At 58.4% G+C, this 51,945-nt stretch carries 46 protein-coding genes and 6 pseudogenes; 34 read left to right on the top strand and 18 right to left on the bottom strand.

The genetic code is table 11. The features are described 5' to 3' along the window. Positions 1-35 precede the first annotated feature (35 nt). From FVF58_RS55050 to FVF58_RS44160, 4 genes and pseudogenes are all read right to left on the bottom strand, one after another. Positions 36-365, bottom strand: a complete 330-nt coding sequence (locus tag FVF58_RS55050; RefSeq protein WP_425469025.1) for a tyrosine-type recombinase/integrase — start codon at positions 363-365, stop codon at positions 36-38. Positions 366-372: 7 nt separating this feature from the next. Further along, positions 373-714 (bottom strand): annotated as a pseudogene (locus FVF58_RS55045) (tyrosine-type recombinase/integrase); the annotation flags it as partial. 925 nt (positions 715-1,639) lie between these two features. Continuing rightward, on the bottom strand, positions 1,640-3,097 hold the full coding sequence (locus FVF58_RS44165) for a pyridoxal phosphate-dependent decarboxylase family protein (protein ID WP_246217492.1): 1,458 nt from the start codon (positions 3,095-3,097) through the stop codon (positions 1,640-1,642). Positions 3,098-3,503: 406 nt separating this feature from the next. Continuing rightward, positions 3,504-5,279, bottom strand: coding sequence for a hypothetical protein (locus FVF58_RS44160; protein ID WP_149675892.1), 1,776 nt, complete (start codon positions 5,277-5,279; stop codon positions 3,504-3,506). 135 nt (positions 5,280-5,414) lie between these two features. On the opposite strand from FVF58_RS44160, the gene recD2 reads away from it, so the two are divergent. Both recD2 and FVF58_RS44150 read left to right on the top strand, forming a co-directional pair. After that, the gene (gene recD2, locus FVF58_RS44155) at positions 5,415-7,604 is read left to right on the top strand and encodes an SF1B family DNA helicase RecD2 (RefSeq protein ID WP_149675891.1); all 2,190 of its coding nucleotides are present in this window, start codon (positions 5,415-5,417) and stop codon (positions 7,602-7,604) included. Between the two features lie 326 nt (positions 7,605-7,930). Continuing rightward, the gene (locus tag FVF58_RS44150) at positions 7,931-8,122 is read left to right on the top strand and encodes a hypothetical protein (protein WP_149675890.1); all 192 of its coding nucleotides are present in this window, start codon (positions 7,931-7,933) and stop codon (positions 8,120-8,122) included. 1,577 nt (positions 8,123-9,699) lie between these two features. Here FVF58_RS44150 and FVF58_RS44145 read toward each other — a convergent pair. Further along, the gene (locus tag FVF58_RS44145; protein ID WP_149675889.1) at positions 9,700-11,472 is read right to left on the bottom strand and encodes an ATP-dependent nuclease; all 1,773 of its coding nucleotides are present in this window, start codon (positions 11,470-11,472) and stop codon (positions 9,700-9,702) included. A 721-nt stretch (positions 11,473-12,193) separates the two neighbouring features. Here FVF58_RS44145 and FVF58_RS44140 point away from each other — a divergent pair. The 4 genes from FVF58_RS44140 to FVF58_RS44125 all read left to right on the top strand — a co-directional run bounded on the left by FVF58_RS44140 (position 12,194) and on the right by FVF58_RS44125 (position 16,462). Further along, a complete protein-coding gene (locus FVF58_RS44140; protein ID WP_149675888.1) occupies positions 12,194-13,354 on the top strand; it encodes a hypothetical protein in 1,161 nt (386 codons plus the stop codon). Further along, positions 13,351-13,812 (top strand): three component ABC system middle component, encoded by a 462-nt coding sequence (locus FVF58_RS44135; RefSeq protein ID WP_149675887.1) that lies wholly within the window; start codon positions 13,351-13,353, stop codon positions 13,810-13,812. The genes FVF58_RS44140 and FVF58_RS44135 overlap by 4 nt, the downstream gene beginning before the upstream one ends. Next, positions 13,809-15,812 (top strand): DUF3732 domain-containing protein, encoded by a 2,004-nt coding sequence (locus FVF58_RS44130; RefSeq protein WP_149675886.1) that lies wholly within the window; start codon positions 13,809-13,811, stop codon positions 15,810-15,812. The genes FVF58_RS44135 and FVF58_RS44130 overlap by 4 nt, the downstream gene beginning before the upstream one ends. A 326-nt stretch (positions 15,813-16,138) precedes the next feature. Next, complete coding sequence (locus FVF58_RS44125) at positions 16,139-16,462, top strand: DNA polymerase Y subunit UmuC family protein (protein WP_149675885.1); 324 nt, start codon at positions 16,139-16,141, stop codon at positions 16,460-16,462. Here FVF58_RS44125 and FVF58_RS53690 read toward each other — a convergent pair. Beyond that, a pseudogene (locus FVF58_RS53690) lies at positions 16,438-16,575 on the bottom strand (IS110 family RNA-guided transposase); the annotation flags it as partial. The gene FVF58_RS44125 and the pseudogene FVF58_RS53690 overlap by 25 nt on opposite strands. 219 nt (positions 16,576-16,794) lie before the next feature. Between FVF58_RS53690 and FVF58_RS44115 the strand changes: the two are divergent. Both FVF58_RS44115 and FVF58_RS44110 read left to right on the top strand, forming a co-directional pair. Next, positions 16,795-17,871, top strand: coding sequence for a hypothetical protein (locus FVF58_RS44115; protein WP_149675884.1), 1,077 nt, complete (start codon positions 16,795-16,797; stop codon positions 17,869-17,871). A 158-nt stretch (positions 17,872-18,029) separates the two neighbouring features. Then, positions 18,030-18,779: a lysozyme inhibitor LprI family protein gene (locus tag FVF58_RS44110; RefSeq protein ID WP_188131142.1), complete on the top strand. Its 750-nt coding sequence runs from the start codon at positions 18,030-18,032 to the stop codon at positions 18,777-18,779. Here FVF58_RS44110 and FVF58_RS44105 read toward each other — a convergent pair. Beyond that, complete coding sequence (locus FVF58_RS44105; RefSeq protein ID WP_149675882.1) at positions 18,772-18,981, bottom strand: hypothetical protein; 210 nt, start codon at positions 18,979-18,981, stop codon at positions 18,772-18,774. The genes FVF58_RS44110 and FVF58_RS44105 overlap by 8 nt on opposite strands. Before the next feature lie 101 nt (positions 18,982-19,082). Here FVF58_RS44105 and FVF58_RS44100 point away from each other — a divergent pair, with 101 nt between their 5' ends. The 3 genes from FVF58_RS44100 (at position 19,083) to FVF58_RS44090 (ending at position 21,063) form a co-directional block, all read left to right on the top strand. After that, a complete protein-coding gene (locus tag FVF58_RS44100; protein WP_223191217.1) occupies positions 19,083-20,015 on the top strand; it encodes a hypothetical protein in 933 nt (310 codons plus the stop codon). 193 nt (positions 20,016-20,208) lie between these two features. Continuing rightward, positions 20,209-20,604 (top strand): hypothetical protein, encoded by a 396-nt coding sequence (locus FVF58_RS44095; RefSeq protein ID WP_149675881.1) that lies wholly within the window; start codon positions 20,209-20,211, stop codon positions 20,602-20,604. 93 nt (positions 20,605-20,697) lie between these two features. After that, positions 20,698-21,063, top strand: a complete 366-nt coding sequence (locus FVF58_RS44090; protein WP_149675880.1) for a hypothetical protein — start codon at positions 20,698-20,700, stop codon at positions 21,061-21,063. Positions 21,064-21,761: 698 nt separating this feature from the next. Here the strand turns inward: FVF58_RS44090 and FVF58_RS44085 are convergent. Beyond that, positions 21,762-21,947 carry a TrbI/VirB10 family protein gene (locus tag FVF58_RS44085; RefSeq protein WP_246217491.1) on the bottom strand — a complete coding sequence of 62 codons (186 nt, stop codon included), beginning with the start codon at positions 21,945-21,947 and terminating at the stop codon, positions 21,762-21,764. On the opposite strand from FVF58_RS44085, the gene FVF58_RS44080 reads away from it, so the two are divergent. Then, positions 21,946-22,248, top strand: coding sequence for a hypothetical protein (locus FVF58_RS44080; protein ID WP_149675879.1), 303 nt, complete (start codon positions 21,946-21,948; stop codon positions 22,246-22,248). The genes FVF58_RS44085 and FVF58_RS44080 overlap by 2 nt on opposite strands. 223 nt (positions 22,249-22,471) lie before the next feature. Here the strand turns inward: FVF58_RS44080 and FVF58_RS44075 are convergent, their stop codons facing one another. The 4 genes from FVF58_RS44075 to FVF58_RS44060 form a co-directional block, all read right to left on the bottom strand. Beyond that, on the bottom strand, positions 22,472-22,648 hold the full coding sequence (locus tag FVF58_RS44075) for a DUF2934 domain-containing protein (RefSeq protein ID WP_149675878.1): 177 nt from the start codon (positions 22,646-22,648) through the stop codon (positions 22,472-22,474). A gap of 347 nt (positions 22,649-22,995) precedes the next feature. Continuing rightward, positions 22,996-23,445, bottom strand: coding sequence for a hypothetical protein (locus FVF58_RS44070; RefSeq protein ID WP_149675877.1), 450 nt, complete (start codon positions 23,443-23,445; stop codon positions 22,996-22,998). A gap of 426 nt (positions 23,446-23,871) precedes the next feature. Further along, positions 23,872-24,216, bottom strand: coding sequence for a response regulator transcription factor (locus tag FVF58_RS44065; protein WP_149675876.1), 345 nt, complete (start codon positions 24,214-24,216; stop codon positions 23,872-23,874). A gap of 456 nt (positions 24,217-24,672) precedes the next feature. Beyond that, positions 24,673-25,308, bottom strand: a complete 636-nt coding sequence (locus FVF58_RS44060) for a malonic semialdehyde reductase (RefSeq protein ID WP_149675875.1) — start codon at positions 25,306-25,308, stop codon at positions 24,673-24,675. A gap of 152 nt (positions 25,309-25,460) precedes the next feature. Between FVF58_RS44060 and FVF58_RS44055 the strand changes: the two genes are divergently transcribed. Both FVF58_RS44055 and FVF58_RS52010 read left to right on the top strand, forming a co-directional pair. Further along, on the top strand, positions 25,461-26,069 hold the full coding sequence (locus tag FVF58_RS44055; protein ID WP_149675874.1) for a GNAT family N-acetyltransferase: 609 nt from the start codon (positions 25,461-25,463) through the stop codon (positions 26,067-26,069). A gap of 650 nt (positions 26,070-26,719) precedes the next feature. Beyond that, entirely contained in the window at positions 26,720-26,878 is a 159-nt protein-coding gene (locus FVF58_RS52010) for a hypothetical protein (RefSeq protein ID WP_188131141.1), read from the top strand. A gap of 106 nt (positions 26,879-26,984) precedes the next feature. Here the strand turns inward: FVF58_RS52010 and FVF58_RS53685 are convergent, their stop codons facing one another. After that, positions 26,985-27,278 (bottom strand): response regulator, encoded by a 294-nt coding sequence (locus FVF58_RS53685; protein ID WP_246217490.1) that lies wholly within the window; start codon positions 27,276-27,278, stop codon positions 26,985-26,987. A gap of 596 nt (positions 27,279-27,874) precedes the next feature. Here FVF58_RS53685 and FVF58_RS44045 point away from each other — a divergent pair. Next, entirely contained in the window at positions 27,875-28,387 is a 513-nt protein-coding gene (locus tag FVF58_RS44045) for a hypothetical protein (RefSeq protein ID WP_149675873.1), read from the top strand. 1,824 nt (positions 28,388-30,211) lie between these two features. On the opposite strand, the gene FVF58_RS44035 is transcribed toward FVF58_RS44045, so the two are convergent. Together FVF58_RS44035 and FVF58_RS44030 are read right to left on the bottom strand one after the other, a co-directional pair. Beyond that, complete coding sequence (locus FVF58_RS44035; protein ID WP_149675871.1) at positions 30,212-30,502, bottom strand: hypothetical protein; 291 nt, start codon at positions 30,500-30,502, stop codon at positions 30,212-30,214. A gap of 643 nt (positions 30,503-31,145) precedes the next feature. Continuing rightward, complete coding sequence (locus FVF58_RS44030; protein ID WP_246217489.1) at positions 31,146-32,318, bottom strand: MFS transporter; 1,173 nt, start codon at positions 32,316-32,318, stop codon at positions 31,146-31,148. Positions 32,319-32,586: 268 nt separating this feature from the next. Between FVF58_RS44030 and FVF58_RS53675 the strand changes: the two are divergent. The 4 genes and pseudogenes from FVF58_RS53675 to FVF58_RS44010 all read left to right on the top strand — a co-directional run. After that, positions 32,587-32,691 (top strand): annotated as a pseudogene (locus tag FVF58_RS53675) (MBL fold metallo-hydrolase); the annotation flags it as partial. Next, positions 32,648-33,172 (top strand): annotated as a pseudogene (locus tag FVF58_RS54570) (GNAT family N-acetyltransferase); the annotation flags it as partial. The pseudogenes FVF58_RS53675 and FVF58_RS54570, both read left to right, overlap by 44 nt. Before the next feature lie 268 nt (positions 33,173-33,440). Continuing rightward, complete coding sequence (locus tag FVF58_RS53665; RefSeq protein WP_246217493.1) at positions 33,441-33,746, top strand: hypothetical protein; 306 nt, start codon at positions 33,441-33,443, stop codon at positions 33,744-33,746. A 443-nt stretch (positions 33,747-34,189) separates the two neighbouring features. Beyond that, positions 34,190-34,573, top strand: a pseudogene (locus tag FVF58_RS44010) (NADPH-dependent FMN reductase); the annotation flags it as partial. Positions 34,574-34,580: 7 nt separating this feature from the next. On the opposite strand, the gene FVF58_RS52005 reads toward FVF58_RS44010, so the two are convergent. Together FVF58_RS52005 and FVF58_RS44000 are read right to left on the bottom strand one after the other, a co-directional pair. Continuing rightward, positions 34,581-34,877: a hypothetical protein gene (locus tag FVF58_RS52005; RefSeq protein WP_188131140.1), complete on the bottom strand. Its 297-nt coding sequence runs from the start codon at positions 34,875-34,877 to the stop codon at positions 34,581-34,583. Positions 34,878-35,244: 367 nt separating this feature from the next. Next, entirely contained in the window at positions 35,245-36,105 is an 861-nt protein-coding gene (locus tag FVF58_RS44000; RefSeq protein WP_149675870.1) for an IclR family transcriptional regulator, read from the bottom strand. Between the two features lie 776 nt (positions 36,106-36,881). On the opposite strand from FVF58_RS44000, the gene FVF58_RS43995 reads away from it, so the two are divergent. The 12 genes from FVF58_RS43995 to FVF58_RS53655 all read left to right on the top strand — a co-directional run bounded on the left by FVF58_RS43995 (position 36,882) and on the right by FVF58_RS53655 (position 49,752). Continuing rightward, entirely contained in the window at positions 36,882-38,321 is a 1,440-nt protein-coding gene (locus FVF58_RS43995) for an aldehyde dehydrogenase family protein (RefSeq protein ID WP_149675869.1), read from the top strand. Between the two features lie 62 nt (positions 38,322-38,383). Next, a complete protein-coding gene (locus FVF58_RS43990; RefSeq protein ID WP_149675868.1) occupies positions 38,384-39,607 on the top strand; it encodes a CaiB/BaiF CoA transferase family protein in 1,224 nt (407 codons plus the stop codon). Positions 39,608-39,691: 84 nt separating this feature from the next. Further along, the gene (locus FVF58_RS43985; RefSeq protein ID WP_149675867.1) at positions 39,692-41,233 is read left to right on the top strand and encodes an acetolactate synthase large subunit; all 1,542 of its coding nucleotides are present in this window, start codon (positions 39,692-39,694) and stop codon (positions 41,231-41,233) included. 63 nt (positions 41,234-41,296) lie between these two features. Beyond that, positions 41,297-42,205 carry an NAD(P)-dependent oxidoreductase gene (locus FVF58_RS43980; RefSeq protein ID WP_149675866.1) on the top strand — a complete coding sequence of 303 codons (909 nt, stop codon included), beginning with the start codon at positions 41,297-41,299 and terminating at the stop codon, positions 42,203-42,205. A 53-nt stretch (positions 42,206-42,258) separates the two neighbouring features. Continuing rightward, positions 42,259-42,717: a cupin domain-containing protein gene (locus FVF58_RS43975; protein ID WP_149675865.1), complete on the top strand. Its 459-nt coding sequence runs from the start codon at positions 42,259-42,261 to the stop codon at positions 42,715-42,717. A gap of 67 nt (positions 42,718-42,784) precedes the next feature. Next, a complete protein-coding gene (locus tag FVF58_RS43970; protein ID WP_149675864.1) occupies positions 42,785-43,081 on the top strand; it encodes a DUF1330 domain-containing protein in 297 nt (98 codons plus the stop codon). Positions 43,082-43,148: 67 nt separating this feature from the next. Then, positions 43,149-43,919, top strand: a complete 771-nt coding sequence (locus FVF58_RS43965; RefSeq protein ID WP_149675863.1) for an SDR family NAD(P)-dependent oxidoreductase — start codon at positions 43,149-43,151, stop codon at positions 43,917-43,919. A 441-nt stretch (positions 43,920-44,360) separates the two neighbouring features. Then, entirely contained in the window at positions 44,361-45,767 is a 1,407-nt protein-coding gene (locus FVF58_RS43960) for a GntP family permease (protein WP_149675862.1), read from the top strand. A 394-nt stretch (positions 45,768-46,161) separates the two neighbouring features. Next, a complete protein-coding gene (locus FVF58_RS43955) occupies positions 46,162-47,583 on the top strand; it encodes a DUF2252 domain-containing protein (protein WP_149675861.1) in 1,422 nt (473 codons plus the stop codon). A gap of 131 nt (positions 47,584-47,714) precedes the next feature. Next, on the top strand, positions 47,715-48,446 hold the full coding sequence (locus FVF58_RS43950; RefSeq protein WP_149675860.1) for a ZIP family metal transporter: 732 nt from the start codon (positions 47,715-47,717) through the stop codon (positions 48,444-48,446). A 606-nt stretch (positions 48,447-49,052) separates the two neighbouring features. Continuing rightward, entirely contained in the window at positions 49,053-49,334 is a 282-nt protein-coding gene (locus FVF58_RS53660; RefSeq protein ID WP_246217487.1) for a hypothetical protein, read from the top strand. Next, the gene (locus FVF58_RS53655; protein ID WP_246217486.1) at positions 49,303-49,752 is read left to right on the top strand and encodes an ion channel; all 450 of its coding nucleotides are present in this window, start codon (positions 49,303-49,305) and stop codon (positions 49,750-49,752) included. The genes FVF58_RS53660 and FVF58_RS53655 overlap by 32 nt, the downstream gene beginning before the upstream one ends. A 546-nt stretch (positions 49,753-50,298) precedes the next feature. On the opposite strand, the pseudogene FVF58_RS55040 reads toward FVF58_RS53655, so the two are convergent. Beyond that, positions 50,299-50,406 (bottom strand): annotated as a pseudogene (locus tag FVF58_RS55040) (IS30 family transposase); the annotation flags it as partial. Positions 50,407-50,662: 256 nt separating this feature from the next. Between FVF58_RS55040 and FVF58_RS43940 the strand changes: the two are divergent. The 3 genes from FVF58_RS43940 to FVF58_RS43930 form a co-directional block, all read left to right on the top strand. Then, entirely contained in the window at positions 50,663-50,956 is a 294-nt protein-coding gene (locus FVF58_RS43940; RefSeq protein WP_149675859.1) for an HU family DNA-binding protein, read from the top strand. An 8-nt stretch (positions 50,957-50,964) separates the two neighbouring features. Further along, positions 50,965-51,285, top strand: coding sequence for a hypothetical protein (locus tag FVF58_RS43935; RefSeq protein ID WP_149675858.1), 321 nt, complete (start codon positions 50,965-50,967; stop codon positions 51,283-51,285). Positions 51,286-51,357: 72 nt separating this feature from the next. After that, on the top strand, positions 51,358-51,945 hold a 588-nt coding region (locus FVF58_RS43930; protein ID WP_149675857.1), incomplete at its 3' end, for a 2OG-Fe(II) oxygenase.

The raw sequence follows: 51,945 nt of genomic DNA, 5'->3' as shown, positions 1-51,945 counted from the left end.
CTGTTGGTGGCGGGCCTCCACAACCGACCGGATATTTATGCCGAGTTCCTACGACCGAACTCCTTTGCTATCAATGAGCCGGAACCGAGACTGCACATAGCAACTTTCGGCCGGTAATATATCGTGGTCGTTTCGATCGATGCATGGCGCAGGAGCGCCCCAATGGTAGGCAGCGAAACGCCCGTGCGCAACAAGCTGGTTGCTGCCGAATGCCGAAGCAGATGAGCGCCCTGCGTCGGCGCGTTGATACCCGTGCGGCGGATGGCGCGAACAACTGCGCGACCTACCACCTGGCGAGTGATTGGCACGAACGGGGCGATGACTGTAATAAACAGAGAGTCGCTTGCAACATGAGGGCCGGCCATGTTCGAGATAATGCAGGATCGCATCGCCGACGTCTTGCGGCATCGGCAACCGCGTCTCGCGTCGATTCTTGCCGGACACGATCAATATCCCGTCCGTCCAGCGCAGATCACCAAACGTTAGGGCACTGACTTCACCGGCGCGCAAGCCCAGCCGTGCGATCAGCAACATGATGGCCCGATCTCTCGCGCCGAGCAGCGAGGCTGGATCGCACGAATCGATGAGTCGCTCGACCTCGGCGGCAGGAAGATACTTGGGCAGCGAGCATAGCCGCCACCTGGCAACTGTCGGAACGGCATACTCCAGCCCTGCGGCACAATCGCCGCGAGCGACCAGGAAGCGCAGGAACATGCGTATCGCAGTGACCAGGTTCTTCGATCTCTCGCAGCTGGAATGGCGGGCTTGGTGAAGGATAAATTCTCGGAGTCCTTGTGCCGTATATGTGCGGGGCTCCGTACTCAAGCTCTGCAACAAGTCAGTGATAGGCCGGCGATAGCTCGAGAGCGTGCTATCCAACGTTCCCCGTTGCGTGTGCATCCATTCGGTAAACTCGAGAACGATGGCGGGGACCTGCGTGGCGGCTGGTGCAGCCCGCACATCGACAACGCCTATTGCCTCGAGAAAGCGCACGAAGGTCCGCGCACTCTGGTAGATGTGTCGAAGGCCGCCGCTGGGGTACCGCTCCGATTGACCAAGGTGGCCGCGCAATCGTTGCAGTGATTGACGATCCAGGTTCCTGATCGCCAACCCTTCCGAGGCAGCCCAGTCCGCGAAATGGACAACCTCGCGAACATGCCGGCGAATGCTGACCCGGTGATAGCCTTGGCCACCCAGCCAACTGACGAACTCATCCAGATATGGCCCCCCGATTCCGGATCGGTAGTACTCCAGGGAAGCCGGAGACCTGAAATATACAGTCAACATGCTGCTCTCCTTCGGGGTACGCCCTGAAGGACGGCAGCATTATGTGAATCAGGTCAGAGCGTTTCGTTGCAGGGATGGGCCTTGGGACAGGCCAGCGCCGCCGCCCCAAATCAGCATACTTTCCATAACGATGGACTTCTCATAGGAACGGTTACGCAAAAAAACCATAACCGTTCCACTGCGCCTCAAACCCCAACTTCCCCCATACAGGATGGGTGGGCAACGAGACGCCTTGAGTGGCCGAATCCACCCCAGTTATCGCCGCGAAATCAGCCCGTTCGCGTTCCCAAAAGCAGTCATTTGGTCGCTCTACCTTTCGCGTTCCCTTACCCTGCACCCCGGCAGACCCAGATTACGATGTGGAGTTGATTTGTGAGAGTACCCGCTCGACCGCATCCACTGTCGCGCGAACGTCGTCATCGGACGTACGCCAGTTGACGACGCTAATCCGCATGGCGCGCCGGCCCCGCCAGAGCGTACCGCTGAAAAATGCGGTTCCTTCGGAGTTAATCGCAGAAATCACCGCATCCGTGTGTCGGTCATGGTCCACATCCAAACGACCGTGCGGATCGAGGAACCGGACCAGTCCTTGATTTAGGGTGGGAGCCGCGACCAGCTCGACGCCATCGAGATCGCCGATTCCCCATGCAAGCGCACTGGCATGACGACAACATCCGTCGATCATGGCGGCAAGTCCGTCGCGACCCAGCTCACGCAGCGCCGCATAGACGGCGTAGCCGCGAGCGCGGCGAGTCCAGTCGGGCGTCCAATCGATCGCGTCTCGTGCCTCGCCTCCAGCGACCAGATAGTGCGCTGCGAGTGTCATGGCGGCTCGATGCGCGGCGCGGTCGCGGACGATCGCGATGCCATTGTCCTGCGGTGTGTTGAGCCACTTGTGGGCATCGGTTGCCCAGCTGTCGGCCAGCTCGACCCCATCGACCAGATGCCGATGTTCGCGGCTCGCGCGCGCCCACAGACCGAATGCGCCATCGACATGTACCCAAGCCCCGGCATGGCGCGCCAGCGGGATCAACTCGGCGAACGGATCGCAGGCACCGATATTGAGGTCCGCCGCATCGAGCACGACGATGGTGGGACCCGTCCCAGCTGCAAGCGCGTCGCTCAGGACGTTGGCGCGGAGGCGGCCGTCATCCCCCGTCGCCAACGGAATGAGCGATCGCGTACCAAGTCCTAGGAAGCGAAGTGCTCGTTCGATCGAGCCGTGACGCTCCTCCGTTGCGAGCACGCGGACCGGGGGGGCACCGACCAGACCGTCCAGCTCCACGTCCCAGCCCGCGCGATCGAGAACGGCGTGACGCGCCGCGGCAAGGCAGGTCATATGGGCAAGCTGACATCCCGTCGTGAACGCGAACGAAGCGTCGCGCGGCAGATCAAGCACGTCCTTAATCCATTCGCCGGCGATCTCTTCGGTAACTGCAGCGGCGGGACCGCAGGCGTACATTGTGGCGTTCACGTCCCATGTGGAGGCAAGCCAGTCGGCGGCGAGCGCGGAAGGAAGCGCGCCGCCAATCACCCAGGCGAAAAACCGCCCGCTCGCTGAGCCGAGCTGTCCACCGGCGGTCGCGGCCACCAGTTCATCTATGACGGTTTCAGGCGGCGTGCCTTCCGCCCCGAGGCCGACATTCAGGCGTTTGCGGAGTTCGACCAGGCCAACAGTCGTCGCAACCGACCTGGTATCCAACCCTTGAAGATATGCGGTCGCGTGCTCGCACGCGCGGACCAATACGGCAGACTCAAGGCTCACGATAATTCCCTCCGATTTGACCTGGATCGTATCGGGAAAACGCACCCGTAGCATCTCGTTTCTTGCTCTCGAACTCGATCGTGCGGCAGCGATCGTGATCTACTCACCCGAAACCTGACTTTCTCCTTTCTACCAGACCAAGCCATACGAGCGGACCTGTCTTAGCGTACGTTTTCGACCTTCCTCTCACCGGCCCCCTATACGGAGTTCGGTCGGCTTGAGGAATTCAACGGCAAACATGAACGGCATTACCTGCATAAAAGGCTCGATGACATGCACCGGTAATGCGTGCTCCGACGTTCCGCTCAATGCACACGCAGCATTCGAGCGCTGGGCTGAAGGTCCGCTTTCCTGCGGGTCGAACGGCTGAAACGGGTCGGGTGCAGCCCGTCGCGACGAGCTGCACGCCGTCAATGCCTGCCGGCTGGCACGTGTACCCAGAGCCAGCGCCTCAGGCAGTCATGCCGAAGCCCAGAATGCGAATCAGGTTCCGGAATTTCGCTTCGTTTTCAAGCCGGACCACCAGTTGTCGATCGCCGGCGTGTAGACACAAACCGGCTGTTTCCTTATGCGTGGCGATCATGACGGCGATTTCCGCATTCTCACAATCGATCAGCAATGCGGTTCCCGAGATTTTCAGCGCGTTGCCCTGTTTCCCGGTGATCTTGATGAAGGACTCCACTGTTTCGGGCAGGGGCTGGTCCTCCCGGGTCTGCAGAAACGCTCGAAGTTCGGCAATGTCGTGCCCTTTTTCAATCGCTCCAACAGCCTTTTGACGGTCCAGCCGCCAACTTTTATCCGTTGCCTCTACGGCCCAGATATCCAGCGTCAGCGATTCTTCCGTCGACAGGTTTCCGCCGACGACATTTACCTGCAGGCTGGGCAAGACAGCAAGCTTGACGCTCGACTGGATCGGATCGGGTGTGTAATCCTCAACCAACCCGAGGCACCAGGCACCCAGCGGCGTCACGCGGAAGTAGATCAGGCCGTCGTAGCGACTGAGGAATTCCAGATCGTCCGTCCCCCATAGGTCGCCAAAGTCGTTACGCGCTTCAGTCGGTTCGATGTAGGCGACATCAATGATGCCAAGGGCGGCGGCGTATTCGAACAGGACGCACAACAGATAGCGCAACTGCAGAATCTCCCAGCTATGGTAGCCATCGTGACCCAGGCTGCCATATTGCTGGTCGCTGATGTAAAGCTGCCACGGGTTGTGCGATACGTCAAACGTGTGACCGGTCGCCTGCATGAACCGGGAAAAGTCATCGACGTCGATCCACGCTCCAACCGGACAGAGCCGCAGTATTTCATTGATAGCGGCACGACGCGGCGCCACCGCGGTCATGACGCGACCTTTCGATTTCTGTCCCTTGATGACTTCAACGCGGCTGAACTCGTCAAACAGACTGGATTTAAGCCACTTGTTCCAGATCGTGCGCAACACGCTGGCTGGGGAGGAAGCCAAAGCCTTCCGCCCCGCCGCGCTCAACGCCAGTTTGCTGCCGTTCCGTTGCACCAGTCCGGCAGCCTGAAGCATTAGCGGCCACGAGAACGCCTTGATCGGGCCGATTTCCTGACCCCATTGATCCTGCTTAGATTTGTGGGCATAAAAATCGCCGCCGGCGAGGTTCTCCGTCAACAGGCGCAGCGTGGCTGAGCCGGGCAGCGATGTCTTGTCGCTGACCTGGATCTTGCCCTGATCCGTCAGACGCAGCAGAACCGACAGATCCACCATGGCATCGCGGTCGGTGTGTCGCACCGTCAGCCGGTCTTCGCCGATCTCCTCCGGAAGCGTTTCGATTGTGCTCAGCCTGACGGGCTCGGGTTCGGGCACGAAGGCTATTAATCGCTCGCGCAGATCATCGGGCAGGCTGTAACGCCCATCCTGGTTGTACAAAAAAAGGCCCAACGCCGTCGGCGGTCCATAATCCGAATAGCGGCGGCCATTCTCCTTGACCGTGAAGTCGGGCAACCGCCCATATTTCGCCCGGAACCGGTTTCCATCAAAGAGGCCGTCCAGGGCGTACGCGGTTTCCGCCACCGCCATACGCTGGATGTCGTACAGACGATCCCAGAGTGCGCGCAGTCCGTCCCCAGCGAGACTTCGCAGGATTGCCCCGACCAGCAGGTCTTTCCTGCCGGTGGGAGAGGCATCAGGAAGCCAGCGCATCAGCGATTTCAGCTGGTCGACGGTGAGGCGGGGGAGCACTTCGTTCAACGTGTCCATTGGCAAAATTGGTGCGCCTGTCAGGAAAGATGACCGGCATTATCTTCGACATCTCCGGCTCGCTCGACTTGTTACACGGTAGGATGCCGATCCTGTCAGCATTTCATTAGCGATACAACAAGCCGCGCCTCATTCATGTCAGCAAGTCCACCCAACGCCGCGCCCAGGCCCGAACCGGATCGGCTCGCGGGACTCGTCGAGCGCGTCACGTTCCACAACGCCGATAGCGGATTCTGCGTCCTGCGGTTGAAGGTCAAGGGCGAGCGTGAACTCATCACCCTGGTCGGGCACACCCCGACGGTAGCGCCAGGCGAGTACGCCTCGGCGTCGGGTACATGGGTCACGGATCGCGAGCACGGCAGACAGTTCAAGGCGGTCTTCGTCAGGATTTCGCCACCGAACACGCTGACCGGTATCGAGCGCTACCTCGGCTCCGGGATGGTCAAGGGTATCGGTCCGGTGTACGCCGGTCGGCTGGTCAAAGCGTTCGGCGCCGCCGTGTTCGACATCATCGAGCAGACACCTGGGCGGCTTCGGGAGGTCGAGGGGATTGGTGCGATACGCGCCAGAAAAATCACCTCGGGCTGGGCCGATCAGAAGATTATTCGCGAGATCATGGTCTTCCTGCATGGCAACGGCGTTTCGACGTCCCGCGCCGTGCGGATTTTCAAGACCTATGACCAGGACGCCATCGCTATCGTCACGGAAAATCCTTACCGGTTGGCCCGGGACATTCGTGGCATCGGGTTCCTGTCGGCCGATACCATCGCGCAGAAGATCGGTATCGCACATGACTCCCCGCTGCGTGCGCGGGCCGGCGTCTCCTACGCGTTGTCCGAAGCGGCCGGAGAAGGTCACTGCGGCTTGCCGCGGAGCCAGCTCTTGTCGCTTGCCGTGAAGCTGCTCGAAATCCCGCAACCCATCATCGAGGATGCGATCGACCAGGAACTGGCAGAGGAAATCGTGATCGCCGATACCGTTGACGGCGTTCCCAGCGTTTTCCTCGCGCAGCTGTACAACGCCGAGCGTTCCATCGTCTCGCAGGTGCAGCGCCTGAAGTCTGGATCGCCGCCATGGACCGCATTTGACGCCGACAAGGCAATACCGTGGGTTGAGCAAAAACTTGCGATCCAGCTTGCCGATAGGCAGAAGCAGGCGATCCGTCTGGCTCTCTCGTCAAAGCTGCTGGTCATCACCGGCGGGCCTGGCGTCGGGAAGACGACACTGGTCAATTCGATACTGACGATCCTGCGTGCAAAACAGGTGAAGGCGCTGTTGTGCGCGCCAACCGGACGGGCGGCCAAGCGATTGTCGGAATCGACCGGGCTAGAAGCGAAGACGATCCACCGGCTGCTTGAAGTCAATCCAGCCAATGGGCAATTCAAGCGCAACGAGGAGTCGCCGCTCGAATGTGATCTGCTGGTGGCCGACGAGTGCTCGATGGTCGACGTGCCGCTGGCGAACCAGTTGCTGAAGGCGGTGGCGAGCACCACTGCCGTGATCTTCGTCGGGGACGTGGATCAGCTGCCCTCGGTTGGCCCGGGACAGGTCCTCGCGGATCTGATCGAGTCGGGCGCGGTGCCTGTCGTGCGCCTGACCGAGGTGTTCCGGCAGGCCGCCACGTCACGCATCGTCCGGAGCGCCCACCAGATCAATCAGGGGCTGTTCCCGTCCCTTCCGGAAAAAGGCGAAGAGTCAGATTTCTATTTCGTGCCGGCCGACGAACCCGAGGCGATTGCCCAGACCGTCGTAGACCTGGTCAAGACCCGGTTACCCAGAAAATTCCAGCTGGATCCGGTGCGCGACATTCAGGTGCTGTGCCCGATGAACCGCAGTCTCACCGGTGCTCGCGGCATCAACCAGATGTTGCAGGAGGCGCTGAACCCGCCGGGCGAACACAGTATCGAGAAGTTCGGCTATCGCTTCAGCGTCGCCGATAAGGTCATGCAGATCGAGAACAACTACGACAAGGATGTCTATAACGGCGACATTGGATTTGTGACCCACATCGACGCTGAAGAGCAGGAGCTCACAGCGACCTTTGATGAGCACATCGTAACCTACGCATTTGGCGAACTGGATGAGCTGGTCCTGTGTTACGCGACGACCATCCACAAATCCCAGGGATCGGAATATCCGGTTGTGGTGATTCCCGTCTCGACGCAGCACTACATGATGCTCAAGCGCAACCTGATCTACACCGGCATCACGCGAGGCAAGCGCCTCGTTGTACTGGTTGGGCAGAAGCGCGCACTCGCGATTGCGGTCAAGGGCAAGCAAACGGAACGTCGCTGGTCGAAGCTCGCAGAATGGTTATCTTCCTGATCCGCGCGTGTCAATGCAATCGCTGCCTCCAGGCCGTCTTCGGCCAGCTGTGGCGGCACACCCCCTTCCTTCTCCATGCGATGGGTGACCCGCGTCGTCTGCACCGTCACGCCACTCGCAGATCCATTTAAATTAGAACGGACTTTCATCTCCGATCTGCGACACCCCCGCAGCCATCGCCGTCTGACGGTATCCATTGCAAAGCACAAGACGAAATCAACCGCGAAATACGAATACCCCTGGATGGCGAAAGACCGTTATGCGGCGTCCCTGCGTAGCGCGCTGATAAAATCCTGCATAGATCGCCCTCCGAGGTCAGGACAGTCATGGATTATCGCGTCAGCTACGAACACAGCCTGAAGAACAAACCAGACGACTTCATCGTCCACATTCCATCGCAGCTCGTCGAAGATGTACCAGCAAATGTGCCGCGCGCACTTCTGCCCGAATACATCACCGACCTGATCCTGAAGCGCTCGCCCCGAATCGGGAAAATCCGCCATCTGCGGATTCTCTGAAGACGCCCAGCCTGCATCTATCCAGGGACGTCGTTGTTTGAAAGGCTGACCGTCCTCGTGGGTCGGCATGTCTCGTCCCGCGTGCGGCAGCAAACGGCCATCATGAGCCGTCCATCGGAAGGCTCCCTCCGACATTCGAACGTCAGTGGCGCATCCGAAATGCGGACGTACAGTCGGTATCTCAAGTTTCAAGCCTACCTGCCGTAAAGCCGGATTGGCTTTGGCATGTACTGTTGCTATCGCATGCCATGATTGAATCTCTTCGAGTCGCATTCTCCGCCGCTTGCGGCGTAGGCCGGTCGGAGACCGGCGGGTTGAAAGAGCGTCATTCATACCTCGCAGCTTGCTGCGAGGTGCTTGATTCAAGGGATTCTCCCGACCACGCGTTACGGCCTCTCAATAATGAAAAAAACACCTACTCTCTTGATGGCGTTATTGCTGACCGCTTGCGGGGGCGGCGGAAATGATCTCATGTCGCCCGTCCCCGCTGACCCGACATCACCGGCATCGCCTCGTTAGATTCAACCCAGGGCGACTCCGCTACTGGAGTTGCCTCATTAGCCTAAACACTATAACCCACTTAGCTTATTGAGCGACCCGAAATGAGATTAATAGCAAAGGTGCTGATAGGATTCTTTGCATTCGTACTAACACTAAAAGTAATAGTGTGGTTAAACTTGGGTGAAACAATTTTCAAAATACTATTTTTGTTCGCCCTTATTGTTATAGCTTTATTTGCCCTCGCAAGTCCAAGGGACACCAGATCAAAAAAGGGAGACGACGAGACGTGGCAGCGAGCGCTATTGGGTCGTTGAGTTTGGTTAACGAGCGAGGGGCAGCATAACGTCACGCCCGCAGACGTTCAGCGTCTTTCTTGACTGTGAAGCAACTGATAGTCAGCGACGGTCCATGATCCGATTTCTCCCTCGCTGAAAATCGCAAACCGTGGTCAGGCTGATTCTAAGTTTCCACGCGAAGGAGGCCTTGACCGATGGCGACTATTACACGTCGCAACGAACAGGCGCGATCGGGGTACAGAGGAGAAGAGCGCACCCCCGCGGCTCGAACTCGCCGCGGGGAATGCGTCGGTTATCGGCGTGCCCCATGTACACCTTGGCCTCCTAGCCAGCGCTAAAAAACATTCGAGCGGGTCGGTGGCTACCGGGCGGTGTCATGGCGTAGTAATTGCGGCCGGCCACAAATGGCCATTCATATGCTTCGTCGGTCGGACATTCAGGGGTCGGCTCCGCCCGTAACCGGCAATCGGATTGTCAAAGACGAATGCCTCTTCATCGGCCATTGCGGACGTTGGAGTGCCGGCCACTGTGAGGCAGCTGAGAGGTGCTTTGCCGCCGTTCGCTCCGTCGTAGCCTCGAATGTCAGGTGCTGATGGGAGTGAACGAGTACTCCCGACCCATAACTGCTGGTGTGGCTGCACCAAGCTCAATGGGCCGGCTGCGAGTTGCTACCGACGTTCGCTTTGCCAGCCCGTGGACAACCTTTCGGCCATTACGGACGTTGCAATGCTATTCGCTAAAGCTCTCACACGGCTGTTCCGGATCATCAACCTGCGTGAATCAGTCAGGCGCCATCTGCTCACTAAACCGTGCGATCGATTCAATCAGCGCTGTTAGATCAGCAGGAACCTCTTCAGCTCTAAATGCCGCCGCCACTTGCAAAGCTGATACAGAGACCTTCACGGTCCTCTGCAGTTCGGCGTTTATCCGGGCGAATACCTCCTTGCCCGGCGCCAGCGCACAGCGCCCCCCGGGCGTGGCCCACTTTTTCTCTAGTTCAGCGAGTACCTGTCCCATGACTGTTGCATTGTCCACGCCCGATTTAACGTCTCGCGCGTAATCGACGGCGCGTGCCTGCAATTGACCAAATAGTTTTTGACGTGTCTCATCTAGTGCGAGAGTCAAGATTGCATCTATATGCGGAACATCCAGTTCTGGCTTTCCTGTACGCTGCGCTTGTTCCTTTAGCCTTGCACCGACGGCACGTTCGATCGCCGCGGAGTCAAGCAAGTAATTTTCGATTTCCTTTCGAGCGTGCACATGGGAAGCGAACCCATTCTTTTCAAGACGTTTAAGAACCGCGTCAATTTCTTCCTGTGTTCTGTAGTCACGATCTAGAACTACCGATCGCAATACTCGACTGCCAACGGCTGCATCTATGCCCTCAGCCAGGTCAATTGCTCTTGCCGGGTTAAACCCTTCCATTATCATCACAGCGAAATCCGAACGATTTGCCACCCTGTGGAAACCGAGGACCCGGGCAAACACGCACAAAATTTGTGTGTCGTGTCCCTCTACAAATAAAACGCGCTTTGTCTTAGCCAATTGTGTCAATGTGGGGTTCAAGTTGGACCCCAACGCACCGAACAGATATTTTAGCTGTCCGATGTCTGCAACGCGCTTTGCGCTCTGGCGCTCTTTGCTAATTGCAAGTAGGCTTGTCGGCTCGCACTCAGCGATCATTTCTGTTGAATGCGTAGCGATGAGAATGTCCGGACCTAGATCTCGAAGGAGAGAGATGAGCTGTCGTTGAAGATCAGAATGGAGATAAATGTCAGGCTCGTCAATTACCAGCAATGACGCGTTTTTTGCCTTCAAAATCTGCGTCAGCATTTGACACCAAACCTGAAAGCCGTACCCCGTCCAACATAGTTCCCGCGGCGTTCTCCCTTCCGGGCAAAACATCACGAGATGCTCGCCGTTGAATTCCGGGGGCTGGATATCCATCCCGGGCCATGTTTTTTGTACGGTATCTCTAAATTCGTCAAATCCTTCGGGGTAGTGAAACCAAACGTTTCGGAAATTACGCGACGCTGTGGCGGTTAGAAGCGCTAAGCGCGCTGCTTCCTTTTTGAAGAGCTTTTCGTGCTGCTCGACGGGGCCAAGTACCGGAACGAAGCCGATCTCAACATCGAACGCTTCCTTAAAGTTGCGAGGTTGTCGAACTGGCTGCTTTGTAGTCTCAGCAATCAGAATGCATGCCCCTTGCGACGGGAAGTGCAGGATGAGTCGATTGGCGTTTGACAAACGGAACTCGACTCGGGCGGGACGGCTATCGTCGTATTCGTGAAAAATATTCTCCGCCGCGATAGGTAGACCTTCAATGCTAATTGGATAGGCCCAACCAGCATATCCCGGGACGTCCACGGGTACTGGCGCCTTCGCCCTCGCTCGGCGAAGCCCCTCCGACAGGATACGAAGGGAACCAATTATTGTCGATTTGCCAGCATTGTTCGGTCCGACAAGAACATTGAAGTCTTCGATCGTTACCGAAAAATTGTGGAATGCTTTGTAGCGAGAGAAACGAATGCTGGTAATTCGATGTCGTGGCATGTTTACGGTCCCAGGAAGGCAGCCTCATATAGTCCTAATACGGCCGTTCGATGTCGATAACCTGCATTGCGTGCCGCCACAGGTGGGGCGCGGAAATCTGCTCAGTGAGGATGCGTTGCTCGGCGAACTTTTTAGTGTGAGCCGACGTACCTCAACTCCTGCTTACCAAAGCGCTGGACGAGTCGGTCGCACACACAGCTGGCACAGGTGACGGTTGCGCAACACAAAGTGGCCCTCTAGCCGCGTACGTGCGCTTTTCAGATGTGCTCCTTACCTCGCCTCGCGATTCCGTGATAAACGATAGCGCGCGTAGGCGGGCCGGTGGCTCCCCATGTATTTGTCACGCAAATACGGGCTAATTATGCGAAATGAATTTTCTCATGCTGCCTAGTATGCGTACGTCCGGACGAAAGGAACGACATGAGTCCGAGTGCAACATGCGGCGGCTAAAGTTTGCGGGAGTTGATGCCGATATTATAGATCTAATGGAGTGCGTTCAGAAAACGATCGTTCCATCGGTCGCTGAGTGCATAGCGTGGGCGTTCGCGACATAGTACAGCTTTCCTCCTCAATGATGGTTGACGTACTGATTTTGCGTCTCGTTCAACCCTGAAAGCCTCGAAAAATCTGAGTGATATTTCTCGATAGTTGCTGCGAGGGAGTGGGAGAGGATTGGCGTTGGCCATATTCGTGATTCGAGACGATGTAGAGGGAAATGATTGTGAACAAAAAACTTGATTTCGATGCGACCAAACTGTTCGAAGCTCTGAAGTACCAAATTCTGGTTGCTATGGAGTATTGCCATACGCTGGCTGATGGGGAAGAGTTATGGATAGAAGTTTCTGGTGACGTGACTGTCGCAAAGCGACAACAGATCGAAGTCAAGTATTATGATGATGATTTGACTGATAGTCACCAAAACTTCTGGAATACGCTAAATAATTGGCTTAAACCTGAGTTTGCCCATCATCAGTATCAATCTCTCGTTCTTCTGACGACCCAAAATTTCGGCGCTAAGGCACGTCTCGCAGAGTGGGACGCAATGACCGTCGAAAAGCGGATTGCAATACTTGAGGAAATTCGAGGCGAGGCAGAAGCGAGGCATACGGTTTCTCGTAAGTCTCAACCATCAAAATCGCTGGAACTTCAAAGGAAGGTCCTTTCGCCAGAGCGTCGGATGGATCTTAAAAACGCGGTCGAGAAGACGAGAATCGTTACAGACGAGTCACGGCTCGAGCAACGTATAACACGCTATAAGCGAGAGCATCTGCGTCCAATTTACACGGGCTGTGTTGATTCCTATCTCGACGATATGTTTGGATTTTTGACTGCAACTAAATTAATTTCGGAAGGCTGGAAGATCTCGGGCTCAGATTTTACCGCAAAGGTTCGTGAGTTGACGGCGCGATACATGTTCAAGACGATCAGGTTCCCCAAGATCGATCGTAGCGCCATCGAGAAGAAGGTTGCTCAACTAGACGTTGAGCACCGCCTGTTTGCGCGGAAACTGACAGAGATTGATGCCGGTGACCATATACTCGAAGCCATCAGCGATATTCTCCATGCTGAAAGTTACATGTCTGAACTAATTGGTGGATACGAGGCAAATAGGCTGGATTTAGAAGGATACTTCGAAGGTCAGCACAAGAAACATATTTTCAGCAGAAAGGCGGAAATATCCAGACTATATAGGGATAAAGATTTTGAAAGCTTAAAAGCAAACTCTAAGGCGTTCTTGTTCACTAGATGCTCAAGAGATGTCGAAGAATTTTGCACGTACACAGATACGCCGATTGAATTCAGAAACGGTGTGGATCAAATGTTGGCTGACGAGGAACCAGGAACCCGTAGAGATGAATTTCACTGGAGATTGTGGGCATGAGCGGCCGTATCATTGACCATTTGTTTTCGCTTCAGCGAACCCCTTTTTCTATGGCGCCGATAGTTCATAGTTTTTTCGCCGAGGTAGTGCCGAAAGAACGCGATTTTCTCCTGAGCTATCTAATTTTGCCGATGGTGCTCTATCCGACAATGCATACCTTTCTGAATAACTCCAACAGAAGGAGTTCGTTGCGGTCGATGTGCGATGACCCTGCGCGGTTGGTTGGACTCGCAGCGCGAGTGGAGGATTGCAAGCCCTTGACAAATTCTGCGATCCTAATCCTAGCAGCAGAAGGGTCAATAAAGATATCCGACGAACTTTCGGTTGAAACGGTTGGTGCCTCTAAGATGTCTCATGCCAAGCCGAGCTACATAAAAGCGGCAAAAAAGCTGGCCTTTATATTTTCTGACGTTGATGTTGTTTCGATATTTCGGACTCTGGGATTGAAGTCACTATGAAGTGTCACGTAAAACTTATTGGCGTGGTCGATCACGAAGATAATCTGCATTATGTTCCATTTTCGCCGGGGTTGAACATCATTACTGGGAAATCTTCGACAGGGAAGAGTGCGTTAATTGAGATATTTGATTATTGCTTGGGTAGTGCGGAGGATACGATACCAGTCGGTGTAATCACAGACAGGTCAAAGTTATTTTTTTCGGTACTGCAATTTCCGCGTTACATGCTGATCACTGCGCGTCGTGCAGGGGCCGACCGTTGTTTCGCCAGAGAGGTTAGTGGAAGCAATCAGGAGCATATTCTCGATCTTTTGAGCAGTTCAGAAGCTTTCTTCGAAGAGCGTTACTTCATGCATCTGTCAGAGTTCAAGAAGAGCATAGGTAGGCACTTTGCGATTACGCTGGAGAATATTGACGAAGATCCATTCCACAAGGCACTGACGGGAAGAAAGACCGAGACGCCGTCGGTTCGCAGTTTCTCGTCGTTCATGTTGCAGCATCAAAATCTTGTTGCAAATAAGCATGCAATATTCTACCGATTCGACGAGAAACATAAGCGAGACCAGGCGATCGATCACTTCAAAATTCTGATGGGATTCGTTGGTGAAGGATACTTCGATCTCGTAAAGGAGTTGGAATCTGCGAGGTATGATCTCAAGAAACTGCAAACGCAGATACCAAAGGAAGATAAGAGAAAGAGCGACTGCATCGCGGAGTACAATTTCAATTTGGCGGAGTATAAGGGGTTTTCTGGTATGACTCTGTTCGACATGACGGCGGATGATATCTGGAAAGAACCGCATCTCGCTCTACAGCGAATTGCGAGCCACCGAGTGATGGTCGACGTGCTCTCAAATCAAGGTGAGGCGCGCAGGCGCTTGCTGCTAGAGGAAAGAGCTGCGGCCCTTGTGTTGAGGCGTCAGACCGAAAGTAAGCTCAGGATGATTGACCACTCAATTTCCTCCTCCGTGCGCTTCGGAGAAGAGTCATTGACCATTACGTTACCCGCGGGAAGTGATCCGAAGGAACCACATTGTCCTATGTGCAAAGCGCCAAATCATGCTCCGGCGATAGAGGGGAACAAGCTCGCAGCCGCCATTGATTGGCTGAACGGAGAGCTTAGGTTGTCCGCTTACGCACGAGAAGGGTTTATCGATGAGAGAAGGCAGACTGTCGCCAAACTCAAGGAAATCGATACTGACTTACAACGCAACAAGGCTGCGCTGCGCCCGTTTGAGGAGGAAGTAGAACGGCTTCACAGCCCTGAAAAAGTTAATGAGCAAGCGATCAAAGCGAAGCTTAAGCTCGAGATTGCAATTCAGCGGCAAATCGACAGGCCGCCCTCCGAACTGGACGACGCGAGACGAACTCTGGAAGACCGTGTCAAGCAGCTCGAGAGACAGGTCGGGCAGTTCGGTGTTGAACAACTTATGGCTGAATTGGAGTCATCGATCAATTCCAAGATGTGTGAAATTGGTGACAAATTCGAGTTCGAGGCGACCTACAGACCCGTCAAACTGAGATTTGACCTTGAGACATTCGACCTGTGGTATCAACGTGACGCAAATACGAGGATCTATCTGCGCTCGATGGGGAGCGGTGCGAATTGGCTGTATTCTCATCTGGCATTGTTCCTGTCGTTGCATTATCACTTTGCAGCGCGTTCAGACACAGGTTGCAAGATTCCTCCTATTCTCTTTTTGGACCAGCCGACCCAGGTCTATTTCCCGGCTTCCCTAGATGATGGGAAAGCCTTCGCGCCGGAGGCTTTGGCTAAGCAAGCCAAGCGAGAAGAGAAGCTCGACGCCGATATGGATGCAGTAACCAATATGTTTACGCAGCTGGCGAGGTTCTGTAAGGAAACAGGGCAGATGACTGGCGTAATACCCCAGATCATTATCTCCGACCACGCCGACAATCTGGAACTTGGAGATGGCTACGAGTTCCGTAGCTACGTTCGAGCAACATGGCGCGATCGTGGGTTTATCGCCGACGCTTAGCTGACGTCCTGATCGGGAGGCTAGTCAGCGAGATGCGAGGGCGCATAGGTCCGAAACGCGCGTGGCAACGTGTGGCGCCCGAAGGCGTGGCAGGTAATCGAATCGTCAGTCTTGCGCTACGACAGTGGCTGCGCTCTACGAGAGGATCAGTCGCTCAACTTCCATGCGGTGGATGCGCTGCACGGCGGGTGATTCGTGGAGCGCACCCACGTCTACAAGACGTCGGAGTTGTTGCTGGCATCGAGCCGGCGCGCGGCGCGCCGGCGCGCCCGACCGGGCAAGTTGATCGGCGACGTCTGGCTCCGACGATAGGCGTCCATCTCCCATTGTTGTGCCTCGAAGTGTTCCGGCCGAAGTGGTCGCATGACGCTCATGACACAGCCGACGGCCTCGCCGTGCTCGAGAAGGAACGCGTCGTTGCGGCTGACAAACTAGCGTGCGATGCGGGTGTCTGCCTCGGCATGCGGCGCGGCGGTGTCCTGACGCTCGCTCCGTCAACGGTGATGCACGAGCGAGACAGCACGGCGGAAGTGAACGCAGTGCGCGAGATCGCGACCGGGCTGCTCAATCTGTCGCCGCAGGTGGTCCTTGCCGAAGAGAGCACGGTCCTCGTCGACCTGTCGGCCAGATGCGCAGCGAGAACTGCATGAATTTCGTTCTTCAGTCGTGTACGTTGCCGGACCAGCTATGAACGGCGCGAGATCTGTCGCCGTAGCGCCAGCGTGTTCTCGTCCGGCATCCACACCTCCGGCAAAAAGTCGCTTCCTTCGACTGGAAATCAGCCGTGAACCAGTTTGCCACCGTGTTCGGCGAGCGCTTTACGCTCGCCCGCGAGTAGAGCGCGTTTTAACCGCCTCGCACGCAAAAAGACGGACAGGCTCGCGAAGATGTCGCGGCCTAAAGAAATGGCTTCTTGTTGCCGATATTGCGGCAGGGCCGCAGTCGATTCATTTAGTCAATTAAAAAGAAGCCATAGAATTATATGAACGAAAATACTTTGCAAACCACGGCGCAAGCCATCGGCGACCACGCCTTCCACCGCAATCTACACCAGGCGCAGATCCGCTCTGCTTTCGCCGCTTACGTACTCTGGTTTTTCCTTGGCTCAGTCGGTGCGCACCTGATGTACACGCGCCGCTGGGTCATGCTCGCAGCCCACTACCTGCTTTTGGTTCTGGCGGCTGTTGGCGTTGGCATGGTCTTCCACAATAGCGGAATCCACAGTCTGGCCGTTGGATTTGCGGCACTATGGGGCGCATTCCTGCCGTTCAGCATCTTCAGCTTCCTCGGCATGTGCATCTTGTTTGCGCAGGTGAATTACTGTAACGAGGACTCCGCGTTGCGACTGGCTGGGCAGAAGCCGAAGCTTACGCGTGTGACTGAACGTCTGGTCATCATTGTTTCGGGCGGCGCGTTCGCGATCTTCGCTACCCTGCTATCGGATTTTCCAGGTTCGGCGCAGGTAAGGGTTCCGGCACATGACGAACTGGCCACGACTCCGAATACGAGTGTGCCGACGCCTGCGGTACAGCAAGCCAATCCAGGGAACGCTAGCAGCGCACCCGCAGCGAGCGTCGAACAGGACAGCACTGAGCCACAAGGCAATGCAACTGAGGCCTCTTCGCAAGTGGCGACTGGGGCAGACGCGGTACAAGCACATGAGCAGCAACCACCAGTACAGGACCAGGCTGCACAGCCCCCTGCTGCTCAACAGGCAGACTCTGCTACCGATTTCAACACCACTCCAAATCAGCTTTATGGAACGAGCTTTGACTGCGGACAAAGCCACTCGCAGAATGAATATTTGATTTGCCACACGCCAGCACTTGCTAACGCAGACGTGAAACTGGCTAACTCCGTAACAGCCGCCAAAAACGCAATTGCTCCTGCAGATCTGGATGCTCTAAAGGAGCGGATGCGGGGTCAGTGGAACTTCCGGGAGAAGCGTTGCAACGACGTCGCCTGTCTTAGTGCGTGGTACACCTATCAGATCAAGACGATGACACTCATTGCACAGACCCAGAACGTTGCGGCTCGGCTGGATACCACGCAAAACTAACAGCCAATCCGAGGCAAGGGGGCAGCACGCTCGAAATCCCACAGGCACCTGCCCACTGCGTCAACGGGAATTGACCTGCGGCAGTAGCCGCGGGAGCTTTTAACAACGGGGAAACAAGAACAATGAGATTCGCGAGAGCATTTGCATTTGGCTGTTTTTTGTCCACCGCATTGGTGGCCACCGCGTATGCCGAAACCGAGGCGCAATTCGTCCAGTCAGCCGCAGGCGTGTGGCGCAGTGACGGCGGCTCCCTGCTGACCATCGGGCCGATCAGCAACGGCCTGATCGGCGCGATCGACTCGACCGGGACGAGCTTCGTCGCGCAGTCGAGCAAGTTCAACGAGGATCAGTCATACCTCACCCTGAAGATCGTGAGCGCCGCGGCCCCGATGACGTGGGTGCTGCGCGAGGTCTGGAATGCGGACCACACGCGCTTCAGCCTGACGCTCACCGCGAACAGCGGCATGAAGATGGCCTTCTCGTATGTCCGCGATCTCGAGGACGAGGATCACGCAGCGCTCGCGAAGCTGGCGTCACGCCGGGCACCGTCCGTAGCGGCTGCGCCGGCACTTCAGCCCGCGCCGCACAGGGTGGCGGTCGCTGCGAACGCGGACCCATGCTCGGACAACGCGAGCGATGCACCTGCGATGCTGGAGTGCCTTGAAGGGCAGCGGGAGCAGGCCGACAAGGCTCTGAATGCGGCATACAAAACGACGATGGCGCGACTGGATGATGGCGGCAAGCAGCGCCTGAAGCTCGACGAGCGCGCGTGGATCAAACAGCGCGACAAAACGTGCGAAGAGAATGACAGCGGGCTAAACGCGGGCAGTCGCGCGGTTGAGGCATCGGTAGAGTGTTTCGCTGACGAAACCAGGAAGCGCACTGCGATCGTTCAGACGTTCAAGTAACCTGACCGAGGTGCGAGGATCGCAACCGCGCACCAAACTTCGAGCACCCGGCCATTCGCACGTCTTTCATGAACTTCATGCTGCGCACCGGGAAGCTCGGCGACGGGTAGGCGATTTTTCTCCGAGACAGGCTGACGTACGCGGGGCGCCGGTCGTCATAAAGCTGATCGGTCTTCAGCCCGGGCACACGCAGATCGCCCATGCGGAGACATCAGCCCTGCATACCAGCCCAATTCCCAAACGGAAAGAGGCACGTGAGTTGGATCGGGTCAGGAATAAGAAAAAGGAATCCACGGTAAGGGCATGCAGAAAACGACTCCCCCTTTTCTCGACCGACACGGCAATCCTCTCGTGCGTCAGGTCGAATTGGTCGTCGCCGTGAGGGATCAAAACGGTATTCTCCACTCAGCAACGGCGCAGTCTCTCGAAGACTGGAATCAAGGCACGCGAGACGTCGAACTTGTTAATCAAGTTCACGGCTTCCAACTGCTCGAAATTCTGACGTACGAGTTAGGGTTAATCGACGTCGATGAGGAGGGTCTACTTAAACACAGGATAATCTGCACGCCCGATCCCCATGTATCTGTCATGCGGGTACTGGGAAAGATCGCGGAGGCCTTGATTGTCAAAGAGTGCAACGATAGCGCTTCTGCCAATCGGAAATGGGGCATGTATGCCCGACGGGGACAAAGAATTAACCGGGCCCTGGACCGCTTCAAGGCGATTGGTACCGGACTTAATCGCACGAAGCAACTTTACCCCACCAAATATAGCGCGGGAAACACGCAGCGTGACATCATTTGGATACACGAGGACGACGTGGTTGACGAGCTCATGCAAATGTCACGCGGAGATAGCGATCGTACCAATCGAGGCGTATCAGCAGGTTTGCAGGTTAAAGTCAGTTTCGATGGTATGAGTTATGTGTACCCGGATATGAAAAGCAGCAGGTACGAAGTCCCTCTGGTGTATTTCGATCTGTCCGGTGATTTCGTCAAGGTAGCGAACGCAATCTATAAGGATTGCCCCGGTATAGTAATCAATCAGGATCTGATCTCCGGTCAGTTCTTGTCGCGCGAATGTCACGAAGTGCTCCGATCGTACTATGGGGTGGTCCTAGATCTGGTTAAGGGAAAATTGCGGCCTGATGACATCGTCAGGGACGAGGTGCTGTTCGACGCCTTCAAAAAGGACGTGCAGGAGCAGAATCTCCACAAGGAGATCATTGTGGTGTGAGTAACTGAACGCGTAGCCGCCGGAAGCAAAGGGGTCGTCTCGCGCAGCCCAGGTGTTCTGTCGCGGGCGGCCTCACCTCGCGTGTCGCAGGAGGATTGACGCGGCGGTCGACCGGCTGCTCAAGAGCGCGCCGCTCAATGAGGTAACGTGGGGCGCATGATACAAAGACGCCGTTCAACAAGACGGGGAGATTATGAAAAAGTTGATGCTTGCGGCACTGGGGGTTGTTTTACTGGGCGGTTGCGTGGGCATGCGGGACATTACCGCGAATGACCTGCGCAAGCCTGAACATGCGGCGCAGACCCTGTATTTCGACAAGTCGGTCCAGCAGGTGAATCAGGCCCTGTTCGAGCATGCGACCGGCTGCCGCTCGCTTGGCACGATCTCGGCGGATCCGACTGGAAGCCGCATTGTGGTGACCGATGAGGGGATGGGCCTAACAAAGCTCGCGGTGTGGGCGCTGGTCGACATCGACGCTGACGGCAGCGGCGTGAGGCTCACCAGCTATGACTACTATCACAACAAGAACACGCGGCATTTCATCGGCGAGGTGATCAACGCAATCAGCGACCCGAAGACCTGCTCGTAGACCGCAAGGTCTAAAGACATTACTCAATACGGGGGAAAATATGAAAAATCCTTTCTAGCGGGAGTCACCGCATCGTTCGCACTGAGCGCATGCGTGAGCACGGCGAGCGTGTCTGGTACGGCCGACGAGCTGCGTAGGCCCAAATATGCCTACAAGAGCGTGCAGATCGCCAAGACGATTCCGCAGATCCATCAGGCGCTCTTCGACTATCAGGCGAAGTGTCGCAACGTGGGTGAGATCATCGTGGATCCATCAGGCAAACGAATCGTCATCAAGGACACCTCGCAGCAGCTCGCGCGCGGCAGCGTCTGGTTGCTGATCGACATCACGGCAGACGCTGGCGGCGCGCAACTGAAGAGCTATCTAGTGAAGCCTGAATTCTGGACCTCGTTCGTCGACGAGACGATCGGCGCGATCAACAACCCGAACGCGTGCTATGTGCGCCAAGGGCAGGCATAACGGGCGACGAGGGCGCCAGCGCCCGCACGCCGCGCTATTGGGTGCTTCGCCGGCACAACAACAGGTGCCAACGCGGTTCTTCCGATCCTGATTACGGTTTATGTTCGCGCGCCGGAGCCGGCAACCTCCCCATGTTCGTCAGCGCGGTAAGTCCATCTGTCGATTCCTCCGTCAGTGCCGCGAGCCGCGCCCGCGCCGGCGTCATCTGGGAAAGGAGACTGGCCTGAAAGATTCGTGCGTCGACATTGCCAAGGTGCGCCGAGTTTCCCGCGGAAAGATAGGCGCCGAAAAGTTTGCCGCCTTTCTTTTTGCACTTATTAAGGCCATCGCAACCGCGTATGGCAGCAGTGGGTCGACAGTACGCGTTCGTTGAAGTCGGTAGCGATCATTCGCCTCCCGCCGTTCGCGAATGACTGGTGAGCGCCAATCAGCAGGCATATCAGCTTCGACGCACGAACGTCGGCTGTGGCCGACAACCGGGCAAACAGTTTTGTCCGCGAAGGGCAACTCGGCCTGATCCAAGACTTCACACACGACTGATCACCTGCCGCTCGCTTGATCGGCTGATGGATGTCCTGAAGGACGTTCGGTGTGAGTTGCCAGGTCGATCGATCGGAACCGTAACGCACGCGAGCGAGCGCAGCGTCGCACACGACGCGACGAAGGTGAATGCATCAGCGGATTGCGATCAGCTGGTTTCACTGCAGGCAACTTCCGTCGACGAGGGCAGGGGGTAACTTCATATCGCGCCTTGTGACCATGGTGATGCGCTGGCCCGGTTCCAGTCTTAGCGTCGGCTGGATGTTCATGTTGCGCTGGAGAATGGTCTGCGTGGTTTGCGACAGCGACTGCGCTGCTGCCGACGTCACGAGGGAGTACATCATGCGAGTTGCTACGAAAGGATTACTGTTATCGGCATTCATTTTGAGTTTGTCCGGCGCTGCCTATGCGCAGGGTGCGGGCACCAGTGGTGGTGGTGGGGGCGGTGGTGCAGGCCAGGGCGGCACCGGAATGGGAACGCCGAATGCAAGCGGCACTACGGAGTCACCATCTGGCGCGTCCGGCGCAAACACGATGGGGAAGTCGGGCGACATGTCGCAAAAGCAGATGAACCCTAAGATGCAGAAGAAGGGAGGAATGGATGCACCTGCTTCCGAGGGTGCCGGCATGAAGAAGACCTACTGACAGCGGTGCTGTTGGAGAAGCGTCCTGCGCAATTTGCAGTCAAGGTCCGGGCGTTATGCGGTATCGTGACGAAACCAGATAGCGTCAGGCACGTCGTGGGGTCGGCGCATAGCGACAACGGAAGGACGCGCCGCGTGCACTGCGCCGCCGGACGGTTCTCCTGCAAGAGTGATGGCCCCGCTGGCCGGTCGACGGGGGGCTCCTCTTCACCGTCCGGTTTCCGTCACCTGGGCAGCCGGCTCCTTGGCTCAGTTTCGTTTCCGTCCGCAGTCTCTTCTTCGTCTATCTGGGCCTTGGCCTGTTCCCAATACTCGTCGGCCCGTCCATCGGGGCTGCCGTCCTTTTCCCAGAGCTCATAGGCCCGCACACGAATCTTCTCTTCCCGCGAAACGTTGTCCATTGCACTCTTTCCAGTAGATTACTACGAACATCTACGCATGTTGTCGCTCGTCCTCCTGGACACGCGCGCGCCCGCGCACTGATTGAGCAACGGGCGTTCCTGGGAGAACGCAGATAGCGCAAACGACGGCAGGGTCCGGCTCCGCGTAAAGGTACAGGAATCATAAGTGGAATTGCGTGACGGTTTTGGTGGCATCGGGGGTTGCTGTCGCATGATGTGCCCGCATCACCGATGAACAGTGCGACTCTGCCATGGGTGCGTGCGTCAACATGGTTCGCCGCAGTCGCTCGGTCTGCCACGCACCTGCCATCATGGCGTCGCAAAACGGGCGGTGGGCAATCAAATCACTATTCCTGGCTGCGGCAGACCTTCCGGTGGGGTGAGAAGCGCCAGTGGCCGGCCGCATCCTTTACTGCGAGCGCGCCATAGTCGTAAAGCATCTCGCAAGCGGTGGCAGGTCTCAGGCCAGTTGTGTCCTCGATAACCAGAAGCGTACGCGAGATTGTGTCGACGCTCACGGGAGCCGCAGTGTCGGCGCTGAGGCCCAGGTCTTCCGTCTCCGGGTGGTATCGGTTCGCGCCTGCGCCCGGACGCTCGCCATGCGCGGCATACTCGGCGGCCTCGTGGAGGCGCCAATCCAGCTCTGGAGTATTGACAGGAAGTGGCGTCGTCGGGGCGCGTTTTCCTGCCTGGTATAAATGTCCATGGTCCAGGCTTAAGCCCAATGCCTGCAGCGCGCGAAGCGCCTCATCGCCGTCATGATATGAGCCGAACAGCGCAACGATGACTTGTGGCATGCGGTTCCTCCATAGGTCATCAGCTGATACGCACTCAAGCGCGCAAGGGCTATACCTGGCCAGGCAAGCGCGCAAGCAGCGTGACTTCCAGCCCGTCGTACCGTCTTCGCCCATATCGCCGCGTGCGTGGGCGCCGTACTTGCCGGTATGGCATTGACGCGTTGTGTCAGAGGAGACCTCACGCCGCTACAGGAGTGATACCAGTTACCCTAACGGAAGACGAGACCGACATCCTCAACGAAATTTCTTAGCCTTCGGGAAGAAAGCGCTGGATGGAACGCCGCGTGGAATGCCCGGCGGGTGAGAGTGCGGGCACTGGTTCCGGCGTATCGTTGCTCGCAGAACTTTCGTAGCCCCAAAGGCGAGCATCCCGATAGCGCTTGCGCCATCTGGTTTGCGTTGTGTATCGAGGCGAAGCCAGGAACGTCATGCGAGGAGCCTGTCAATCAGGTCGACCAACTCGACCTCAGAGAACGGCTTCCGGAGGAAGGCCTGTACCGGTAGCACATGCGGTACATTGATGGCGGTGGTCATTATTACGGGGATATGGGCAAGTAACGGCATTGCTCTCAACGCGCGCACCAGCGCTATGCCATCCATGCCCGGCATCATGACATCCGTCACGATGATGTCAGGAGCCTCGACCGACGTAGCATTGAGTGCTTCCGTCCCGTTTTCGGCCCGTCGAACGTGGTGTCCTTCAAGAACAAGCACGGTTCCCAGTGCCTGAAGAAGGTTGGCGTCGTCTTCAACCAGCAGCACGTTAGCCATTTGTCCGCTCCTTTTGTAGCAGAACAAGCAGCAACGCATGTTCCCTTTCTGTATGAATGAAAGCGGAGCGCCGTACGGCGCTCCGCCGACGAACGGGTCCCGAGGAGCAGTAGCTAGCGAAGAAAAATAGTCTTGGTATATTTCACTGCGATATTCGAAGCTGAGGACGAACGTGCATGCCCACGTCAGTCGCGTGAGTTTCGCTGGTCGCCGTCAACAGAATTCTCCCGCGATGGCACCGGCGTTCAATGGTTTCACTGGTCGCAAGTTCCCCGGAACTTGCGACCCAGGTCCGGCCCGCGGCATGCGGCACTCGTCGCCAGTCCACACATGCGACGAGCCCGTCTCACGGCGGTGCCGTGGAAGCAGGGCCCGCACGCTAGAAGTCATATCACATACTGTCCGTCGAAACGCCAATCGAAGGATGTGAGTATGTTCCGCCGAAGACGGCGCAGGTCACAAGAGCGTGCATGCTTCGTCGAAATCGAGGCGAGGCCCGCGCGGGTGGAGCCCGGAAGCATCACCGTAGCCCAGGCTGCACAGGAAGTTCGATTTGAGATGGCCTTCCGGGAAGAACTCTTCGTCGGTGCTCCGGTCGCTTTTTCCCGCTCCGAAAAACTCCTCGTCGACCTTGGCGTTATCGAAGCCGGACATCGGCCCGGAATCAAGACCCAGTGCACGAGCGGCGAGAATCAGATAGGCCCCTTGCAGGGACGAATTGCGCCTCGCAGTTGTGTCGACCAGTTCCGGTGTGCTGGCGAAGTGGTCGCGCATGCCGGGGTTGTGTGGAAAAAGTGTGGGCAGCTTTTCGTAGAAGGTCAGGTCGTAGGCGATGATGGCAGTCACGGGAGCGTTCCTTACCTTGTCCACGTTCCCAGGGGAGAGCGCGGGTACCAGCCGTTCCTTGGCTTCCCTGGTGCGAAGGAATACGATTCTTGCCGGGTTGCAGTTGGCGCTCGTGGGTGCCCACTTCATGAGGTCGTATAGTTGACGCAGTGTTTCATCAGCGACGGGTTGATTCAACCACGTGGTATGTGTGCGCGCTTCACGAAACAGAAGATTGAGCCCCTCATCATTCAGTACCTTGTTCATAAAACCTCCTTGGTTGGGAAGGCTGACGCGACCGCTGGCGGTGCCCTTTGGATAAGGGAATTGTAGTCGCAGCTTCGACGTGGCATGCCGTCAGCTACCTTGTGGACCAGTCGTAGCATCAGGCACATCTCGTAGGAAACGTCGGCCTCGTGATGGAGACGATTCAAAATCGCGGCTCATCGGACAGGGAAATTCTGGCGGGTATGCTGGCCAGGGCATTTGCACGTGACTCACTCGCAGTCCATGTGTTCCCAGAGGACATGGCTCGACAGCAAAGGCTGGTCGCAGTCCACCGACCCTACCTTCGCGTATTCTCGCGTAGCGGTATTGTTATCACCAACAGCGAGCGGAGCGCCGCAGCACTTTGGTTACCTCCCGGTCGTTACCCGCTGTCGCTGGCCGCACATCTACGACTATTGCCGCGCATGGCGTTGGCTACCGGTTTGACGGCACTCCCCAGCGCGCTGCATGTGTTGGGCCATCTTGAGCAGATGCATCCTGCCGGCCGAAGGTTCTGGTATCTCGGTGTCCTGGGCGTTGAGCCAAACAAGCAACGCACAGGCCTTGGGAGCGCCCTGCTCGAGACTGGACTTCGCGTGTGCGACAAAGAGGGCGCAGATGCCTATCTGGAGACTGCAGAGCCCAGCAATCTGCCGTTTTACTCAGTGTACGGATTTGAGGTGCTGGATACTTCTGAGTTGCGGAATGGACCGCGCGTTTGGAGCATGTGGCGCGAGGCACGCGACACTCGAGACTGGTGACGGGGGACCGTGCATACAATGACGCGAAAGCGCTGTCGTTTGCAGAACAGCGCGCGCTTCGTGATGCCAGCGTGCCTGTGGACATGAAGACAGCGCAGCTAACGGTATGGCGCCGGACGAACGGTTCGGCGAAGCCCGGCGCGCGACGAAGTACCTTTGCAGCAACGGTGCCGCAGGCCGTCCAGTATCAGGTACCTCATGAATGCACTCGAACCACTCGTGGTGTCTTTTTCCGATAGACACGAATGACCCCGACCATGCCATCGCGATTCTGCCAGCTATCGCCCGGCGGGGTTTTTCGCGGCTGAGGCAAGCCAATCTGCGAAAGCCCACCGTTTTGGATTTCTTTGTTTAGTGGCCGCTGCTGGCGTTGCATTGGGCCAGATGAGGAGCACCGCTAGCCGTTGACGCGCGACTCGGGAGATTTTTGAAGGCTCGCGTGAAGTTGTATTCGAAGGGAGAGGCTGGGAGGCCGGCGACGAGCTGCGTTTGGCGTGCTGACTGAACGAGTGCGCCACCGCAGAACCCCTCAAGCCTCGACAGATTTTTCGCCGGAGTCCAAGCCACATTGCATTCGACCCTTGATTATCGCCAGTACGCCACCTATTGTGGAAAGTGCCATAAACGGCACGAAACGTAAGGAGTACATCATGCCATCGCCCAGAAAGGCCTCGCCTGCTCACGGGGCTGAAGCTGAGATGTCGAGCAAGAAGAAGGTAGCTTCGCCGGCGAAGGCTGCCGGAAAGGCGCAGGGCGAGAAAAGCCCCCAAATGACCAAGCAGCGCACCAAGAACAAGTCAAAAGCCTGAAACGGAAACGCCCCAGAAACGGGGCGTTTCCATACGCTTGCGAAGCCCATCAGCTCGATGTGCATCATAGACTGCACATGCTGCTACCAGCAGCCCGGCGACGAATTCATCGCTCGTGGAATGTTGTCACCGACCTCAGTGGGAACCGGATGCCGAGATTCGGCTGGGCCAGCAGGCGCGACCGGCCGGCTAACGCGGCCTCGGCCGCAAGCCGCTCGCTGTCCCACGCCAGGGGCTGAGCCACTGCGTCCAGCATGTCCTTGTCCTTGAACGGCTTGGCAAGGAAGTCCAGGGCGCCGGCCTTCATCGCCTTCACACCCATCTCGAGGTCGCCATGACCGGTCATGAAATTGACGGGAATGCGCATGCCGCTATTGACGATTTCCCGATGAAACGCCATGCCACTTTTTCCACGGAGCCGTACGTCAAGGATGAGGCAGCTCGCCCGGTGGAATGAGGAGACCGGAGAAATTCGTCCGGGGAACGTTTGGACGCGAAGCCTACAGAGCGCATAAGCATGTCGAGAGCTTCCGGACTCCCTTGTCGTCATCGACGACGCAGATGACGGAACCGTCGTCTCCTGCGGATTCAGTCCTCATTCGGTAGGTCGGGACCAGCAGTCATCCGGGTACCTCGCAAAGCCGGAACGCGGTCGCACCACATCGCATGACAGCGGGGCGGGTACTGCACCATTGCCGGCTAGCGGCGCAAACTGCACGGTACCGTCCAGCCGAAGTCCCGGCCACCCATCGAAATTACCTACGAGCCAGAGCCACCCGTTGGCCAATCGACCCACGAGCATCGTTTCCCCGGTATGTGCCTCAGCCCGACGACTACTGGTGAATGGACGACCTTTCACGACCATTCCCGGTGGCAGCAACGTGATGCGTAATGTCCTTGAACCCGAGACGCCTAGGCAGCCGGTCTGCGTCGAAGTAAGCTAATTGTATTAAAGGCGCGGCGCATGTTGCGTCGCTTCATACCCCAGAGCACGTTATGAAAACGCTGGATGCAACGTCGCGCGCGGGCGGCGTCGTTGCGGTGGTGGTCCTGTCCGCAGCTTTGTCCGGTTGCCACTACTACGTGCCCTACGGTTACGTTCCGTATGGCGAAGTGGCCGCGGCGGCCGCGCCGCAGCAATATCCTTTCTCGATGCCCGATGCAGCCGCAACCGGTACAGCCGCGTCAGATGCGACTGCATCGGCGACCACTTATATCGCACCAGCGGTGCCCGTCTTCGTCGCACCTGCGTATTACCCCGTCGCGTATCCGTACTACGGTCGGCCCGTGTGGTGGGGGCCGTCGGTGTCGCTGAGCTTCGGCTATTGGGGCGGCTGCTGTTACGGCGGTGGCCGGCACGGCTACTGGGGCCACCACGGCTATTGGGGTCACGGATATCGAGGCGGTTGGGGCGGTCATGGCGGCTGGGGTGGCCACGGATACCCCGGGCGTGGTATGGGCGGCGGCTATTATCGGGGCGGTGGCGGAGGCCACGGGCATTCGCATTGAGCGCCAGGAGAGATACTGTCGTGTTCAACGGTTCCCAAACAGCTGAACCCGTGGGCGAAGTGGGCGCAGGCCGCCCACGCGCGATTGCGGCGTCGCGGAACATGCAACTGGGTGCCAATTTATTGCTGTCGCCAGAATAGGATGCTGTTGGACACTTTTGGCCCCGCGCGCATTTTCACCGCATGACGTTATGGGCATGGCGGTTCCGCAACCGCTACGAGAGCGGCCGCGCATAGCACATATTTAATGTTCATCGCGATCCCCTTGAACGACATCTGGTCTGGGAGGAGGGCAGTGGCCCGCGTTGAACTCACCAAGGCAGATGGCGCTGCCATCGTGTCTGCGGCGACGCACTTCGAGTTGCGGTTTCGTGAATCCGAGCAACTTTCTTACGTTGCTCTGGGCGGTCGGCGACTGACTCTCCGTACTCGGCCTAGTGCAAGGACTCCGAATTTCTTATAGACGGCAAGAGCCAGCCAGCTACGGCCGTTGGTCAGCGCGACAACTCGTCCGCTCCAACGTCTCATTGAGCTGGCGGATTCAACCGGTGGATGCAATAGTTTGCTGGAATCGTTCGGCGGCGTTTCGTAGTCCAGTGTCTTTCTCGGACACTTCGTTTTCTTCAGTGAAACGCTCAAACCCTCTTCGACATCTGACGATGTAGATCAGCATACGAGTAAATAAGGTTTCGAGTCCTCGCTCAGTGCTCGATAGAAAACGTGGTGCTTCTGTCGCCAGACGATCCGACGCAATTGTTCAGGACGGCGAGCTCGCCGTGTTTGAGCGCACAGACCTTGCCTTGTTGGATTACCGCAAACAGCGGCTCGAAAAGCGTTCGATACAGTCAGACATCGCTGCTCTTCAATCTCGCAAAATACCTTTTTGCTTGAGATCAAATCTTGGTTATTTTCAGATAGTTAGGATCGGCCGGAGGGGTGTGCGGACCGGGCTTGGCATAACCAGTGCTTTGGTAGCTGCGGGCGCAACGACGACCGGTTTCGTACTTTCACCGCGGCGTCAGCAATATTGCTCACATGCCAAGGGAAATGCGTTGTTCGTTTGAGCCTCTTTGTCAGCGCCGGCTGGCCCTTTACCTCGTCCCATCAACGTTGAATAGCGCGCCGAAAATGGACCCGAGCTGGGTCCGTTCGAGTATTCAACAATACGTATCGGTGTCCTTATGAAGGCAAAAATTACCGTCACACTGTTAGTCGCAAGCGCTGCCTCGTTGGCTGCTCCCGCATTCGCAAGCGGGTACGGCCCTGCACCCTTCTATCGCCCCGACGTCGGCGAGCCAGCGCAACGCAGTCAAAGCGCTCAGACGTTGGCCGGGGAAGTAAGCCCGGGAAGCGTGGTTGACGAAAACCATAGTGGCGTCGGCGGTGACGAATCGGTCAGATCGCAGTCTGGCGGGTGTGCCCCGCCTGATAGCGTCGGCTTGATGTATCGCGGCAATTGATGAGCCCGGTCGCGGGGCGCGAGTCAGCCAGCGCTCTGCGACCGAACCATCGCTTCCAAGCCGATAGGGGCTCAGTCCTCGACGTCAGAAGAAACCCTTGGAGCGGCCTTCGAGCTATCGTAACCGCCGCTGACCTCGCCACATGGGCTTTGCCGCGTCAAGGTAAGGGAAGGGCCCTCGGTCGCGACTGACTGGCGAGTCTCGACCGACGCACGGGTGGTCTGCTCGAGAAACATTCGTTCTTCCGCTATGAGTTGCGCAGTGGCACCGACGCTCGCCGCGAAGCCCAAGGATATGGCGGACTGCGAGGCGGGGACCTCGCAACATGGAACGAAGGTCTGCATCTGTCCGCCGCGAAGCAAGAGCTATTTCACGTGAACGATGACCGAGCCCTCCGTTACTTTCGGCGCGGCCGCACCTGCATCTGCCGCGTTCTTCGCAATCCAGTCCTTTGCCTTTTGAACGCTCTCGTCGACTCCTGCTTTGTCGTTGCATACAGTCACTGAAAATCCGCCATCGTCGCTGCGGGTCAGCGTGTAGCCTACAAATCCTTTGACGCTACGCAGTAGCTCTTCGACTTCTGCCGCTCGCTTCTCCAGCACGTCAAATAACTCTTTGGCACCCTTTCCGGAATATGTTCTTAAAACGGCTTGCATGATCGTCTCCTGGCTCTTGATTAAGAGGGTATTGAACATCCCGCACGAACAGTGCGTGCGGACTGGTGGGCTGCCTCACCGGGCAACGCGTATGCGCGAGAAGGAGTTGGGGAAACTGAGGTGCGGCAGACCGGCTTCCCAATAGTGCTATCAAGTGTAGTCACTATTCGGGGATTCTTAACGCATATCGCCGGCAATGCGAAGAGCCGTTGTAAGACAAATGGCCGCTCACAAGGACATGCATCGCGGTAATTTCGGCGACCTATGCCAAGCTGCAGGAAACCGCCCCGGAGGACCGATCCGGGTCTGTGTGAGCCCCGGCTACGAGTCTGAAGGTCGAATGTCTCGTTATGGTCGACTGCAAAAGTTCGGCATCGCACCGAACCCCGCCAAACAGAAGCGGCCCTTCGAGTCTAGCGTCCCGTTTCACGCTGGATCGAATGCTCTTCTGCGCCTTATGGTCTTCAACAAGGCGACAGGCATGAAGGTCAGCACCTCACAATTCAACCCGCCTACCGAAGGCCTCGACCGCCCGACTCACAGTACCTTTCCATCGCACAACAGGAACTGTTGAGGCGCACCCGCACCGGCATTTCGTGGAAGGACCCTGTCCTCAAAAACTATAGCCTCGAGTTGCTGGTCATTAGCCGATTCCTCCAGCGAGGTGTGATGATTCGGGCAGCGATTTCAATCGCAGCATTGCCAGCACGCCCAAAGCGGGCCCAGGTGCCAAAAATGCAAATGCCCACCGCCACCCGAAGGTACCTGCGAGCAACGGGACGAGCCAGATCGTTGCCACCGTGAGGATGAAGCCGATCGCAAGCTGCAGTGTCAGGGCTGTTCCTACATATGATTGGTCCGCAAGCTCTGTCACCATCGCAGAAAACTGCGCCGAGTCCGCGACCACCGTAAAGCCCCACACCAGGCCGACACAGAGAAGCAGCCACGTGGACGAGTCGAACAGCAACCCGATGAGCACGCAGCAACTGCCGGAAATAGTCATCATGAGCGCGGTCGTCCTGGTCCTGCCCCACCGATCTCCGAGGATGCCACCGGCCCAACAGCCCAACCCGCCGACGGCGATAACTGCGAATGTCGCGTAGGCCGCGGCCGGGCCTGCTCCGATTCCCCTGGCAGCCAGTGCTTCCGAGAAAAACACCAGAAACCACGCATACATTGCAAACAATTCCCACATGTGGCCGAAGTAACCGAACGAAGCGAGCCTGACGCCCCGATTCGCGAACACCCGCCACACCTGCGTGGGATCGAACCTCGCCTTGGGGAAGGGGAAAGGGCCTTCCGTCACCGCGAACACGGTGATCAAGCCTCCCGCGAGGGTCAGCACGCAGGTTACGTAGATGACCACCCGCCAGCTAAGTCCGCCGAGACCGTTGATGAGATGGGGCATCGCCTGTCCGACGACTATCGCCCCAACGAGAATCCCGAGTGCAATCCCGCGGCCCTTGCGGAACCACGTGCACATCAGCTTGAGCGCCGGCGGGTAGACTCCAGCGAGGAAAAAACCAGTTGCGAAACGTAATGCTATTCCGACACCTGCTCCGCTTGCGACCTCCAGCAGTCCGTTCGCGGTGGCGGCGCCGATCGCTCCGCCCACGATCACATGCTTCGGCGACACGACATCGGAGATGTTCAGCAGGCTCGAGGTCAGTGCCCCGCACACAAAGCCGAGTTGAACCGCGATCGTTAGCCACGCGGCGGCACTTACGGAGAGCGCCCATTCCGCCCGCAATTGAGGAATCACCGCAGCGGCCGAGAACCAGGGTGTCATGGACAGGACGAGCGTGACGGCGAGCACCGCCAGTGCACGCCAACGGTCGGAATCTTGCACTTGGAGGACCTCCCCGCTCATTCTCGTACTCCACGCTGAAACGTTGATCGGCACCGGCGCGGCTGCGCAGATGTTCTAACCGGTGCTCATCCACCGTCTACAATCGGCCACGTGCGTGATCCAACGCCGCTGGCATCCCGGCCGGGTATTACCTGATACTACGTCTATCGACAGAGCGGACGCGCTGTCGAATTTGTTTCAAGGCCTTGCAGCTCAAGACCGATCGAGCTCCCCACGCCTTGCTGCATTACTGCCGACAACGCTGGCCTGCATGCACGGCAGCACCTGGCGCGGCGATGGCGCGGCCTTGTTGCGCGCGCTCGCCGAAAGCGTCGAACGCACCGGGCTCTACGCTGAAGGGTATGGGACAGCATCGGACAATAGTTGCGGTTCGCGCAACACCGAAGGCCGTCATTCTGATGACCGCGCAGCCATTGATTGGGCGCTTGGCTCTGCCCTGGCCTTCTATACATCTAGACGTCGTTACGCAGGAGGTGCCCATGCCGCTCGTTGTCCGACCGGCAAACGCTGACGAACTGGCACGCGCCGAAGAACTGGTTGCCCGCAGCATCAACGATCTGACCGTCCGCCACGGTTTCGGGCCGATCGCCACGTCGCGGCCTTCGGATTTCCAGGCGTTCTGCCTTCGAGACGATCCACGCGGAGTGTGGCTGGCCGAGGATGATGGCGAAATGGTCGGTTTCGCCCTGAGCTGGGTTTGCGGTTGGCTCTGGTTCCTGGCGGAACTGTTCGTTGCACCCGGCCGGCAGGGACAGGGCATCGGCAACGAACTGCTTGACCGCACCATGCAGCATGCGAGCCAGGCCGGTGCGACCGAAAAGAGCCTGATCACCTTCGCCTTCAACCTCGTGTCCCAGGGCTGTACGTGCGGCACGGCTTGTTTCCGCGCGTGCCCATCCATTTGTGCAGCGCCGAACGTGAATCATTGCCTCAGGCGCATGGTCCGCGCTTTGCGCGACGCCCATCCGGACGGCCGCCGTCGATCTCGAGAAGCTGCGGCAGATCGACGTGGCAAGCTTGGGTGTTTCGCGAGAGAAGCATCACCGGTACCTGCTGGGCGATCCCAGGATGAAAGGTGTTTTCCTCGAAGAAGGGGGCGAGCTTGTCGGCTACGCGTACGTTGCAGCAACGGGCCACGTGGGTCCCCTGGCGGTCATGCGCGCGCATGCGATGCCTGGTGCATTCCGGGCGGCACTGGCAATGGCCGTCGCGGGGGATGCAAAGCAGATCTCCGTGTTCGTTCCCGGGACGAGTGATGCACTGGCGATCGCGGCCAGCCAAGGCATGCGATTCGCACTTCCGATGGTGCTGATGTCGACGCGCGACTGCGGCGACTGGACGCGCTATCTCCCGCGAAACCCGGGCTTCATGTGAGATCGCTTCGGGCACCGGGACCCCGGGCTGGAATATTCGCAACGGGTCGCACAGAGACTTTCGGGGGAGCGACGCGGAGGCACGGGTGCGGACCTCGCGTGAGCATTCGCGACGCGCTTCGCTGACCTACGCTGCTACTAGCGGGCGGGAACAATGCTTGCGCGTCGCAAGGCAGATCAACCGAAGGATCCCAGACGTCTGATCCTTCTCGCCGGGTTTGTGCTGTTCGGCCATGTCACGCTCCGAGGTATCAACCGGCAGCAAGATGGCATCGTCACGAGATGCCGGGCGCGGCGGCATGCCACCGGGCCGGCTGCCGCCATCGTCGGGAAGGACAGGTACTATGAGAGGGGCGCCAGGAACACGGTCAATATTTCCCGCTCTGGTGCTTTTGCTCGCCGGCTGTGCCGCGGGCGGCAGGCCATATGCCGAGCCGCACCTATCCCGACCCGACCTCCACGCACGGCAAGAAAGCGGACGAAGCCAAGCGGATCGAACTCGCGGGATGGGACTATCCCAAGCATCTCGCGGGTCGCGCATATGGCCTCGTCGTTCACGGCGACGTAGCGGGAATTGAAGGATCGCGTCGCGCGCTGACCGACTGGCTCGACTGGATGGGATTCGTCGAGTCTGGTGCGAAGTCCCGTCTTGACCGCTTCATCGGCTACTACGAGCCGTACGCGACCAGCCACGCAACACTTGATCGCGACGACGACATGAAGAAAGAGGTCGTCAATGTCGCGGAGGCGGTTGCAGTTTGCGTCGGGCAGATTCGCAACGGGCGCAAGCAGCCCGACGATTGCCTTGAAGCGGTCCGCGCGAAATGATTCGTTTTTATACCTGATGGTCCAGCCGGCGCGGCGCGCGTTTTTTCATTGCCGGCAACCTGAGAAAGGATAATGCATGGCAGACAGAGCGAAGAACCCGCTCACGGAGCGACAGCGACTCGGCGAATGGCTTCCACGCAACGAAGCGCATCTCACGCGATACCGGCTGGAGATCGCCGCAAGAGCGCACGAGCTCCGCCTCGTTGCGTCCCGTACGAGTGCCGTGGAAGAACTGGCGGTGCTGATTGACGGCGATCCGGTCCTCAGGATGGATCTGACTCGAGCAATAGCGCAGGCGCAGCATGCGGGATACATTCTGGGCTATTCGACGATTGACGAACTGATGAAATTCGACGCGAGGTCAGGTCCAGCCGACGGACGAGCGAGGCCGAACTTCCGAAATCGGCCACAAACGGCCGTTCAGCAGGCGATCAAACCCGCCGTCCGAATGGCTGCATTGCTCCGGAACGGGACGCACGCTCCATTCGCACAGTTCGGCTGTAATCACATTCGTGCGTCTTCGTTCGTGAGGCAGCTTCTGTTTTATTTCCCCGTTGGGCCGGCGCTTTACCTGAACGACTCGTGCAATCCTCACGCAATTCGAAGGACTTCGGGAACAGTAAATCGAGGCACGCTGATTGATGTCACGAATGAACATTGGATGCGGCGGATCAAAGTTCCACGACTCCACTGTCCCCCAGCGAGAACCTGCTTCCGCATGCCTGCGATACGCGCGAACTCGCTTCGACCAGGCGCGTGATAGCCATTTCTCTGATCGAAGACACTTCGACGCTCGCGCCAATCAAGGTCAGGCAGGCAACTGCTTCTTCCTGCACGTCAAGAATCGGAGCGCTTATGGCGGCGAGGCCGGGGATGAGCACGGACTCCGCTTCGTCATACCCACGCCGACGAACCGTTGCCAGACGATCAAGCAGATCTGGCGGCGGCTTTTCGTGATGCTTTGATACAGCCAGCTCGATCAGATGGTCTCGTATCTGGGAAGGCATGAACGCGAGCATCGCGCGCCCTGTTGCCGAGTTGGTCAATTGGAACGTCGATCCGACAGACAGGGTCGTAATGAAAGGAACATAGCTGCGTTCCCAACGGACGATGGTTGGACCTCGATCACCAAGTACATTGAGCAAAGTAGGTAGACCAGTGTCGGCGGCTAATTGCGGCATGGCTTCGCCGGCAAGCCGCAAAGGATCAAGGCGTCCGAGCGCGGACGCTCCTATGCGTAGCGCGGCGGGACCCAGGTCATACAGCCCGGTGATCTCGTCCTGAACCGCCAAACCACTCGCAGTCAGACTGGCGAGATAACGGTGAGCAAGGCTGTTCGGCATGCCTGCTGCGCGCGCCAATTCCCGTAACGGAGCAGCCTTCCCAGCGGCGACAAGCGCAAGAAGCATGTCAGTCGCTTTGTCCGCCGACTGGATGCGCCGCCGACCGCCGCCACCCTCGGCGGACGTTGCAGACAATTCCTGCTTGGATGATGTCGAGATCTGCGTGACTCGTCGTTTCGTTGTGGGCAATGCGGTTGTTTCCTTGATCCTGATCGTCGATCTATTCGCCGGGAGAGCCCCTCGGTCAATGGAAAAAAGAGGAGAGGCCTAAGTTGCGGACGGGCTTCGGCAAACACAGGGGTAACGTGGTGAACACTATGCTCGGGCGCTCTTAAGTCTACCATTTGCCTCAGGTTGTCCCGTCGAATGCCGCCCTTTGCGCCCGATTCGAAGTATCCGCCACGGCGATCGGCGAAGCGGCCTAGCCGACTCCAGATGCACGCATGAATATGCATGCCGCTCGCACCGCGTGAGTTCAGGAGGAGAACGCGGGTTCGTCGTCACCGTCGTGAGACATGCGTACCAAAAGAGAGCAATCCATCCGCATGCTCTCGCTGCGCGTTTTCCCTTCGCCAAATCAAGGCGGATGACAAAGGCCGGCCCTCCCGGGCTGACGCCCTCAACGTCTTCTCTCCGACAAACGCGCAGACGCGGCACGCTGGAATCTCCGATGCAGACATGCCCCGCGCGTTGCGTCGATTCCACCGTGTGCACACCGCTTTCTTTCGGAATCGGAATTTTCCGCATTTCTTTTTGGTTCAACTCGAGCGCGGCGAACACCCTGAAACGACCAGCGGACGGGCCTTACTGACGTTATCCTATGGACAACGGGTTATCCCTATTTGCAACGTCAATTGGTCGGGCTTACCGTTCGGCCAATGGGACTTCCCGCCCTTCGCATCAACTGAGAGTGCGCGTTTCGTGCGGGGAGCATTGATTTTTGCACCTCGAGCCTGAGAGAAATCGTGCTTGAAAAAAGAGAGTTTTATATCGATGGTCGCTGGGACGAGCCGCTTACACCACGCCCGCTCCCTGTGCTCGATCCGTCGACCGGACAGCCCTGCGCAATCATTTCAGCTGCAGATGAAGCTGACATCGATCGTGCGGTCGATGCTGCACGCCGGGCTTTCGCCGACTGGTCGCGCACCGCGCCGGGCGAGCGTCTCGCGCTTGTGGAGAAGCTCCTTGCGATCTACAAGCGCCGCGCGCCCGAGATGGCGAAGATGATCAGCCTGGAAATGGGTTCGCCCATCGATCTGGCCACGAACGATCACGTCGGTGCCGGTGCCTTCCACATCAGGAATTTCATCGACGCTTTCCACGACTTTCGATTCGAGCGCCCGCTGGGTGGCCATGCTCCCGACGACCGGATCCTGATGGAACCGATCGGCGTGGCGGGCCTCATCACGCCGTGGAACTGGCCGATGAACCAGGTCACGCTCAAGGTCGTGCCCGCGTTGCTCGCGGGATGTACGGCGGTGCTCAAGCCCTCGGAGATTGCCCCGTTGTCGTCGCTGCTCTTCGCGGAGTATGTCGACGAAGCTGGCTTCCCGAGCGGTGTCTTCAATCTCGTCAACGGCGATGGCGCGCACGCGGGCGCTCGACTCTCATCCCATCCGGATGTGGACATGATCAGCTTCACCGGTTCGACACGCGCGGGCATCGCCATTTCGATTGCGGCGGCGCAGAGCCTCAAACGTGTATCGCTCGAACTCGGCGGCAAAGGCGCGAATCTTGTCTTCGCAGATGCGGATGCAGACGCAGTGAAGCGCGGAGTGCTCCATTGCTTCAAGAACACGGGACAAAGCTGCAACGCACCCACGCGCATGCTGGTCGAGCGGTCGATCTACCAGCGTGTGGTCGAGGAAGCGCGCGAGATTGCGGAAAGCATAGCCGTCGATGCGGCCCATCAGCCGGGCAAACACATGGGGCCGCTTGCGTCCGAGGCGCAGTTTATGAGGGTCCGGGAGATGATCGAAAAGGGCATCGACGAAGGCGCGCGACTCGTGGCGGGCGGTCCCGGACGCCCACGCGGACACGAGGCCGGTTACTTTGTTCGTCCGACTGTCTTCGCCGACGTGAATAACCAGATGGCCATTGCCCGCGAGGAGATATTTGGACCTGTGCTGTCGATCATACCGTTCGATAGCGAGGATGAAGCCATCGCCATTGCCAACGACACCCCCTACGGCCTTGCCAATTACGTGCAATCCACCGACGGCGAGAAACGGAATCGCGTCGCCGGGCGGCTCCGCTCCGGCATGGTCGAAATGAACGGCAAACCACGTGCAGCCGGATCGCCTTTCGGCGGGATCAAAGCATCGGGCCGCGCGCGTGAGGGTGGCGTGTGGGGTATCGAAGAGTTTCTCGAGGTCAAGGCCGTCTCCGGCTGGGCGCACGCCTAAGACCTGCCCGATCGGCCACCCGCCGAAGCATGCATCAACATGACTCAAGCAGGAGATAAGAGATGTCCAAAGCATTATCCGGGATACGCGTACTCGATCTGTCGCGCGTGCTCGCCGGACCTTGGGCCAGTCAGACGCTCGCGGATCTGGGAGCAGAAGTCATCAAGATCGAGCGGCCCGGGAGCGGCGACGACACACGCAGCTGGGGGCCGCCCTATCTGAAGGACGTCGAAGGTGAGCCCACGGGCGAAGCCGCCTACTATCTCGCGGCCAACCGCGGCAAGAAGTCTGTGACGCTGAACATCGCGCGAGCGGAGGGCCAGACCATTGTGCGCCAGCTTGCTGCACAGGCCGACATATTCATCGAGAACTACAAGGTGGGTGATATGGCCCGCTATGGTCTGTGTTACGAGGACCTTCGGGAACTCAACCCTCGTCTCGTCTATTGCTCGGTGACAGGCTTTGGGCAGACCGGCCCGCTCGCCGGGATGGCTGGCTACGACTTCATCGTGCAGGGCATGGGCGGCCTCATGAGCATCACCGGCGAACGCGACGATTGTCCAGGTGGCGGCCCGCAAAAGGTCGGCGTCGCCTTCGCGGACATCATGACCGGCATGTATTCGACGGTCGCGATACTTGCGGCCATCGCGCAGCGGGAGAAGACGGGCGAAGGGCAATACATCGACATGGGATTGCTCGATGTTCAGGTCGCAACGATGGCCAACATGAATCTGAACTACCTGGTCTCGGGGTCGACGCCACGCAGGCAAGGCAATGCGCACGCGAACATCGTGCCGTATCAGGTGTTCGATGCGAGGGACGGGCAAATGGTGATCGCCGTCGGCAACGACAGTCAGTTCGCGAAGTTCTGCGAGACGGCTGACTGCATTCATCTTGCGGCTGATCCGAGGTTCGCGACCAACGCTGGACGCGTCGCTCATCGCGAGGTGCTCATCCCGATGCTCGAAGAAATCATGCTGACACGGACGGTGGGCGAGTGGACCTCGCTGCTCAGTCGGAAAAGCGTGCCGGCTGGGCCGATTAACAGCATTGCGCAGGCGTTCGAGCATCCACAGGTGAAGCATCGGCAGATGCGGGTGGACATTGCACACCCGTTGTCAGGCAGCGTGCCGAGCGTAGCCAGTCCGATCCGCATGTCAGCGTCACCCATGACCTACGACACGCCGCCACCGACGCTCGGTCAGCACACGGACGAGGTGCTCGCGTCGCTCTGCGGGATGCGTGCGGGCGAAATCGAGGCACTGCGCTGCCGCGCGATCGTATGAAAGACCCACACGCCTGTAATCGCGAACCGGGCAGGCGCTCTTTGCCAGCCAGGGCGCATATCGTTGAATTGGAGAAAGTACAGCATGAATGGCGCTGAGAGTCTTGTTACCACGTTGCTGGAGTCAGGCATCGACACCTGCTTTGCCAATCCTGGAACCAGTGAGATGCACTTCGTTGCGGCACTGGATCAGATCCCGGGCTTGCGTTGCGTGCTCGGCCTTCAGGAAAACATCGTGACCGGCATGGCCGATGGTTACTACCGCATTGCCCGCAAGCCGGCGAGCACGCTGCTGCACTGCGGGCCGGGGCTCGCCAATGGCTGGGCCAATCTGCATAACGCGCGGCGGGCCAATAGCGGCATCGTCAATATTGTCGGCGATCAGGCGACCTATCATCAGCCATTCGATGCACCGCTCACCGCCGATACCGCTGGTCTCGCGAGTGCCGTTTCGCGCTGGGTGCGCACGAGCCGGCACGCGGCCGATGTCGGCAGGGATGCAGCGGCAGCGGTGGCGGCGGCGCGCACAGCGCCTGGACAGATCGCCACGCTCATTCTGCCGTCCGATACGTCGTGGGACGCGGGTGGCGTCGCCGCGCGCGCAATGCCCATTCCTGCTGCCCCCGCCGTCGATCCGTTTGCGGTCGACACGGCTGCGCGCATCCTGCGGCACAACTCGAACGTGCTGATTCTGCTTGGCGGACATGGCGCAATGCCGCAAGCGCAGGCACTGGCATGGCGCATCGCGAGCGCGACGGGCGCGACGCTGAAGTACGAGTATGTCAACGGACGCGTGGCGCGCGGCCGTGGACGCCTGCCGATCGAGCGTCTACCCTACAACACCGATCAGGCCGTGAAGCTACTGGAGCCGTTCCAGAACATCATTCTGGTCAACGCGAAAGCCCCCGTCGGGTTCTTTGCGTACCCCGGCAAGCCTTCCATTCAATATTCGAGCACGGCGCAGATTCACACCTTGTCGCGCGTCGATCAGGATCCCGTTTCCGCACTGTTGGCGCTCGCGGAAGCGCTGAATGCGCCGCCCGCAACCATACCCGAGGCCGGCCCGCGACCCGAGGCGGGCCGGGGTACACCAACCCAGGAAGGCCTCGCACAGACGCTGGCCGCGCTGATGCCGGAGAACGCCATCGTGTCCGACGAGAGCATTTCGTTCGGGCGTGACTTTTACCGGCTCACTCATGCTGCCGCGCCGCACGACTGGCTTCAATTGACAGGCGGCGCCATCGGCGACGGCCTGCCTGTGGCGACCGGCGCGGCCGTGGCGAGTAGTGGCTCAAGGAGAGTGATTAGCCTGCAAGCGGACGGCTCGGCTATGTATTCGTTGCAGTCCCTGTGGACCCAAGCCCGCGAGAAGCTGCCCTGCACGACGATCATTCTCAGCAACCGGAAATACAACATTCTGATAGGAGAATACCAGAATGTGGGCGCCATTCCTGGGCCGACCGCGATGGGCATGCTCGATCTCACCAATCCCGATCTCGACTGGGTCAAGTTGGCCAATGGCATGGGCGTGGAAGCAGCGCGCGCTACGACACTGGAAGCTTGCGCGGACCTGATGAAGCAGAGCTTTTTGCAGAACGGCCCATTCCTGATCGAACTGATCATCTGAACAGAGCCGGCAGCCAAAGCACTGTCACGCACGGCGCCGGATCAACGACGGAGACTTATCAACGTGAGCGATATCACGCATCTCGGCTTTCTGGGCCTCGGAAACATGGGCGCTGCGATTGCCCTGCGGCTCATTCATCCTGGCTCGACCCTGCATGTGTTCGATCCGAATCCCGAAGCAGTCAGACCGCTCGTCGAAGCTGGCGCGACAGCGCATGCCAGCCCCCGCTCGGTGGCGGATGCGGCGTCCGTTGTCATGGCCTGTCTGCCGAACAGTGACGTGTGCGAACGCGTGCTGTTCGGGCAGGATGCCGTGGCTGCGGGCAGGAGCGTGCAAACGTACATCGAGATGTCCACGCTGGGGCCGACCGTGGTCTTGTCGAATACGAAGCGGCTCGCTGCCTCGAACATCGCGACCATCGATGCGCCAGTCAGCGGCGGCCCAGCTGCGGCGCGGGCAGGCACCTTGTCCATTATGCTGTCCGGCAATGACGATGTCGTTGCCACTGCAATGCCATGGATCACACTCATCGCAAAGAAGATCTGCAGACTCGGCGAACAGCCCGGCCAGGCCCAGGCAATGAAGCTGGTGAACAACATCATGCTCGCAGCCAACATGGCCGTGGCTTCCGAGGCGCTTACCATCGGCGCAAAGGCAGGACTCGACGCGGACGCCATGATCGAGGTGATCCGGTCGAGCACCGGGAACAGCGCGGCCGCGGATATCCTCGCCCGCTTCGCCATCTGCGGTGCATTTGACTTTGGTGCGCACATGTCGATCGTGGCAAAGGACGTGGAGCTCGCCATTGACGAAGCGAAAGCACTCGACGTGCCGGTGCCCGTGCTGAACGAAGCGCGAGGCCTCTGGCATGTCGCCATCGAACAGGGCCGGGGACGCGACGACTTCACGTCCATCCTCAAAATCGTGGAATCGCGCGGCGGCGTAACGGTTCGTGGCGTACCACGACGATAACCTGCCGCCAGATTTCCCTACCCCGCCAACAGCTTCACACAACGGAGAAAATCATGAATTCAATCGACAGCGATAAAGCCGCTTCTCCTGCGACAGCCAGCGATACCGCCGAGTTGATTGCAAAACTTGCCTACGCCACCCCGGAGACCGCACCGCTGGTGCCGGGGCGCCGCGAATTTTTCAAATATCGCGATCTTGGCGTCACCGATGCCACGGACGGGCGCATGCGCGCGCAGCTCACTATTGCCACGGGCGACATGCAGCAGACCGGATGGCATTACCACCTGTGCGAGTCCCAATTCATCTTCACGTTGCGAGGGTGGGTCGATCTCCTGATTGAGGACGGCCGGAAGATTCGCGTGAGCGCAGGCGAATCGCTGCTTATTCCGGGCGGCCTCAAGCATAACGAGATCGCCATCTCGCAAGATCTTGAGCTTCTCGAAGTGTCCGTGCCGGCGAAGATGGGCACGGTAGCCTGCGACCCGCCCGAGGCCTTCGCTTCCCAGCCGTAATGGATTCGTGGATGCAAGCCAACATGACCCGACGTTGAACGACATATCGAACGCAGAGGAACTTCAAATGACCAAAGGCTACATCTTTGCCGAAGTTAATATTCGCTCCGCCAACCCGGAGTGGAACGAATACAGCAGCAAGGTACAAGCAACGCTCGATGCATATGGCGGTGTGTTCCTGATCCGCGGCGGCACGCAAAACGTGCTGGAAGGAACAGCGAATGGTTCCACTGTCGTCGTACTTGAATTCGAAAGCCCCCAACGCGCGGAAGAATGGTATGCATCGACTGCTTATCAGGACATCCTGCCGCTACGACTGCGTAATGCAGATGCGCGAGTCATGTGTCTCTCCGGCACCAACTGAACGCATACGAACGTTGCGCCAGTTCTATCGACGCACGGAACTCGTCGCACACATCGCCGGAGGCAGAATGATCGAAGCGAAAGGCCGACTCGCAGGAAAGGTGGCGTTCATCACGGGCGCGGGCGCGGGCATTGGACGGGCCGCCGCCGAGCGGTTCGCACTTGAGGGCGCGGCAGTCATCATTGCGGAATTCGACGCAGACAGCGGTGAAGCTGTTTCCGAGGCCATCCTCAGACACGGCGGCAAGGCCAAGTTCGTTCGGACCGACGTCACGGACGAGGATAGCGTGCGTGAGGCCATCAAGTCGGCTGTCGAATTCGGCGGCAAGATCGACGTGCTTTATAACAACGCAGGTGGATCGAGCGGGATCGACGCACGCGTCACCGATTGCCCGGCCGACGAGTTCTGGCGAGCGGTCAAACTCGATCTTTTCGGCACCTGGATAGCGTGCAAGTATGGAATCGCGGCCATGCTTGAGAGCGGTGGAGGTTCGGTCATCAATAGCTGCTCCGTGTTTGCACTCGTCGGCACGCGAGGAAAAGACGCGTATACGGCCGCTAAGGGCGGCATCGCATCGCTTACACGTTCGATGGCCGTCGAGTACGCGCCCCATCGCATCCGCGTCAATGCACTCGCCCCGGCGGTAACGACGACCAGACGCGTGCTCGGTCTCATCGAAACGCAACCGGAGGTGATGAACAAGACGAGCGAGCGTCAGTTGCTCGGCCTCGTCGAGCCAGAGGAAGTGGCGATGACCGCCCTGTTCCTGGCATCGGACGAATCGAGGAAGACGACAGGCCAGATCTTCGCAATCGATGGCGGTTTCTCGATTTCATGACGGGCACGAAGATCGACAGTGCCTGTGCCGCCGAGGTGTTGCTCGCGAACATGCGTGTCGATGCCAGCGCGGTACTCGGAAACCGGAGCGACCGCGTCGCGACGCTCGATCGCGCGAGGGGTTACGACATCGTCGCGCCAACTCGAAGTTGCTCGGTGCGATAAATGTCCGGAATAAGCACGCGCTCGACCACTTGCTCGCGACCGAGATGGATTTCGATGCGGTGATCCGAATATCGCATGAGCGCTTCGACTGCGGACGGCACAAGCGGCAAGACTCCAGCGCATACACCTGGAACGCAGATCGCCAAACGCAATGCTTTATGTTTACAAATTTGCATACCTAATTATTAATTTAACAAATAGTTGTTGAGGAATTCTAAAATTTAACATTTCGTTTGAGAATTGAAACCGAAAAAAGTAGTCAAGCTCGGAGACCGGTATGGCCTTGGTAATTGTTATGTTTTCTCTGGCGTTTCTCATGCTCGCGGCATATCGCGGCTACAGCGTTATTCTTTTTGCTCCGATCGCAGCGCTCGGTGCTGTCTTCCTCACGGAACCCGCAGCCGTCGCGCCGGTGTTCTCGGGCATCTTCATGGAGAAGATGGTTGGTTTCGTGAAGCTCTACTTCCCGGTGTTTCTGCTTGGCGCGCTATTCGGAAAGGTGATCGAGATATCGGGATTTGCAGCAGCCATTGTTGCTGCGGCGATTCGATATATCGGTCGCTCGCGGGCGAACGTCGTGATTATCATGGTGTGCGCGTTGCTGACTTACGGTGGGGTGTCGGTATTCGTTGTCGTTTTTGCGGTTTATCCATTCGCTGCAGAACTCTATCGGCAGAGCAATATTCCGAAGCGGTTAATGCCAGGCGTTATCGCGCTAGGCGCGTTCTGCTTCACCATGGATGCGCTTCCAGGCACGCCGCAGATTCAAAACATCATCCCGTCCACCTTTTTCAAGACTACGGGCTGGGCCGCACCTTTGCTTGGAATGAGCGGTTCAGTATTCATGCTTGTCATCGGATTGATCTATGTCGAGTGGCGTCGAAAGAGCGCGATGGCAAAGGGCGAAGGTTACGGCACGTCGCTCGTTAACGAGCCGGAGCGCCTGGCAGAGAACATGTTGCCCAACCCGCTGCTGGCGATCATGCCGCTGATCCTGGTCGGCGTCTCGAACTACTGCTTCACGAAGTGGATTCCGCACTGGTATGGACCCTCATACACCGTTGCACCGGAGGTGTTGCCAGGCGCGCACGGTCAGGTTACGACGTCGATCAAAGCGGTGACTGCGATCTGGGCCGTCGAGGCTGCATTGATTCTCGGCATCACGCTCGTGGTGTTGACAGCTTTCAGGCGGGTCACCGCCACTATCGCCGATGGCACGCGCGCTGCCGCAAGCGGCGCATTGTTGGCCGCAATGAATACGGCGTCGGAATATGGTTTCGGTGCGGTAATCGCCGCGTTGCCGGGTTTCATGGTCGTAAGCGATGCACTCAAGACGATACCTAACCCACTTGTCAATGCCGCGGTCTCGGTGGGCACGCTGGCAGGCATCACGGGTTCGGCCTCTGGCGGTATGAGTATCGCGCTTGCCGCGACATCCGATTTGTTGATCAGGAATGCGCAAGCCGCGCATATACCGTTACCGTTAGATGTCCTCCATCGCGTCGTCGCGATGGCGAGTGGCGGCATGGACACGTTGCCGCACAACGGCGCCGTCATCACGTTGCTGGCGGTGACCGGGCTGACGCATCGTCAGTCGTATCGGGAGATTTTCGCGATCACCCTCATCAAGACGCTGGCCGTCGCATTCGTTATCGCCGTGTATTACCTCACTGGGTGGGTTTGAAAACCGTTCTGCAGTCTCGTCTCGACCGCGTGCTGCCGATCGAAACACTGCGAGTCTGAAGCCATTTTTGCACGCGGCCATCAAGCGTCATTCGCGCCCGCCGCGTCGCTCGGAGGGCTCCGCCCAGCAAACGGTCAGTCACGCCGGTCTGCAGCGACTAGCTGCAAACGATGGGCGCACCGTTCCGGCCAAGAAAGCTGGAAAAAACCGGTCTCCCATAGACGAACCTAACGCCGAGGACAGCCTTTCGCCATACATGTCCGTGCCCTGTCGCAGGATGCCGTTGATTTTGATCAACGTGATCCTCCGTTTGTTTCCTATCCTTTCATATAAATCTCGATATCAAGCGGATTCCAGATCCAGGTAGCGCCAACCTGACAAGGGGAAATGTCGCATGTCCAAGAATGATGAGAGAAAGATCGAGAGTGCTGCACCTCAAACCGGGACGCCTTACTTATCGGCCGATGAGCGCGGCGCCAAAGGGCGGGCACTGCGCGATACGGCGTCGCGTGCATCGCATGCAGGATGGAAGGCGCCCAAGGATCGCCGTGATCCGGTTGAACTCCTGATCGAATCCAATGAGGGCCGTATCCTGAGCCTGACCCCGATCCGCTTCGGGCGCATGGCTGCTTCGCCTTTCGCGTTTTATCGCGGTGCGGCCGCACTCATGGCAGCCGATCTTGCCGGGACACCAACGAGCGGGCTCCGGGTGCAGGCGTGCGGCGATGCGCACCTGATGAACTTCGGCGGCTTCGCGACGCCCGAGCGCAACGTGATCTTCGACGTCAACGATCTCGACGAGACGCTGCCGGCCCCTTTTGAGTGGGACCTCAAGCGGCTTGCGGCCAGCGTGGTCGTTGCGGCGCAACATCTGGAGCTGCCCCACAGCGACGCGGGACGCGTGGCCACGGATCTCGTGCGCGAATACCGCGAACGGATGGTCAATTTCGCCGGGATGCGAGCCCTTGATGTCTGGTACAACAAGATCGACCTGCAAAAATATGAAGATCGGACGGGCGATCCGGCTGTCGTGGCAGCGACGCGCAAGCGGTTGGCGGAGCGGCTCGAAGTCGAGCGGCGCAAGTCGGTGCCTGACCATCTGTATCCGAAGCTTGTCTCCGAGGGAGGAGTCAAGCCCAGGATCAAGGATGAGCCCCCCCTGATCTTCCATCCGACGGAAGAACAGGCTCCCGGTCTTGAGACAGGCTACAGGGAAGCCATTGCCTCGTATCGGGAGAGCTTGCCCGAGCACGTCCGGATACTGTTCGACCGCTTCCACTATGTCGACCTGGCCCTCAAGGTCGTCGGCGTGGGAAGCGTTGGTACGATGTGCGCCGTGGGCCTGTTCATGGCGGCGGACGACGATCCGCTGTTCCTGCAAGTGAAGGAGGCGAAGGCTTCGGTGCTCGAGCCGTATGCGGGCAAGAGCCTGCACCCCAATCATGGCCAGCGTGTCATCGTGGGTCAGCGCCTCATGCAGTCGGCGAGCGATGTGTTCCTCGGATGGACCCGAGGCGTGAACGGCCGCGAATTCTATCTCCGCCAGCTTCGCGACATGAAGTTGTCTGCGGTCATTGAGGACTGGGATACAGGCTTGTTACGGCAATATGCGCGGATGTGCGCGCATGCCTTGGCTCGCGCGCATGCCCGCTCCGGCGATGCTGCGATGATCGCCGGGTACATGGGCTCCGGACAGACCTTCGACGACGCGGTCGGCGAGTTTGCGACGGAGTATGCGTCCCAGAACCGAAGCGACTATCGGGCCTTCCTCAGCGCAATCAGAGAGGGCCGGATCCAGGTGATGGTCGAGGACTAGGCAGGAACGCCGAGCGGCCCTTCCGGGGAGATGATTTCATCGTGCCAACTTAAGGCCAGCGGCAAAATCTCGACCATCAATGACGTCGCGCCGGCGAAGGTAGACGGCGAACGGCGGCAGTTGGAGGAAATATGACCAGTGCATTCTTATGGGGAATGCTTGCAGCCTCTTCATTGTTCCTAGGCGCATTGTTTACGTTCTGGTTCAGGATCAGCAACAAGATGCTGGGCTTGATCATGGCTTTCGGTTCCGGAGTGTTGATATCCGCTGTGGCTTTTGAACTTGCCCATGAGTCCGTGGAACTGTCCCACGGAAGTGGCATGGCGGTCCTGGGATTATTCGCCGGGGCAATCGTTTTCTTTGCCGCAGATTTGATCATCAGTCACATGGGCGGGGAGGATCGAAAATCTATCCGGGCGGCACATGAAAATGAACTCGCCTTGCCGATCACACTGGGAATCGTGATCGACGGCGTCCCGGAGTCCATCGTCATCGGACTCAGTCTGCTGGGCGGACACACTGTTGGCCTGGCCATGCTAATCGCCGTTTTCATTTCAAATGTGCCTGAAGCGATCGCGGCAACCACAGGTCTGGGCGCCGGCGGCTGGAGCCGTTTTCGCATCATGCGCTTATGGCTGCTCATAGCTGTGGTCTGTGGTATTGCATCACTGGCGGGTTTTACCTTGCTCGAGAATGCTTCCAATGCCACACGGGCGTTCATCAACATGTTTGCCGGGGGCGCCATCCTCGTGATGCTGGCCGACACGATGATCCCCGAAGCCTTTGAACATGGAGGGAAACTGGCCGGTCTCGTCAATGTGATGGGATTCGCTCTGGCGGCTTATATCTCCACAATATCGTGAGAACTCTCACACCTCCCCCGGAGTCGATCCGTTCTCCGTGACTGCTTCCTTCTACGAAGGCGGCGCGCCTCGCCTCCATGGAGGCGTTGGCACCTCACCGGGCCACGACCAGTGGTGAATGGCCGAAAAGGAGCGAGTCGACTGTCCGCGTCGGGTCGACCAGAGCCGATCGTCGGGGGGGCGTAGTCAGGAGAGGCCGCCGCGCTCCATGCTTTTATCACGTGACGCGGTGGTCGATTTGTGTGACGGGAGACTATCCTCAAAGACGTATTGCCGCTCGTGTAGCGCGAAGCGCGCGACTCATACGCTCGACGTGTGAGGCAACGCTCGGCCATTGACGGCCCTTTGACTGCGCTCCAATGCAGACATCCGTACGTCGGATTCGCTCAAGTAACGGCCATTCCCACGATAAATACGTTCGTCGCTTCATGCTCGTTGAGTTCAACCCCGGAACATCCAGCCATTGGCAGATGCTCGCTATGGCAGGATCCTCTCACCGGCATCCGCGACTAGAATTTCTAGTTGCTCATTCTTCTAAAGCTACGTCAAATTTCAACCGTGCAACGTCAGATCGCGAGCGTTAGTTTGGTCTCCGGGAAAACTGGTATGGCAAATCCGCAAGTTGACGCCGAATCCGACGAGGATTTAGCCCAGATGATAATAGGGCACGGGCCCTGCACCTATCTACTGCTGCTCTTACTTGGCTTGATCCTCCTGTTTCCCTACCTTGAGGAAGGCATATTCGCTCGCACGCTGCTCGGTATTTTGTTTTCAATCGTGCTGCTCGTGGGTGCTTTCGCCACCAGACAGACTCGGCGGGGGTTCATCCTCAAACTGGGCTTGGCGTTGCTTGGGGTTGGCCTTCAAAGGGGCGGCGTTGTGGACTGAGAGTATCGCGATTCTGGGCCTTGCCGGGATATCTTATGCCGCGTCTCTTGCAGTCGCTATTAGCAGAGTGCTTCGCTATATTCTCAAGCGCGGGCCAATTACGGCCGACAAGCTGCACGGTGCGCTTGCAGGCTACATCATGCTGGCCTTCGTCTGGGCCTTCATCTACGCCCTGATCGAGAAATCCAGCGCTGGCTCATTCGGTCCTGGCCGCCTCGATTTCACTAAGCCCGGCACTTTTTTCAAAGTACTCTTTTTTAGCTTCACGACGCTCACGACCACCGGTTACGGCGATGTTATCCCCTTGACCAACCAGGCCCGCTCACTTGTGATGATCGGAGAGTTTGCAGGCGTCTTTTACGTTGGTGTCCTGATCGCGCGGCTTGCCGGTCTCTATCCGTCGACTCTGACCAAGTGACTCTTGATCTGCCCGAGCCACCGTCAGGCATTGGTGATTGATGTCCGCGTGCTGTCTGCAATGGGCGCAGCGGGGCTGAACTCCCAACTCCCTTCGAGGGTGCGGTTTTTCGATCGCGTTCGCGCGGCAGGAAAATAAAAGCAGAGCAAGGGCGAAATAAACGATGAGGAGTTGCGTGCCTTTAACCCAACCCGAGCGTCCATTGCTCGCCAACTGAGCCGTAGCACGGACAGAACCACGGTGTGAATAAGGTGCGCCGACCGTCTGGACCTGTCTCGCGCTTACGGCGCCGTGATGGCTTAGGCGCTGACCGTTTGATCAGGTCGAGCACTCGCTCGCCAAGGTTACCACGCAGATGCCCGTTGTAGCGACAAAGCTGCCGCTCAGGCGCGGTGAGCGCCTATGACTGGAAAGGGTCGACAAGAGGCAGTCGTACTGGCTCGAAAGCATCCGCTTACGAAGTGCGCGCGGTGGCAACCACGACTGACGTCGTATGGCAAGAGCGACTTGTCTGGCCCGACGCCCGTGTATCCCAGGGCGGTTTGAAATGCAAAGTGCAAGAGCCGGGTCGATAGCAATTTTCTGCCTGGCGCAGTTATCAATAAAGACCTCGCCGGGCCGGCGCCAGCCGAGTGTTTTGCGAGGTCGCCGATTCGCTTCCCGCGACCACCGCAGATAGCAGGCAGCGTGGGCATTGCCAGAAACGATTCATGAACGGCTCCGTTTATTTAGGATTCTCACGGACATCGATGGGTCACTTTCCGTCCTGCTATCGCCATGCGGTATAGTCATGTGCCGTTTCAATCGGAGACGGCACGTCCTTGTAGCACCCGCCTGCGCCGGGCCGGAAATACGGTCGGCAGTCGGGAAGACCACCGGAAAGCAGTCCTCCCTTTCGAGACCGAGAAACATGAATAAACAGGAACTGGTCGACGCGATTGCCGGCAAGACCGAACAGACGAAGGTAATCACCAGCGAGCAGCTCGATGCGTTGCTTGAGATCATCACGAAATCGCTCGTTAAGGGCGACACTGTGCAACTTGTCGGATTTGGTAGCTTCAGTACCGGCTCCCGCGCGGCACGGACCGGACGCAACCCGAGGACAGGGGAGGAGATCAGAATCGCAGCCGCAAAAACGGTGAAATTCACTGCTGGGAAGGCGTTCAAGGAAGCGGTGAACAAGCTCGACAAGGTTAGGAAGTAGGCGTCGCGATGCGAGCCTCCGACGCCCGCCGCGTGTCGCATGCCGACGTGCTGGAAGGATTACGTCAGGCGCTGCATCGCCAGATCGTGCGCGGTCGGCATCCGGTCGTGCTCGATGTGCTGCACATTCTGGGCTTTGTCGATTGGGTGCGCCAGCCAGAACGAACATCGCGTTATCTCGTGGCCAATTCTGGTCGTGCGGACGCGTATAGTCCACCCGTTGACATTGCAATGCTTACCGCAACCGGGCGCACGGAACTGGAGCGACTCATAGCGCTTGAACGCACGCCACAATGGGTGCAACACAGGATGCATCCATACATCGAGTAAGCCCACCTCGCTCATATCCTTCGGACGACAGTTCGAATTTCCAACCAGCACTTTCGTTCGAAGGAACGGGCAGTGAACCGATCACACTCGCCGGCGCATTTTGATGCACCCGCAGATGAAGGGCATCAACGAATTTTGGATGCCCTTCATGACCATGGCTGGTCCGAACAGGACAACTTTCTTCCGCCAGACTTGACGCTCTCGCTCGCGCTGGAATGTGCGGCGCTTGCGGCGGCCGGGACGCTCACATGGGCGCGTGTCAGCCAGGGCGCGGCGCGTTCGCTCCGGCCCGATGTACGCGGCGACCAGATTCGCTGGCTGGAAGCGGGCCAATCCGAAGCCTGCGACCGGTATCTCGCGATCATGGAAATGCTGCGTATCGTGTTGAATCGTGGGCTGTGTCTGGGACTTGAAGAATACGAAAGCCACTTTGCGTTCTACGCGCCGGGCGCTTCATATCTGCGACACCGCGATCAGTTTCGCGACGACGATAGCCGCACGGTGTCCGTCATCGTCTATCTGAACGCGGACTGGCTGCCTGAGCACGGCGGTGCGTTGCGACTGCATCCAGAGGGCCTGGGCATGCGGGACATCTCGCCGGTCGGCAGCCGGATCGCGGTGTTTCTATCCGCCGATATGCTGCACGAGGTATTGCCCGCG

The organism is Paraburkholderia panacisoli, from assembly GCF_008369935.1.
GTDB lineage: Bacteria > Pseudomonadota > Gammaproteobacteria > Burkholderiales > Burkholderiaceae > Paraburkholderia > Paraburkholderia panacisoli.
Note: the sequence above shows the minus strand (reverse complement) of the source record. Positions and strands in the feature narration are given on the sequence as shown.

Excerpts from the sequence above, each read along its gene's own strand:
- FVF58_RS53665 (WP_246217493.1), top strand. The coding sequence starts at position 33,441 with ATGAAAGGTGTTTTCCTCGAAGAAGGGGGCGAGCTTGTCGGCTACGCG.
- FVF58_RS43990 (WP_149675868.1), top strand. The coding sequence starts at position 38,384 with ATGTCCAAAGCATTATCCGGGATACGCGTACTCGATCTGTCGCGCGTG.
- FVF58_RS44085 (WP_246217491.1), bottom strand. The coding sequence starts at position 21,947 with ATGATGTACTCCCTCGTGACGTCGGCAGCAGCGCAGTCGCTGTCGCAA.
- FVF58_RS44055 (WP_149675874.1), top strand. The coding sequence starts at position 25,461 with ATGGAGACGATTCAAAATCGCGGCTCATCGGACAGGGAAATTCTGGCG.
- FVF58_RS44075 (WP_149675878.1), bottom strand. The coding sequence starts at position 22,648 with ATGGACAACGTTTCGCGGGAAGAGAAGATTCGTGTGCGGGCCTATGAG.
- FVF58_RS43970 (WP_149675864.1), top strand. The coding sequence starts at position 42,785 with ATGACCAAAGGCTACATCTTTGCCGAAGTTAATATTCGCTCCGCCAAC.
- FVF58_RS43950 (WP_149675860.1), top strand. The coding sequence starts at position 47,715 with ATGACCAGTGCATTCTTATGGGGAATGCTTGCAGCCTCTTCATTGTTC.
- FVF58_RS43965 (WP_149675863.1), top strand. The coding sequence starts at position 43,149 with ATGATCGAAGCGAAAGGCCGACTCGCAGGAAAGGTGGCGTTCATCACG.
- FVF58_RS44115 (WP_149675884.1), top strand. The coding sequence starts at position 16,795 with ATGAACGAAAATACTTTGCAAACCACGGCGCAAGCCATCGGCGACCAC.
- FVF58_RS44145 (WP_149675889.1), bottom strand. The coding sequence starts at position 11,472 with ATGCCACGACATCGAATTACCAGCATTCGTTTCTCTCGCTACAAAGCA.
- FVF58_RS43975 (WP_149675865.1), top strand. The coding sequence starts at position 42,259 with ATGAATTCAATCGACAGCGATAAAGCCGCTTCTCCTGCGACAGCCAGC.
- FVF58_RS52005 (WP_188131140.1), bottom strand. The coding sequence starts at position 34,877 with ATGCTGCGCCTGCGCTATTGCTCGAGTCAGATCCATCCTGAGGACCGG.
- recD2 (WP_149675891.1), top strand. The coding sequence starts at position 5,415 with ATGTCAGCAAGTCCACCCAACGCCGCGCCCAGGCCCGAACCGGATCGG.
- FVF58_RS44150 (WP_149675890.1), top strand. The coding sequence starts at position 7,931 with ATGGATTATCGCGTCAGCTACGAACACAGCCTGAAGAACAAACCAGAC.
- FVF58_RS55050 (WP_425469025.1), bottom strand. The coding sequence starts at position 365 with ATGGCCGGCCCTCATGTTGCAAGCGACTCTCTGTTTATTACAGTCATC.
- FVF58_RS44095 (WP_149675881.1), top strand. The coding sequence starts at position 20,209 with ATGAAAAAGTTGATGCTTGCGGCACTGGGGGTTGTTTTACTGGGCGGT.
- FVF58_RS44045 (WP_149675873.1), top strand. The coding sequence starts at position 27,875 with ATGAAAACGCTGGATGCAACGTCGCGCGCGGGCGGCGTCGTTGCGGTG.
- FVF58_RS44065 (WP_149675876.1), bottom strand. The coding sequence starts at position 24,216 with ATGGCTAACGTGCTGCTGGTTGAAGACGACGCCAACCTTCTTCAGGCA.
- FVF58_RS44135 (WP_149675887.1), top strand. The coding sequence starts at position 13,351 with ATGAGCGGCCGTATCATTGACCATTTGTTTTCGCTTCAGCGAACCCCT.
- FVF58_RS53685 (WP_246217490.1), bottom strand. The coding sequence starts at position 27,278 with ATGGCGTTTCATCGGGAAATCGTCAATAGCGGCATGCGCATTCCCGTC.
- FVF58_RS43935 (WP_149675858.1), top strand. The coding sequence starts at position 50,965 with ATGCGAGCCTCCGACGCCCGCCGCGTGTCGCATGCCGACGTGCTGGAA.
- FVF58_RS44035 (WP_149675871.1), bottom strand. The coding sequence starts at position 30,502 with ATGCAAGCCGTTTTAAGAACATATTCCGGAAAGGGTGCCAAAGAGTTA.
- FVF58_RS44105 (WP_149675882.1), bottom strand. The coding sequence starts at position 18,981 with ATGGGCGATCTGCGTGTGCCCGGGCTGAAGACCGATCAGCTTTATGAC.
- FVF58_RS44060 (WP_149675875.1), bottom strand. The coding sequence starts at position 25,308 with ATGAACAAGGTACTGAATGATGAGGGGCTCAATCTTCTGTTTCGTGAA.
- FVF58_RS44130 (WP_149675886.1), top strand. The coding sequence starts at position 13,809 with ATGAAGTGTCACGTAAAACTTATTGGCGTGGTCGATCACGAAGATAAT.
- FVF58_RS43960 (WP_149675862.1), top strand. The coding sequence starts at position 44,361 with ATGGCCTTGGTAATTGTTATGTTTTCTCTGGCGTTTCTCATGCTCGCG.
- FVF58_RS43985 (WP_149675867.1), top strand. The coding sequence starts at position 39,692 with ATGAATGGCGCTGAGAGTCTTGTTACCACGTTGCTGGAGTCAGGCATC.
- FVF58_RS44160 (WP_149675892.1), bottom strand. The coding sequence starts at position 5,279 with ATGGACACGTTGAACGAAGTGCTCCCCCGCCTCACCGTCGACCAGCTG.
- FVF58_RS43955 (WP_149675861.1), top strand. The coding sequence starts at position 46,162 with ATGTCCAAGAATGATGAGAGAAAGATCGAGAGTGCTGCACCTCAAACC.
- FVF58_RS53660 (WP_246217487.1), top strand. The coding sequence starts at position 49,053 with ATGGCAAATCCGCAAGTTGACGCCGAATCCGACGAGGATTTAGCCCAG.
- FVF58_RS44100 (WP_223191217.1), top strand. The coding sequence starts at position 19,083 with ATGCAGAAAACGACTCCCCCTTTTCTCGACCGACACGGCAATCCTCTC.
- FVF58_RS52010 (WP_188131141.1), top strand. The coding sequence starts at position 26,720 with ATGCCATCGCCCAGAAAGGCCTCGCCTGCTCACGGGGCTGAAGCTGAG.
- FVF58_RS43940 (WP_149675859.1), top strand. The coding sequence starts at position 50,663 with ATGAATAAACAGGAACTGGTCGACGCGATTGCCGGCAAGACCGAACAG.
- FVF58_RS44080 (WP_149675879.1), top strand. The coding sequence starts at position 21,946 with ATGCGAGTTGCTACGAAAGGATTACTGTTATCGGCATTCATTTTGAGT.
- FVF58_RS44070 (WP_149675877.1), bottom strand. The coding sequence starts at position 23,445 with ATGCCACAAGTCATCGTTGCGCTGTTCGGCTCATATCATGACGGCGAT.